The sequence below is a fragment of the Cytobacillus sp. BC1816 genome, assembly GCF_051353635.1.
Lineage (GTDB): Bacteria > Bacillota > Bacilli > Bacillales > Cytobacillaceae > Cytobacillus > Cytobacillus oceanisediminis_C.
This window is the reverse complement of record NZ_CP195611.1, coordinates 480,001-533,678: the sequence shown is the minus strand read 5'-3', so window position 1 is coordinate 533,678 and position 53,678 is coordinate 480,001. Positions and strand designations below refer to the sequence as shown.

Sequence of the window (53,678 nt, the reverse complement as noted above, 5' to 3'; positions counted from 1 at the left end):
GAAATTATACAGCTCGTCACAAGAAGAGGAAGTTTAGATATTGATGACTTTATTCTAAATATCATTGGAGCGTTAATAGGGTTTGGATTATGGAAAGCGATAATAGCCCGGAAATTAGGGGATAATGCAGTAAACGTATAATAAATGCCTGTCTAACGGATGTAGACAGGCATTTCCATTACCTTGCTTTTTTAAAAATTAATCTAATCAGCAGCAGCCCATTTATTGCCAGCATAATTACAGCCAAAATCGTTAAGAGTGCAATATCAGGTGCAAAGACAGAGATGGAATGCCAAGGAGAAGATGTGCTAGCTGTGAAAAGAGGGATTAGTGCAGCCGACAGGCCAATAAAAATCAGCCCTAAGAAAAGTCCGGTTCCCATTTTTAGAAACTTCTGGGTTCTGAATCTTTTCCTTAAATAGATTGAAAGGATTACTAGCAGCAGGACACATCCCAGCAGAGTGTATTGCATGGTCAAACTATGATTAGGCACTTGTTCAGATTCATCGCCATTTAAAAGACTAATAATATGATTCTTAAGATAATAAAGCCCATCTTCCTCTAAAATATGATTCTTATTTGTCAGAATCACGCCGCCCCAGCCAGTTTCCGGAATATAAAAGACTTCTGCATGCGAATCAGGGGTAGAACCAGAATGCCAGATCATTTCTTTGGGAGTATCCGGGTCTGATATGCGTATTCCTAAACCATAATATCGGTCAACGCCTGTTTGAACCTGAGGAGTCATAAATAAATCCAATGTTTTGTCACTGATAAAGCGATCTGGCCCTTTCCCGCTCAATAATTTTACAAATTGGACCATATCTGCAGAACTGGCCGTAATGTATCCGTATGGTGCCCCGGCATTATCGTAGGCTACAGAACTTTCCACCGGAAATCCAAACAAGGATTGATAACCGCTAAGGTATCCTTTCTTATAAGCTCCCTCTTTATTGGCTGCAGCATTTTTCATCCCTAAAGGCTCAAAAATCTGCTGTTCCATATACTCTGCATAGGACATTCCTGTTAGTTCTTCAATCATCGCACCCAGAATTAAGAAATTGGCATTGCTGTATTGATGTTTTTCACCAGGCTCAGCAGTCAAAGTAACTTCTGCCATTTTCTTGACTTGATTCTTGATAGCATTCCTGCCTGTAAACTCTTTATCAGATAGTGCCAGCCCGTCGTACGTACTTAACCCGCTTGTCTGCGCGAGCAATTGCTCCACTGTTATTTCGGCAGCTTTTCCATTTTTTAGTGTAATCCAGGGAAGATATTCTTGAATGCTGCCATCCAGTCGGATGGTTCCATTATCAGCTAATTTCATAATGGCCATTCCCGTTAATGATTTACTTATGGAGCCAATCGTAAAAGGAGTTTGTTCTGTAATCTCCTCCTCTGATTCTCCAGTAACGCCCCATGAATGTGAAAAAAACAGCTCATTATTATGAACGATAGCAACTGAAGCTCCTGGAACTTGATATTCTTCCAGGTAATCCTTAATTGCCTCCTCCATTTTTGCATTGATGTCTTCCTCAGCTGAAGCCGAATTATTAAGCAAGTAACTAAATGAAGTGAACAAGAAAAGAACCAATATTATCTTTGATAAACTGGACGGCAAGACTGCCATATAACCTCTCCCTCTACCAGTGTTTTTTATCAACGGTTTGTCCCGTTGTTTGGATGCAAAAAAATATCTAGGCACATTCCCTTTCTTGAAGTAATATTACCTTTATTTGGAAATACCTATAATGGTCCTCAGCTTTATTTTCAAATAGGACTTGAGACGCAAAGAAAGATCGGACTCTTTTTCATCAAGATAGTTAACATGGAGATTAATCTAAGGTAATACGGAATAATGGAGGGTACACACGGGGCAGGCAAACAAATAACGAAGTTTCCCTATAGAACTGATGGTCTATTATTGGCAAAGAGGATTTTACTATTTCAACCAGCTGTGAACCTATGGCTTTTTTTCTTCATTTATTGCTCTCCTTCTTTTTCAAACACAACCACGTTTTTTAGGTACATGCACTGATTTTAGGCATATGCATACTTTATTTGGAAATTCATTTTCCCAAAAGGACTGAGCAGCAATGGTTAAATATTTGGATTACACCTCTCCGTCTTTAAATTACTTTTTTGATGTGAACAAAAGCAACCTGATGAAAAAAGATAACCGAAATTTAATAAATGTATTGGGCGTTCAGCAATTAAACACGCTGGAAGATGTCTCACTTCTGGACATCTATCTAAGTAAAAATAATGTGATAGAACCTCATTATCACCAAAACGCTGCTGAATTGGTTTACTGTATTTCAGGTGCAGCGACTGTTTCATTGCTTAATCCATTTACAAAGCAAATTCAGAACTATTACATTACACCTGGGCAAGTAGCCAATGTCCCTCAGGGCTGGTGGCATTATGAGATAGCTAATACCGACAGCACTCATCTGCTGGCCATCTTTAATGCTCCTACTCCGGAAGTCATCCTGGGATCTGACATTCTCAAATTAACACCTTCAAATATAATGGCACACACTTATTGTATGGATGAAAAGCAATGGAAAAAGACCGTAGCACCTGTTCAGCCTTCATCCTTTATCGGCCCGGCAAAAGACTGCAGCAGAAATACTCATAGCCTCGAACCAAACCAGCAATATCAATACACCCAGCAATATATCCCTCAACATATGTATTACTATTAAGGCTTTCACAGGCATGGATATTATCATGCCTGTCTTCTTAGATTCTCTTTGCATATGCAAGTCTTCCGTTTAACTCCAACCCGGTCCTTCGACTCCACCTTCTCAATATATTCCTTTGCCAAAGGAATTTTACAGGCAGAGTTTCCAACTTCTACATGCACTTTTCCGATATGCTCAGCGACATTCTTCACTTCCACAATCAGCTCCGGTACATAAGCGCCCACTGAGATGACAAAGCCATTCATCACATATCTTCGTTTTTTCCTCATGAATGGTATTTTTAACTTTCTTCAATAATGCTCTTATTTCGCTGAGCTCATTGTCAGATGTAATTGATACATAATTGGAATAAGTGCCTCCAGCCGGAGACCAAAACCATTTCATTCTCTTATTGGATCAACTCCCGGGCCAATTAAAGAGCATAACCACTTTCAGCCTCTCATCCAATAGAAAAATACCAGCTTTACACTCTCTCATTTTTAAACCTTTGTATACAAAAGTCCCTTCCTAAATAAGTAAATTACTGGTAAACTCAAAAAACAGTAAAAACCGCTCATGAATTACGGTTAAATTTTTTTACAAAAAAGGATAATTTTAAGTCATAAAGAATAAAATGTTACATCTGCTGTATGGGTGAAAACCTTAAAGCACTGCAAGGGGAAAACGAGAATATATGATGGAAAAAGGGGATTGAAACACATGCAAAAGTATAGAAGGCGAAACACTCCAGCTTTTACATTTTTAGCATACTTTACACTGATTGCAGGCGTTGGTCTGTTTCTTATTGGACTTTACAATGCTGATATGGAGCTTAATGAAAAAGGGTATTATATAGCGGTCATGCTCTTGGTAGCGGTTGGATCCATTCTGACTCAGAAAGTAACACGGGACAATGCCGAAGATGCGGAAATCATGGCAGAGCAGGAGCGCAGATCAGCTAAAATTGAACAATGATACACAGGTTCAGAAATGCTTCTGGGCTTTTTCTTTTTATTAAAATAAAAATGTGTTGACTTTAACACTTAAAAGCGTTTAAGATATAAAGCATCCTAATACTTAAATGCTTTGAAGGAATTGAAGTAGTGGTATCCTCCCTGTTACAGAGAGCTGGTGGTGCTGAAAACCAGTACAAAGGAGATCATGAATTACGTTTCTGGAGCTTCTTATTTCTTTTCCTGAAATAAGACGGTTTAGCCGTTATTCTGCGAAGTGGTAAGTTCTATACTTACAATCAGGGTGGTACCGCGAATAAATTCGTCCCTGCTGAGTGAAAATTCAGCAGGGATTTTTTATATCTATATACTTTCGCACTTAAAAGCGTTTAAGCATAAATACTAATAAAAGGAGACATACCAAATGAAGAAATCGATACCACTGCACCTGCGTCCTTTTACAGCCCAGCAGCATTACAATGCTTACAGCCCCATTGACCATGCAGTTTGGAGATATGTGATGAGACAAAATCATCATTTCCTTGAGGACATCGCCCATGATGCATTCATTACAGGCCTAAAGTCATCCGGCATTTCCATCGACAGCATTCCACGGGTAAGTGAAATGAACGATCATTTAGATAAAATCGGCTGGGGCGCTGTCATTGTCGACGGATTGATTCCCGGCACAGCATTTTTTGATTTTCAAGCGAATGGCATCCTCCCAATAGCAACGGATATACGCCAGAAGACCAATATCGAATACACGCCCGCTCCTGATATTCTCCATGAAGCAGCGGGGCATGCACCGATATTATTTGATGAAACCTACTCAGAGTTTGTTAAATTAATTGGGAATATCGGCGCCAACGCTTTTGCAACAAAAGAAGAACATGAGGTATTTGAAGCAATCAGGCATTTATCTATTGTCATGGAAAGTCCTGCTTCAACAGAAGAGGAAATTGAAGCAGCCAAACAGAGATTAAAGGATAAACAACAGCTCGTAAAAGGACTTTCTGAAGCTGAGCAAATCTCCCGGATTTTCTGGTGGACAGTCGAGTTTGGCCTGATTGGCGATCTGCAGAAGCCCAAGATCTTCGGTGCAGGACTGCTGTCTTCTGTAGGCGAAAGCAAACATTGCCTGTCCGATCAGGTGAAGAAACGCCGGTTCACAATTGAAGATGCGATTAACACCAGCTATGACGTTACATCTATGCAGACTCAGCTATTTGTTTGCGAAAGCTTCGAACAATTGATTGAGGAAGTGAAGAGATTCGGTGAATCGATGGCCTTCAGGCAAGGCGGTACAGTGGCTATCGAAAAAGCAATCGCTTCAAGCAAGGTCGCGCACATCGAGTTCAATTCTGGAATTCAGATTACTGGTCTATTTACCGATATCATGAAGGATGCAAAAGGTGAAGCCATCTATGTCAAATCGTCAGGTCCAAGTGCCCTTTCGATTCAAAATGAACAAATTAATCATCATGGACCTGATATTCACAATGACGGCTTTGGGACGCCTATCGGAAAACTTGCTGGTGGCATTAAGCTGGAGAACCAAACTGAACAGAGCCTGAAAAAGCTTGGCATAGAAATAAATAAAATAATGCAAATCACCTTCGAAAGCGGAGTAGAAGTTTCCGGTCATGTGACGAATCTATTATTTAATCATGATTCCCTTGTTTTAATATCACTTGAAGAATGTCTCGTCAAGAAGGGAGAAGAAACCTTGTTCCATCCCACTTGGGGCACATATGATTTAGCTGTGGGCAGCCAGATTGTTTCTGCACGGCCCATCGCAGCAGATTACGCTGCATACCACGGGGAACCTGTTATAGAAGAAGAAAGCCCAAAAGAAGGAATTACCCTTACGCCACTGGAAGAGCTATACGCAGAAGTAAGGCAAATCCGGGAAACGAATTTCCCTCAGGATGTCCTTCTTCACAGTGTTATCGGAAAAATACTCGAAGAGTTCCCGGAAGAATGGCTGCTTCAGCTGGAAGTTCTGGAACTGCTTGAAAAGCATGACAAAGAATCGCCTTTGAAAAATCTGCTTCTGGACCAGCTTGAAAAGTTAAGTAGGGAAAATCGCTATGTCCGCCTGATTCAAAACGGACTCGATGTCATCTTTGACCGGAGGCATGCTACAGTATGACAAGATTAAGTGAAGAAGAAATAGCCCGGCAGCTATCCATGATGCCGAACTGGAAAAGAAAAGACAGCAAATGGATTGAACGACGTTATCGCTTCAAAGAATATTTGGACGGTATCGCATTCGTAAATAAACTAGCATCCCTTTCCGAAGAGGTAAACCATCATCCTTTTATCACCATTCAATACAAAATGGTGATCGTCTCCCTCACTTCCTGGAGTGAAAATGGGCTGACAGGTCTGGATTTTGAGCTAGCCCGGCAGATTGATGATCTTTATCTTCCAGATCATTATTAGGAAAATAAGTGCCTGTCGAGATGACAGGCACTTATTTTTCCATTGTATCAAGTGGAATCTCATACTCCCGAAGCACCTCGTAAAACGCCCTTCTCTTTGCATACCAGTCTGAATGGAGATTCAGCAAAACCATTTTGTCTTCCTCTAATGCCATTTCAAGCTGAGCCGGCAGTAGCTGAGTGTCCGACTCCGCCTCTTCTCACTGATAGCTTTCAACTGAACTAAATGGGGCCTTTCCTTATAGCGCTGACTGCAAATCCTCAATCAAGTCTTCGGCATCTTCCAGGCCAACTGAAATGCGGATCAGGCCGTCTGTAATTCCCAATTCCAGACGGCGATCTCTCGGTATCGATGCATGTGTCATTTTGGCTGGTAGGGAGATCAAGCTTTCCACCGCGCCCAAACTTTCTTCCAGAGTAAAGTATTTTACTTTTTTCAGCACCTTTTCTGCCTTTTCACCGCTGCCGGCATCAAAGGAGATCATTCCGCCAAAGCCCTGTGCCTGCCGCAAGTGAATGTCATGGCCTTTATGATCTTTAAATCCTGGATAATAAACGTTTGAAACCTGCGGATGACTGACAAGAAATTCCGCTATCCTTTTCGCATTCTCTTCGATTTCCTCCATCCGAATGGCCAGTGTCCGAACTCCCCTGATTAATAGCCAGCTGTCCTGCGGCCCCAGAACAGCACCGATTGAATTTTGGACGAAGTGCATGTCTGCTGCAAGCTGTTCGGAATTCACCACAACCAGTCCAGCAACCACATCACTATGTCCGCCTATATATTTGGTGGCACTATGGAGGACAATATCAGCACCCAGATCTATCGGATTTTGCCAGTATGGTGTACTGAAGGTGTTATCCACAATCATAAGCAGATTCTTGGATTTGGCCAGTTTGGAAATTCCGGCCAAGTCTGTAATCTTCAGCAATGGATTCGTAGGCGTCTCGACATAGATTGCTTTTGTATTTTCCTGTATCGCCTCTTCCACAGCAGCTAAATCACTTGTATCCACAAAGGTTACACCTACATTATATTTTGTCAAAACCTTTGTCACTAATCGATAGGACCCGCCATACACATCATCTGTGAAAATAACATGATCTCCTGTTGAAAATAAGTGCATTACAGAAGAGATAGCCGCCATGCCGGAACCGAAAGCAAACCCGCGGTATCCACCTTCCAAATCCTTTATTAATTCCTCCAGTGCATGCCTTGTCGGATTTCCGGTTCTTGCGTACTCATATACGAAATTGCCCACACCATCTTGTTTAAAGGTACTGGCATGGTGGACAGGAATAGAAACGGCACCTGTATGTTCATCTCTGGAGATGCCGCCGTGAATCATTTGTGTTTTCTTTCTCATTGTTTATCCTCCTCATAAATAGATTTACTTAAATACCGCTCACTGCTGTCAGGAAAAATCGTGAGAATATTCGTGCCAGGCGCAGCATTTTCAGCTTCTCTCAATACTGCTTCGAAAGCAGCTCCTGACGAACTTCCAACTAAGTATCCCTGCAGCAATGCCAGCTCCTTCACTCGTTTAAAAGCATCTTTATCTGAAATGGTATGAATGGCGTCAAATAAGCCTATTTCCATATACGGCGGCAAAAACTCCATCCCGATTCCCTCGGTGCGATGCGGCCCTGCCTTTCCGCCATTTAAAATGGAGCCTTCAGGTTCAACGATAACTGTCTTTATCTTTGGATTCTTTTCTTTAAAATATCTGGCGCAGCCCATGAACGTACCGCCAGTCCCTGCTCCAGCAGCAAAAATATCAATCTTCCCATCTAACGCTTGGAAAATCTCAGGACCCAATGTTTCATAATACGTTTGCGGGTTATTTTTATTGCTGAATTGCTGCAGACTATAGGAATTAGGAATTTCCTGCAATAATTCATGTACTTTCCTAATAGCGCCTTCCATTCCCTCTTCAGTCGGCGTATTAATAACCTCCGCCCCTAACGCCTTCATTAGTTCCTGTTTTTCAACGCTGAATTTCCGAGGTACGACACAGATGATTTTGATCTTCGTTCCAATAGCAGCCATCGCTAAGCCGATCCCGGTATTCCCTGCAGTCGGTTCAATTACAGTCCCATCCTCCGGGAGAAGCTCATTCTCAATCGCTGTCTGAATCAGCTTTTGCCCTAACCGATCCTTTACACTGCCGCCGGGGTTAAAATATTCAAGCTTAGCAAAAACGTTTACTCCATGCGGAACAGCATAGTGTTTGATCTTCACAAGAGGGGTATGCCCAATCAGTTCATTCACACTGCTGTAATAATTCATCGTCAGCACCTCTGTTTTCAGAAAGAATGATTACTCTTCTCCATTGCGTTCTTTAGATATTTCTTATGCTCCCTTTAATTCTTATTATTCCTACTTGTATAGTATGTTTTAAATGTTTTTTTTGTCAATTATCAGCTTAAAAATCAGCTGGCAACTCAGAATTAAGGCAGGTTGCAAAGTTGCCAATCGAGATATTTATTCATACTATACCAATAAGTATTATAAGAATTAAAAGGAGTGAATTTACAATGAGCCGTGAATTTGTAGATTTGTTTGACCACTGGGCAGAATCCTATGATCAGGCTGTAACGGGTGAAGACCTTGAATATCAAGAGGTGTTTTTGAATTATGAACACATTCTTAATGAAGTTGCCGATCTAGTTAATGGAAATGTGGTGGAATTCGGTACAGGTACGGGAAACTTAACTCAAAGGCTCGTGGAGAAAGGCTGTTCAGTAGTCGGAGTGGAACCTTCTGCTGCCATGAGGAAAATAGCAAGCAATAAAATGCCTCATCTTACATTATTAGATGGTGACTTTTTAAACTTTCAACTGATTGGCCCCATAGATGCCTTCGTCAGCTCCTACGCATTCCACCATTTAGAAGACAGGGAAAAAACCAATGCCATAACTAAATACAGCGCCCTCCTTTCAACTGGCGGGAAAGTTGTTTTTGCCGATACTGTCTTTGAAAGCGGGGACGAAAAACAGACTTTTATCCAGGAAGCTAAAAACAAACATTACCTCAGCCTGGCTCAAGATCTGGAAACAGAATACTATACAACCATCCCTATACTAGAAAGCATGTTTCAATCCAATAGATTCTCTGTTAAATTTAAGCAGCTAAATCGGTTTGTGTGGCTTATAGAAGCAGAGAAACTTTAGGAAAACAAAGCTCAATTACTGAAATCCCTGCTGACCCATAGACTATTCAGCAGGATTTTCTCTTGCTAAACATCCGGTTTGACTTCTAAAATATTTTGGAGTATATTAATTGATGCATCAATCATTGACCTATCAATTATATAAAAGGCGGGGATGCTGTGTTCAAATGTTCAAAGGAAGAAGAATTAATTGCCGCCCGGCTGTTTGAGCTCAGTAAGCAGACAATGCCGAAGTTTGAACGCTGTACAGGCATCAGCCAGTCACGGCTTGAGATTCTTCGGGAGCTTTTTGAAGCGGAAGAAATTACGCAGCGGGAGCTTCAGAAAAAAGTGAATATTGATCATGCTGCTGTTACAAGACACCTTAAGCAGCTTGAAGAAAAAAGCATGGTAATCCGCAGGAAAAGCCCTGAAGATAACCGCTTTACTTATGTCAGCCTTACAGAGGAAGGCAAAACGAAGATTGCTGCTTACTGCGAAGAAAAGCAACGATTTATTTCCAAAATCCTGAACGGCTTTTCGGAACTTGAGCGAAGCACACTATTAAATATGCTCACACGTATCCAGGAAAATATAGAAAAAATGTAATTTTCACATCCAAAAAAAAATAAAGGAGAGTTCATCATGAATAAAACCGTTATCAACGACTTTAGGGAAATCATCACAGGACGCCGTTCCATCCGTAATTATGACCCAATGGTCAAAATAAGCAGAGAAGAAATGACAGAAATCCTGGAAGAAGCGACTTTGGCTCCTTCATCCGTTAACCTGCAGCCATGGCGCTTTGTAGTGATCGATTCAAAAGAAGGCAAAGAAACACTGGCGCCGCTTGCAAAATTCAACCAAAGGCAAGTAGAGACATCATCAGCTGTCATTGCCGTCTTTGTTGATATGAAGAGTGAAGCTTTCATTGAAAAAATTTATGATACAGCTGTTGAAAAAGGATACATGCCCGCTGATGTAAGAGACAAGCAGGTGCCATCCATCAAAGGCTTAGTGGAAACCATGACATTCGAACAAAAGAAAGAAATGAACCTGATCGATGCTGGTCTTGTATCCATGCAGCTAATGCTTGCAGCACGTGCCCATGGTTATGATACAAATCCAATTGGAGGCTATGAAAAAGACCGCATTGCTGAAGCATTCCAGCTGGACAAGGAACGCTACTACCCTGTCATGCTTATCTCAATCGGCAAAGCCGCTGATCAGGGCTATCAATCTGTCCGCCTGCCTGTTGAAGATATCACGGAGTGGAAATAACTCATAAAGGAGAATCAAACATGATCATTATTCATGCTGGCTTCCAAATACAAACTGATAAAGAAACTAACTTTCTTGACGAAATCCGTCCGCTTATCAATGCCTCCAGAGCAGAAGAAGGCAATATCTCTTATGACCTTTTAAAAGATACAGAAAAAGAGGGTTCCTATACGATGGTGGAATTATGGAGTGATATGGACGCTGTAAAGTTTCACAACCAGACGGAACATTTTACCTCATTTACAGCGAAAGCGCCTCAATATTTTACTGCACCTCCTCAGGTGAAGTTATTTAACGCACAGCCTGCAGATAAAAAGTAAATTAAATACAAAAAACGCTTGAGATATTATAATCCCAAGCGTTTTTTAACGATCTAATTTACAATCTCTTCCTGGCTGGTTTGTCTGGCATGAATTCTTTTCATTGCAAATCTTGCAATAGGCTGGGCAATCACTAGCTCAATCCAGAATGCAGCACCAAAATTCCGGAACAGCAATGGAAAAAGTTTTGAAACGGCTCCAGGCTTATTTTTTTCGACCCAACCCAGGTGCCTATTATGGTTAAAAAAATGGAAAGAATGGTCACATTCAATAAAGTATCCAATAAAATCCGGGCATTAAATCCGTCCGTTTGCCCTGCAAACCTTGGCATCATTCTGCCAGCTAACGGTCCCGCCACTAACCTTACAAGCAAAACCACGATTACCCACATAAACGGAATAATCTTTAAGGTTTCGAAATAGTTTTCTTTACTGAAGCCGCGTTCCATTCCCACAATAATCGGTGCAATCGTGTTTACCGAAATAACAGAAATAATCACCAAAAATAATATGCCTTCTTTTGCATTTTGAGGCAGCCTGTCCTCTTATACATAATTTCCCCTCCGAAATTAAAACTAAATTTCAGATGGCAGACGTATCTTTCGACATATATTTTTGGCCAGTAAAAACCTTACCAATATCTCTAACACTGATTTAATCATTATATCAAAGCAAATATGGGGATTTCTAATCTTTTTATTTATTGTTCTCTTTATGATCATGATAAGCAATGAGAATAACTTCTTCTCCCTTTTCCTCACTTAAGCGTTTTTCCAGATTATGCACCTGCTGCAGATCTCCGTCAGACAAATTTGCAAATTGATATTCTTTATCCATTTTTCATCACCTTTTCGTAATAGGATACCTAAAGTTTGTGTTTTCCAAGCATTTTTATACACCAAAAATACCCGGTTTCAATCTCTATTTAATCCCCAGAATGGCAATAGCAATGACAGCTAACAACAGGCTTAGGAGCAGTGACATGCCCCAATGTTTCTTTTCAGTCATTTTGAATAACACATTCATTACTGAACTGATTGCCAGAAAAATAAAGAAAACAAATAAATAAATCATAAATTCCATTATCCCTCAACCTGCCTTCTGCCCTGTTTTCGCAAGGAAAAAAGAGGAGCTTCCCATCATCATCCCTCCGAAGATTCCCATGAAACTGCCGGCGGCTGCCCAATAGGCAGACAGAAAGATGCCGGACATTAGCAAAATCAGCCCTCCTATAAACAGGGCCCATCCCAATTTCATTTTGCTTCTCCCCCCTTTTCCTTTAGCCTAAATCTTTCACAACCGCCATTTCCTTCCCAAAACGGTGGCCATGATCTGCAAACCCCAAACTTGCATAAAGCTTATGTGCCCCAAGATTCTCAGGATGGTACCCTACTGCAAGTTTTTTCGCATTCGGCAGTTTCGCCATCTCCGCAATCATCAGATCAGTCGCTTTTTTGCCTATTCCCTTTCCTTGGTGCGCCTTATCGACCATAATCCGATAAATCCAGTAAGCATCCAATTCTTCTATACATGTATTAAACATTAAGAAGCCGACAGCTTTATCCTCCAAGTAAATCACATGTGGTCTCAGCGCCGTTTCAAATTTAGATTGCGCAATGGAAACAGCATTCGGCTCCATATAGGCTTTTTGTTCCTCTGAAAGCTCCAATAAACAGCAATCATACCAATTGTCTGCTGTTACTTGTTCAATTCTCACATTGCCAGTATTCATATAATTTCCCCTTTTCATATTTTGGGGAAACGCTGATTTTAATTAGGCGTTCTCCCCTTATTTTTATCCATAATAACTAAAGTTTTATTTAGCATAATGAACGCCTCCTTTTACTAAATTGTCAGAAAAATTAATACCACTCATTATACTATAATATTCCAATAAATGCGTACTTGGGATTTCAGTTATTTTTTCTATGGAAAGGCCATATATAATATATTGATTCAGCAAAAAAAGGGGAGGATACGATAATATGCCAGCGAAGCAAATTCGTTTACGGAGAATTCAAAGCCTTGCTCACGACATTATGGTAGAAATGAATTCAAAGGAAGACCATAAGAAGAATGAATCATACAGAACAGTGATTGATAATCTATCACGTGCGATTGGGGAACTATCTGATCCATCTGGTGATTATTCATTGGATTATGTAGAAGAAAAAGTAGGCACTGCCCATTATAAAATTTTTAAAAACATGAAAAAACTGACGCCTCTTCGAAAAACAAAAGAATCAGCAAGATAAAATTTTTTTGAATGAAACTGATAATTATTATCAATAATAGATAAAGAAGGTAACCAAATCGGTTACCCCTTGGATTAAACTTCTGGTTCAAACGTTTTACAGTCTGTCTCTTTGCTGTTGGACGCCTGCTTGCCTTTATGGCTGACAACGTAAATAGCTTCTGCACCACACTTATTTCCCTTTTCCCAATAAGTGCAGTTATTTACTTCACAAAGAACATCTTTAGCCATGTATATCACCTCCTGTTTTATTATTTTAGCCATACAGGATGGTGATATACTTGCTTGTTCAGTTATCTATGTTCCACTCTTCTTTCAAAATCGCATAATAATATTCATCCCACCACTCATCGCCATGAGGAATGCACTTTTTGAAGCAGCCTTCCCGCCTCATGCCGATTTTCTCCATCACCCGGTAAGAAGGCGGATTCTCGGGCTGGCAGGTTGCAATAATCCGGTGAAGCCCAAGTTCTTCAAAGCCATATTTCAGCGCTGCATATGCCGCTTCTGATGCATAGCCTTTATTATAAAACTTCGGATTAAACACCCAGCCAATTTCATAGGTATGATCGCCGAAATACTTAAAGAAAGCGACATGGCCAATCAGCACATCTTCATTTTTCAAAAGAACCGGGAAATGCTTTGCTTTTTCGGTATTCTCACGGATAAACTCTTTAGCTGCTTCTTTTGTAAAAGTACCTTCTGGAATGTATTTCATTACTTCTGGATTTGATGTGTACTCATAAACTGCCTGCCAGTCTTCTGATTTGAACTTACGGATTATAAGTCTCTCTGTTTTAAGCTCCATTTCTTAACCCCTATTCAGCTGTTTCATCCCATGTATGTTCGTTGATTTCAGTCAAATTTCCTTTATAAAAAGGCTGATCGCACATAATTTTTTTTATCCGCACATAAAGTACGTCTATCCGCACATAAAAAATCTTATGCGCACATATTTCTCAGCTAACCGCACACAAATTATTCCGATGCATCTTTATTCCGAAGAAAAGTGGTCCTTTCCTGCAAAATTCATCACTGGGGCAGAACTTTTCTATCTTTTTCAGCAATTGGCGCAGGTTTTCCAAACAGATATCCCCGAAAAAACTGGTATCCCTTGTCCCGGATCGGGTTCGCGCTTAATAAAAACATAACAAAATAATATTTAATTGAATCTTTATGTTCGACTCAAACAAAAGACTATCCTCTGCCGAAGAAATAATCACTCATACCGCAAAGATTCAATCGGACTCAGCCTCGAAGCTTTATTGGCCGGCAGCAGTCCGAAGATGATGCCGATCGCCATCGAGAAGAAAAGGGCTCCTGCAACGACCTGCCAGGAAATGAGCGATGGCCATCCGGCAAAGAATGAAATCAGGGATGCCGTACCCCAGCCGAGCAGGATTCCCAGTACTCCTCCAATTAAGGTCAGCGTGACAGATTCGATTAAAAACTGGCCCATGATTTGCCCCCTGGTCGCTCCGAGTGCTTTACGGATTCCGATTTCCCTCGTTCTTTCTGTTACAGATACGAGCATGATGTTCATGACACCAATTCCGCCGACAAATAGCGAGATACCGGCGATACTGCCGATGATTAGAGTCATGACCTTTGTAATCTGGCCGATTCCTTCTGCCATTTCTTCCATGTTGATGACCATATAAGATTCTTCTGTATTATGCATCTTGTTAAGTAAGCTGGCAGCCTTCTTTCCGGCCGTCTGAAGCTGATCAGCGGATTCTGCCTGAAGCGTCACCTGGGTAAAGTCACTCTTCCCATAAATAGTCTGCCATGTTTTAGTAGGCACATAAATCTCCAGAACACCGAATGAAAAGAGCCCTGTCGGCTTTTCCATGACGCCAATGATCTCTATCGGCTGGTTCCCAATCCGGATCACTTCGCCAACCGGCGACTTGCCATTAAATAGCTCCTCCTGCATGGAATAGCTGACAAGCCCCACCCTGCGTCCGCCAAGGAAATCTGCAGCCGTAAAGGATCTCCCTTTCTCCAGGTCAACATTGTTCAGCTCAAAATAGGCTGGACCGACTCCTGTTGTGGATGTTTCTGCCGTCTGTTCTCCAAACGAAGACTGTGAAAACTGTGAGCTTGAAGCAACTACTCTTTTAATCTCTGGAATCTGCTCCAGTGCTTTGATATCCTCCCCATCAAAAGGAGCTTCATTAAATATGTTTGGGTTTGCCTGAATTTCCTCGTCAGAAGGCTGATAAAACAACTCCACTGTATTACCTGGACCTGTCAGCTGCGTCTTCAGCATCGCTTCTCCGCCCTGGCCGATTGCGACTACAATAATAACAGCCCCAACACCAATAATGATCCCAACCATCGTTAAAATCGATCTCATTTTATGCGCCTTCAATGAACTAAGTGCCATTTTGATATTTTCTAAAAAACTCATGTAGGCGCCCCCCTGCGGGAAGGTTCTGCGGACACAATCAGCCCATCCCTCACCATAATCGTGTGATGGGCATACTCTGCAACCTCAGGTTCATGTGTAACCATTACAATCGTTGCCCCTTCATGGTTCAGCTCACTGAACAGTTCCATAATGGAGGCGCTTGTTTTCGTATCAAGAGCACCTGTCGGTTCATCCGCCAATATGATCTTCGGTTCGTTCACAATCGCTCTGGCGATGGCAACCCGCTGCTTCTGACCTCCTGATAGGGCATTTGGCAGGTGCTCCATCCGATCAGCAAGACCCACTTTGACCAGCGCGGCTTCCGCCCTTTCCAATCGTTCCTTTTTTGCAAGGCCGCTGTAAATCATCGGAAGCTCTGCATTTTGAATAGCCGTCAGTCTCGGAAGCAGGTGAAACTGCTGAAACACAAACCCAATCGATTGATTTCTGACCTTTGCCAGCTCCGCTTCCGAGTAATGGGATATGTTCTCACCATCCAGTTCATATATTCCTTCTGTCGGCAAATCGAGGCATCCAATAATATTCATAAGCGTCGATTTTCCAGATCCGGATGGCCCCATAATCGCCACAGAATCACCTTGTTCAATGCTCAGATTAATCCCTTTTAAAACTTCAATGCTTTCTTTCCCCGCCTGATAGGACTTGGTTATGCCTTTGAGTTCAATCATTTCGCATCCACTTCCATGCCGTCTTTCAGCTGATCTGATGGATTAGTAATAATCAAATCCTTCTCAGTGAGGCCGCTTGCTATCTCAATTTTATTCCCGGAAGCCACACCTGTCTCCACTTCCTGTTTATAGCTTTTCTGATCCCTGACCACGAATACAAATACGCTGCTGTCTCCGGTTATAACCGAGTTTGCCGGAACAGTCAGTGCCTTCTTCTTATCCGTTTCAATTTCCATTATGAGCTGAAACCCTGGTTTCAGGGACATTTCCTTCACCGTTACCTCCATCCGATACTGTGGCGCACTATTTTCGGCAGGGTTCACTCCCTGATTCTCTTCTGGCATATCGGCTACTTCGCTGACTTCGCCTTTCCATTCCTTTTCAGGAATCGCATCGGACCGGAGAGTCACCTTTTGCCCCTCTTTCACTTTTAATGAATCGAATTCTGAAAGTAAGCCTGATGCGCCGATCGCTTTTAAATCTCCAACATAAATGACAGGTTTTCCTGCCGAAGCCGGATCAGAGGAGGCTGCCTTGTTTACCTGAAGCACCAATCCATCCATTGTGCTTTTTACCTCTAATTCTCCAAGTCGTTTTTCAACATCTTTCTTCTGCAGAAGCACCTGGCTTAATTCAAGATTCGCCAATCGCTTTTCCAGTTTCAACTGATCCCTTTCAGGCTGTATCTGTTTTTCCGCTTCCTTTTCACCAGCCTGTTTGCGCAGCTCTTTTACCTTATCCCCCAGCTGGACTTCCTCTTTTTCCAGCTGGCTGATTTTTATATAGCCTGATTCAGCCTGAAGTTTGACCTTTTCCAATTCAAGCTCCAATGCCTGGTCATCAAATTTGGCCAGCACTTCTCCTTTTTTAACAGAATCCCCTTCTTCCACCAGGAACTCCTTTATTTCTCCCTTTTCAGGAGATGCATATATTTTCTGCTCATTCACCAGCTCTGCCATTCCCGGAATCATGATCTGCTCTTTAATTTCTTCCTGAACCGGATGGGCGGTTTTTACTTCAGGCCCTTTCGCAAACGCCTGCCTGTAGACGCTAACGCCAGCCAGCAGCAAAAACACAGCCGCAACTCCGATCGCTATCCAAACTTTCTTTTTCATTTAGACACCAGTCATTCCAGAAAGGGTATTGCTGATTAAAGTGAAGACAATGCCGATGATGAAGAAGGCAATCGCAATGCCCCAAGCCCAGCCTTTTGATAATCCTCCAACCCGATGAAGGCCAATAGCTGTTACAACAGACTGCCAGATGCTGAATAACTCGATAGAACCCAGGACCCCTGGTTTCTCGCTGTTCATCAATCCTGCTAAACTAGTAATAAATATTTCCGGATTTCCCCCAATAGCTGCTCTTAATGCCATATTGACCAAAAGGCCGATCCCGCCAATAACAAGAATATAAATATTCATGGAAAATATCTGTTTGAACGTTGCATCTGATCCAGCAATTCTTATGAAAATCATATAAATACCACCGGAAATGAGGGCAATCACTACAGGTGTGAAAATTCCTGTTATTGCCACACCCACCCTAGAAAACATCATGACCATCTCTGCTTCGGCCTCACTCATGCCATCAAGCCCAAGGTAAGAAGCATCCATTGACATGGCCATCAGGAACATTCCAACAGCATACAGAATACTGATTAGAATCAGCGGAACCCCAATCTTAGGGTTCCGGCGAATGCGGTCAAACTGCTCCCCCGGACTCCAAACCATTCCCAGCAAACTCGGTTTCTCTTTGCTCGTTTTTACTTCTTGTTCCATAAAGAACACTCCTATTCTATTAAAAATGATTCCACTATAGCTTTACGGAATAATATAGAAAAAGTTTCAAAAAATTACAATTTACCCATTAAAAATACCAGGGTCTCTCCCCTGGTATCCTGTCTACACAGCCTTCCGCTGAAAATAAAAATAGCCGCCAAGATAAAACAATAAAAAGAATCCGCCGATAACAGTCAGAAGCTGTTCCCAAGGGATAAAGAATATATCGCCAGTATCTGTCGCTGGATACATCATTGCAAACGGCTGTGCCCACGGATAATAGGGGCCCACTTTCTCGGAATTCATCGCCAGAATGGATGGCAGCGTAAAAACGACGTTGACCGCAAAAGGTGCCGCAAAGCTTTTGAACCAGACGGACATCCACAGCTGCAGGGCGACTAATGGGAAAGTCGCCACCCAGCCTCCCAATATGCTTTTCCAGATAATCGCTGCCGGAAACGGATCGGCCACACCTTTATACAATCCTGCTCCAAAAATGGCAGCTAAATATAATAACTGGATAAACAAAACCAATAGCAGAATCAATACATACTTAGCTGCAAACACTTTGCCCCTTGTGACAGGCAGCGCCAAAACCTGCTTCCAGCCCCCGGCCTGATGCTCATACCGGCAGACAAGGCTTGCCAGAACCCCTGTGACTAACGGCAAAAAGAGGACCGAATAAGGCAAATTCATATAAATCAAAAGCATGTACCATTCATTCATCGCTCCCGCCGTTTCGGCTGTATCTGCCCCAATCCCGGCACCCAGCCCAATCAGCGGTCCCACTAAAAGAATGCCGAAGATCTTTGATTTACGCAGTTTAAACCACTCTGACTTCAAAATAGACAGCATCTATTTCACATCCCTTCTCGCAAAATCAATCATGCCGGCTGTGTATAATAAAACGCCGGCTCCAATTCCAAGCAGGACGTTGATGAGCGGTTCATTCCACTCATTCAGCAGCAGCGGCCATTTCCAAATCAGCCAATCCGGCAAAGTAAAACCAGCATAGGTCAGAATCACACCCAGAATCCCCAGAGTGATTGGCACACCCTGGTTTACACTCACAGTCGCTATCCAAAGCTGCAGCGCCAAAACTGGCAAAGCTGCAAAAAAAGGATAAAAGCTGTATTTCAGCAGACCCGTATACGGAATCTCCCCGCCCAAATCCAGAAAAAATCCAAAAGCCATCGTGAACAGCATCAAAAGCACAGAAGAAGTCAGAAGCAGAATCGACAGCACCGTGAACTTCGATAAATACACGCTCATCTTTGAAACTGGCAATGCAATCAGCTGTTTCCAGGCGTTCGTTTCATTTTCAATGCTTGACATAAATGACGTCAGAATTACGATGCCCAGCACAATCGCCAGCGGTGTGAACGAATGGATATTATCCAAATAATACCCCCACCGGTCATCATTCTGCCCGAACAAATAATCCTTGCGCACCCCGTAATTGACCATCTGCATGGCTACTACCCCAATTGGACCCAATACGGTCAGGAACCAGATTCCTTTGCGCTTAATCTTCATAAATTCAGCTGCCAGCAATTTTCCCATCATCCGGCCTGCTCCTCCCTCGTCATCTGAAGGAAAATGTCTTCCAATGATCGCTTTTCTTCTTCCACCCGGTAAACGGAAAATCCATCTGCTACAAGTCCGCGTACAGCCTCAGCCACTTGCTCATCCGATTGCTGCGGCAGCGAAATGATGCCACTATCCAAACCAGCCTTCATTCCTCTTCCCAGCAGGGAGCGCCAGGCTTTGTCGCTCTCGCTGACCTTTAATAAAACAGATTGCTGTGAAAACATGCGCATCGCCTCAATAGAATCCTGAAAAATCATTTTCCCTTTCGTGACAATACCCACTGTTGTCGCCATCTGATCAATCTCTGAAAGCAAATGACTGGAAATTAACACGGTCATCCCGCATTCCGATGGCAAGCTTTTAATTAAATTGCGAATTTCAATAATACCTGAAGGATCTAATCCGTTTGTCGGCTCATCCAGAATTAGCAATTCCGGGTTATTCAGCAGCGAAGCAGCAATTCCAAGCCGCTGCTTCATGCCAAGTGAGAAACCCTTTACTTTTTTATCACAAGCATCTGTAAGCCGGACAATCTCCAGCACTTCAGCGATTCTCTGCTTCGGCACACCCAGTATCTTTCTCATTGCTTCCAGATTTTCTTTTGCCGTTAAATGGGGGTAATATGACGGTGATTCTACAAGCGAACCTACCCGTCCTAATATATTTAGTCTTTCTTTCTTTAAATCTTTTTGAAAAATTTCAATCCTGCCGGAATCAGGCTTCATCAGCCCCAAAAGCATCCGGATAGTTGTCGTTTTCCCCGCACCATTCGGACCCAGAAATCCGTAGATTTCCCCTTTGGGTATTTTCATTTCCAGACCTGACACAGCTTTCTCCTTACCAAAATGCTTCGATAAATTTTCCGTTCTTACGATATACTCCATTCCTCTCACCTCACTTTCCATCTTAGCCAGTCAAGGTTAAAACAAAGGTAGAGGAAAGTTTAAAATTTGTTTAAATATCTACCCGCTTATGTATTTTGAAACTTATACTTCACCGCTTTGTTCGAAATTTCAGATGGCGGTTTCACTTGTCCGAGATGTCTGGCGCCCAGGCTTCAATCATAAGAGCTATTAATTATAGTAAGGAATATTTAAAAAAGGATCTTCAGCTGGAAGATCCCTTAGTATAAGAAAAAAAGTGACTACTTTATTTACTTTTTGATGATATCGTTTTTTCAGTCAGCACTTCCAAAGCATCTCGTACATCATTGGCAAAGCGAATTGGTTTTTCCACTTTTTCAAAATGCATATACATCAGCCTTGGGTCATCAAAGAGCCAATGATTATGAAAAGCTGTCACAATAATGTCATGTTTACGAAGCTCACTGATGAATGGGTTTATCTCTTCTTGCAGGATCACCGTTTCTCCACTGCAAAGAGCCCGGCCGTCTGCTGTCAATGACTCGAATGCAAACATTTGAGGAATCAATAAAAAGGAATTTCCCCTCCTGCCAAGAACGCGTGGCCTAATATTTGTACGGGATTTCATTACAAGGCAAACCCCATTTTCAAATGTATTCATGCTGCCTTCCAAAATTCTGTTGAACTCTTCACAAAGTTCTTCTCCTCGTCTATTTGATGATCTTTGTACCCTGCCGGATCTTCCAACATTGCGGGTAGTTAATAAGTCTAGTGCATTTCTTACTTTTCTGGCAAAAGCTAAAGGTTCATCAATAGATTCAAAATGCATATACATTAACCTTGGGTTTTCAAAAAGCCAGTGATTATGAAGGGCAGTGACAATGATTCCATCTTCACGCAAGCTGGTCATAAATGGGTTAACTTCCTCCTGCAGGAGGACTGTCTCACCAAGACATAATGCCCGGCCGTCCCGATCGAAATTTTCAAATGAATAAGCCTGAGGAACAAACATAAAGGATTCAGCTCTCCGGCCTAATACAACCGGGTGTATATTTGTACGGGAATTAGTCGCAGTACAAACTCCATTTATGACAGATGGAATTGATCCCAGAATTTCGGCAAATTCCTGGCAAAGATCGTCTGGCTGTGTGTTGTCCATGTTATCCAATTGCAAATCATCTCCTGAACATTATATTTCTAGATATAGTATTCTGGATTGTAAATCCCGAGCATGACCATTATTCATGAACAAAAGTACATTATTTTTCTAATACAGTTGGTTAACAAAATCCTTTCATAGTAATTTTGTTTAGCTAACCCCCTATATGTTTTAAGTTTTAATAAATAAGATGCCATTCCCAGCTTGAGTGACTCCCTATTAATTCACTTAATAAATTTACTAAATGGCATCATAATTATTCTTAATGTCTACACCTAATCGCCTTCATTTAATTCTCCTGATTCTTATCGCTGTACCGTCAACACCAGATTCCATCTCCCAATCCAGCTTCATCCCCTTTACCATTAAATCGATAATGGATAAGCCAATTCCGGCTCCTTTTTCACCGGAACTGTTATTCAGCCCCTTCCCATGATCGATAAAAATAATCTCATCATACTCATAGGTGGATTCAGTCGCCACTTCAAGGTAAAGCCCATCCTTCGCATGCCGCAGCACATTTTGCAGGATGTTATCAAAAATACGGCTCAGCCACACCGGGTCTGCCTGCCATTTCTCTTCAAATGGCTCTAACTCGATGATCACTTCAAAACTTTCTTTCTCAAAAACCGGATACCATGATGCCATACTTTCACGAACAAACCGGACAGCATCCAGCTCGATCAGCTCCTGTTTATGTTTGCTTGCCATCAAAAGCGTGTAGCTCATTAAGTTCTCAATCAGTCTATCAATATTGACAATCGAAGTTTCCAGCGCTTTGACCGCCTGTTTTCCTTCTGGAGACAGATTTTCCTTTGCAATCGAGTATGTTTGCGCATTGATTTTCGTCAAAGGCGTCCGCAGGTCATGGGACAAGTTGGCGATAAGCTCCCTCCGAAGCTGTTCTTCCTCCTGCTCGCGTTGCTTGCTTTCCTTAAGCTCTATGATCATCTCATTAAAGGTCTGTTCCAGCTGGCCGATTTCATCATTCTTTTTCACATCAATGCCGATCGGAAGATTATCCATATCCCGTCTTTCCATCGCCTCCTGCAGATGAAGCAGCCTTTTGCGGATGCCACGGAAAAATAAAAAAGAGACGATGATAAACAGGGAAATGATCAAAAGCAGGCCCGCTCCTAGGAGAAGTCCATATTTCTCTGTTACCTCCACGATCGGCGGAAGAAATAAATCCCTCGGTATTTCAAGAACAATAAAACCATTCTTTTCATCCCCGCCAATAAAACTTATAACTGTAAAAGGATCCCCGCCATACCGTTCCTTTATAAACTTCGCTGTAAAGGCAGGAGTCCAATTAGCTGGCAGATCACCCTTCACATCCAGCTGCTCCAGTACATTTCCCTTTTCATCCACCCAAAACATCGAGGCATCAGGATAATCCTTTTTCCATTTCGAAAAAAGCCTCTGAATGGTTTCACTTGAGGAATTCTCCAGTTCTGCTGCATCCGCATGCCATTTTTCTTCAATATGATTGGGATCGGATTCATTCTTGTTTTTTTCTCCTGAAATATCCTCTTGGAGGCCCATAACCAGCATGGCCACAAGTAAATAAGCTGCCTGGAACAGAAATAAGGCAACCAGAATAATCGCCATATACTTTGCCTGCAGCGATCGGAAAAACCTTTTCATATCTTTACCCTGTAGCCGATTCCGCGGATGGTCTCAATGATTTCAGGACGCGAAGGGTTCCTCTCGAGTTTTTCACGAAGATAGCGGATATGAACCATAAGGGTTTTGTCGCCCTCCATATATTGTTCTCCCCAGACGCCTTCATAAAGCTGCTCTTTTGTCAGTATCTGATTCAGATGGCGAATGAAGTACTGAAACAGCTGATACTGCTTGCCTGTCAATTGAATTTCACCACCTGCTTCCCGATCGATAATCCGCAAATCCTTTGTATGTACCTGTATGTGGTGAAGCTCCAGCACCTGATCATTCTTTTGAAATCGCCTTAACAGCACTTCAATCCTCGCAGCAAGCTCATCCGGCTGGAAAGGCTTTGTCAGATAATCATCAGCGAAGCTCAGGCCCTCCAGCTTATCCTCCACTGCTGTTCTTGCCGAAAGCATTAGTACTGGCATGTCATTCTTTACTTTCTTAATCCGCTTGCCAAGCGAAAATCCATCAAGCCCCGGAAGCATCACATCCAAAATGGCAATATCGGCATCAGAAAGATAATTTTCCATACCTTCTCCAGACTGCAGCCAGATCACCTCATAACCTCTTTCCCCTAAATCATTTTTTAGCCAGCTGCCAATATCGCCTTCATCTTCTATGTATAAGATGCGAACCATTTTCTCCACCCTTTATCATTATTCGTGATTTTATATTAACACAATTTGGAACTTCTCCTGTCTCGAGCCTATCCTAATACAAAAAAACGGACGTGCTTGTTACACACGTCAAATTTGTCAAAACTCATATCGACGGAAGCGCGGACCTTCAGCCTGATACATTTTCTTTAACATTTGCTTTGCTCTGTAAATCCGGATTTTTACCGTTGAGATGTTCATCTTTAAACGAAGCTGAATTTCTTTTAATGATAGATGTTCAAAGTAGTATAAAATGAGCAATACCTTATATTTTTCAGGCAGCATGGCCACCTTTCTCTGCAAGTCCTCATATTCAACGTTTCGGATCAGCGCTGCTTCAGGAGTTGCTGCTTCTTCATTTGTAAGCAAACCTGCCTTTTCGCTTAAATATGAGCAATCTCCTTTCATATTACGAATTTTATCGATGCAATAATTTTTCGCCACGCAATAGACCCATGTATCCAGCGTACTGGTTCCTTTGAAGCCGCTCCGCTTTTCAAAGCACTTAATCATGACTTCATGGGAAACATCTTCTGCCATAAATCTGTCCTTGAAATAAGAAAGCGCGATATGATACACCTTTTTTCTGTACTTTAGGTAAAAGTCACTGTCGCTTAATTGATTCATCCTTATCAATCCTACTATTCTATTTCTATGTAAAATTCAGAGTCAGAGAGCCTCACACTATAATAACGCAGCTTTCGGCACACCCTTTACCTCAAGAACGCCGTTTCATCACAGTTATCTTAGTTTTGTACTCAAAGAACCCTTCCCCGATATATTCCTTAAGATGGCCGAGAACTTCACCAATGACGCGGGCTGGCTTTATAAAACATTCTTCTTGCTCAGTTATTGGACAGTTCTGATGAAAAAGAAAACCTCTATGATTATCTTGTACTTGTTTATACGAAAGGTAATCTTTAAAGTTTCAATTTTATGGAAGAAACCCTATTTTATTTGTACTTCATCCGTACGGCTCTTATACCAGGAATAGAAAGAAGAAGCCACATCTGCCGGCACATTCTCCACACTGGCATGCTGTACAGGCTTACCTCGATTCACTGTCTGTATGGAGGCAAGCCCAAACAGCTTTTGCCACCGTGTTGCCGTTACTTCTGCCTCAATAATCTTACTTCTTTTAGAGATAAATAACCGCGTGCCAACAATGCCGGTTTTGAATTGAATAAAAGGGCCATTGATCAAATATCGGGCATTTGTATACCCAGCGACTCGTACAAAGACAATTAAGGAAAAGAGAAGGATAGACCCTGCCAGCCAGGTTTCTTCAATACCCAGGAATTCAGGCTTGAAATAAACCAGGGCGGCTGTTGATAGGATCCATAACCAGCTTGGCTTTAATAAGCTTGCCCATAGGGCCTTTTTCGGAAGCGGGTGCATCTTCTGTAAAATTTCATAAGCCGGCAATATCTCCTCCGCTATCTTATAAGCCCGATCAACAGGCAGAAAAGGAAATAGCGAATTTACGCCTTCCTTTTCATCTCCTTCTGAAACATCACCTGCTGTCACCAGTTTCACTTCAGCTGCCCCGGTCAAACGTTTCATCATATTCTGCTTGATCTCTATTGCCTGTACTCGATCTTTTGAGATAGAAAAGGAGGTCTCTTCTAAGAATCCCTTGCGGATATAAATGCGGGTCTCATCAGAAAATATTTCATATTTACCATACTTGATAAAGGTCCGCAAGAAACCTGCCAATACAGATATAATCAGAAAAAAGATGATTGCAGCAGCCTGCACCTGCCAGGAATCCAGAAATCCCTTCAAAAATCCTATTCCTCTTTCTTCCAGATCAATAAAATCAGATATCTTTGTATAAATAGAAACTACTAAAGACAGCAGTACAAGAAAGCTTAGGGATGTAAAGGCCGCTTTTATAAGATCTTCTTTTCCGGGAGAAAAATGCAGTATTTTTTCACTCACTTCCGGCACTTCCGCTTTCGTTTTCGCAGAAACCGCCTCTTCCAGCCAGTTCGCTTCTTTTAAGGAAATTACCTTAAACTCTATTGAAGACTCACTTCCATCCATTCCTGTTTCAAAGATAAGAGATGTGAATCCAAATAGCCGGTGAAGCAGAGACGTATGTCTCTGGATATTTTGGACTTTAGTAAATGGTACAGTTCTCTTGGAGCGGACAAGGATTCCCTTGGATAAATGGATATGAGCATCGTCCACTTCATACTTATTTGATAGCCAATCTATGAGAACATACAAAGCAGCCAAAGATATAAAAGGAAGAAAAAGCTTCTGTCCCCATACAATCAAAAAAGATTGGGAGCCCGCTTTCATCACAAATAAAAAGAGGGCAATAAAGGCTGAATTTCTTAGTAATTGAATGAGTCCAAACAATATAAGAAGCGGATGATATCTTCTGGCTTGCTTCATTCGTCCTCTTCCTTTACTTTGGCAAGTTTGGCTATCTTATTTCTTAATGAAACAGCCTCCTCTTTTGGCAATGCAGGGATTACATGAGAGGAACCCATCGTCCCCATGCTTACGGAATATAGGCCGTATTTCCTCATAATGGGACCCTGCACGGTCTCAACCGATTGTATTTTGGTCATGGGAATCAGCAGATGCTTTTCCTGCCACACGCCTGACTTCAGCTGGACATATTCTTCATCCACATCGTAACGCCAGCTTTTGTACTGAATGTAAGGCGATATGAAAGACCAAATTGCCGCCGGTATCGATATAGCCAATAAAATGATCAGGATCCACCCGATCCATTCCTTCCAAGAAAATCGATCATCCAGATAAAACAACACTCCGAGAACCGCAAATCCGATGATATTTTGGATCGCCTCACTGATGATCCATACCCGGATGGCGTTACGTGATACCCTGTTTCGGGGTTCCTTTAAATTTACATGCATATAAACTCCTATCTATTATTCATTTAAAAAGATTTCTTCGAGGGATGGCTCTTCAACTTCCACCCGCAGAACATCCGTCTTGCATTGTGTGAAAGCCCTTATCATTTCAGCAATCTTATTCTCATCGCTGATTGTGATCACTGTATAAGCATCCCCGTGTTCAAGCAGGCTGCCAGCTGACTCAAGCCATTGCTTCAGCTTAGCTTGCTCCTGCTTTGGCACGGTGGAGTGTTTTATTTTGACTGTTATGGTTGACCGGTAAAAGGCCCGTAACTCTTCCATCGTTCCAATGTTATCAATAATTCCATCCCGCATAATGGCAATTCTTGAGCAAATTTTCTCCACTTCATCCAGATTATGCGATGTCATAAAAACCGTCTTCCCCTGTTTTTGAAGCTCTTTAATGAGGCGGTGAATGAGAATAACAGATTCCGCATCCATTCCCGATGTAGGCTCGTCAAGAAAAATCAGTTCCGGATCATGAATAATAGCCTGAGCAATCCCCAGTTTCTTTTTCATGCCAAAGGAGAACTTGCCTGCTTTCTTATTGGCATGTGACAAAAGATCAACATTTCTCAGGACCTCCAGACATTTCTCTTTTGAAGCCCTGGCACCCGATAGCTCTGAGAAAAAGCGCAAATGATCCAGAGCGGTCCATGACCCATAGAGAGATGAATAATCCGGCATAACCCCTACTCTTTTCAACACTTTGCTATCAGGACCCTCAACCCCAAGAAGTGAGTACGTTCCGCTGCTTGAGGAAATGATGCCTGTCAGCATATTAATAAAGGTGGATTTACCTGCACCGTTACGTCCAAGAAACCCAAATATCTCGCCTTTTCTTACGGCTAAATCCATTCCCATGACCACCTGATGGGCACCATAGGCTTTTGAGAGCTGTTTCGCTTCGATGGCATTCATCAGCATTCCCTCCTTCTAAAGACAGCATATGCAGCCAGCAGCATCATACCTGCCAATCCCAGTATGACTAAGAAAGTAAAATCATCCCGCTCCAAATAGTAAAAAGGAATAAAGTATTTCATCCAGTTCACCCAGCCATTTGGAGAAAAAGCAGCCCAAAATCCAAAAGCAGGAAGCATCAACCCCAGAATGTTTCCTAAAAACATGGTATATCCAGGTCTAGGGATAAGCACGGACAATAGGACAGCTAAAGCTGCCTGGTAAGTCACCAGACTCATCGTCTGGGAAAAAATAAACAGATCAAACTTCTTGGAAAAAATACTGATCAGCAAAAAAGACACTACAATGCAGAACAGCCAGAAAAACCATATTCCAAGAAATTTACCGAATAATATAGTAGAGCGTGATGCCCTTGTCACCAGAAACCTCATTGTACGCTCATGGATTTCTCTGTTTATTGTGTCGTGGGACAAACCGAACACAAATAATTGTCCAAGCAGCAAAATGACACTTAAAAGACCGATCGTATGGATATCCTCAGCCTCACCTGCCGTCAGTTCCACTCCAGATGATAGTACACTGGAAAACTTCGCTGCATAGTACGATACTGCAAATAATATGGCAATCATAATAATGGATTTAATCCCTTTAAAAAGACTTATAAACTCTCTCTTGCACATCACAAACATTTTCCATGCTCCCTTCATCGTGATTCTGATTAAAGTATATACCGTCAATCTTACCCACTCCGAAATACCGCCTTAATTTTTCCTTAATTCCTATATTTTTGGAAATAGAGTGATATGATAGGTTTGAACAAACTAGATTAGGAGAATAACCATGCAAGATTCAAGATTACTGCTTGTTGATGACGAACAAGCCATTTTGCACATGCTATGCACGATTTTACAGCGTGAACAATTTAGAAATATCGATACCGCCTCTACTGCTGCACAAGCATTAGAACTCTGCCGGGCCAATACCTATGATCTCATTCTATTGGATGTGATGCTCCCTGACCGCAGCGGTTTTGATATTTGCCCTTTAATAAGAGAAACGACTGATGCTCCCATCTTCTTTCTTACTGCACGATCCACCGACCTTGATAAACTTTCAGGATTTGCCCTAGGAGCAGATGATTATATTACCAAGCCTTTTAATCCGCTTGAAGTGGCTGCTCGAATTAAAGCACACTTGCGCCGCCATAAAGGAAGTCAGCCTGTTCCCGTACAGACAATCTATGATTTTGGAAGAATTAAAATCAATACTTCAGCAGGGGAAGTTACTGTTTCTGGAAAAAGGATAGACCTGCCAGCGCAAGTCTACCAGCTTCTCCTGTTCTTAAGCAAACATCCCAATCAGCTTTTCAGCAAAAGCCAGCTTTATGAGCATGTATGGGGAGAAGAAGGATTCGGGGAGGACAACACGGTCATGGTGCACATCCGAAAGCTCCGGGAGAAAATTGAAAGCAATCCAAGCAGCCCCTGCCACATTATTACAGTAAGGGGACTTGGCTATAAATTTGTTCCGGAAGGCAGTCTTCATGAACATCCATAGACGATTCATCTTTCAATTTTTTGTCCAATTGATTACCGTTTTTGTGCTCTTTTTTATCATTCTGATTTCTTTTTGGGCTTTTCTTGGTTTTTCAATGATGGATTTCGAGTCCAAACAGGATCTCTCCAAAGCTGAAGATTATTTTGTATCTGACCATGTTAGCTTTAAAGACGGGAAGGCTGTTTTTAAAGAGGAATTGAAAAGACTGGCAAAAGAACAGAATGGATGGCTCCTTGCCATTAATGAAGCCGGAGATGTTCTGGGCGCTTTCAATATGCCGGATAAAGCTCCTAAAAAGTTAAAGAAAAGTGAAATCGCCGCCATTACTTATGGGGAAAGCAGTGAAGCCCATTATACATATTGGAAGATCCGCACTAAACCGTATTTTGTCCTTTTTGGAAAAGCCAAGGCTGAGACTAAACTTCTGAATCAAATATCCCCACGTGTGGATTGGAAACAACAGAAGCTGAACCTTTCTGAAAACGCAGAGAACGAACTATCCAGGAAAAATGCCTGGGTCCAGCTTATTACTCCCACAGGTACTGTAGTGGATGAGTATGGAACCAAAAATCAGCGAAACAAATACTCAGTCAAAGAGCTATTCGCAGAGCAGGATACGGAAGGCAGCACACCAGCAGTGTACTTTGATCCAAACACAGAAAGTGCCATCCTGTTAGGGATTCCTGCTGACAATAAGGCTTCGACTCTGGAAAAAAGTTTATTTGAAAGTCTAAATAGAAGTCTCATTATCATTTTTGTCATGGCATTTCTGCTGCTTCTGTGTGGAACTCTCTGGTATGCGCGCAAATTCGGTGTTCCTCTGCTGACATTAATGAAATGGATTCAAAACCTTGGGAGAGGGCTGTATCAGGAGCCTGCAGATGTCTATGGCCGGCCGGTAACACTCAGCAAAAAAGGAAAATTGAAAAGAAAGTTCCGTCTTTATAAAGAATTGATTGCAACCTTAACACAGCTTACCGAAACTCTTCAGCAAAATGAGAAGCAGCAGCGGATAATGGCCAATACAAGAGAAGAATGGATCAGCGGCCTTTCCCATGATTTAAAAACTCCGCTATCCTCCATTTCCGGATATGCTCAAATGCTTGCCTCCAATGATTACACATGGTCCGAAAAGGAAACAAAGGAGTTCGCCCTTATAATGGCTGAAAAGTCGGATTACATGATGGATCTGCTGGAGGACTTAACGTTAACCTACCGTCTCAAGAACAATGCTCTCCCAATTGCCAAAATGCCAACCGGCTTAAACGAATTCATTCGCCGAATCATCATTCATTACATTAATGATCCAGTCTATCAGGACAGAACATTCCATTTCATTCCGCATCCTGAATCCATTACGGCTTCCATTGATCCCAAATGGTTTCAGCGGATTTTGGATAATATCATAGCCAACGCGATTAAATATAACCCGCCAGGCACAGCCATTTCCGTTAGCCTCTCTTCCATAGAAGAACATCTGATTGTCATTAACATTAAGGATGATGGCATCGGCATGGACAGTGCCACACTTGGAAAGCTCTTCAGCCGCTACTATAGAGGAACCCATACAGGAGAAACCGGAAGCGGATCAGGACTTGGCATGGCCATCACCAAACAGCTTGTCCACCTCCATGGAGGTACCATCAATGTTCAAAGCGAGCCGCAAATCGGCACCCTTATCCGGATTATGCTGCCAGTCGATTAACACAGCAAAAGAGTGCAAAGTGCACTCTTTTGCTGTATATTGCAATTCAATCAAACGTTTGATTGATATTTTTGAGTTCTGTGAATGCCATCTTTTATCAATAAATCCTCGAATAAATAACAAAAGATAAAAACACGGTACAAATCAGCAAAGTCGATAAAATATTAACGGCTTCACTTGCCGTTAATAAAATTAGATCCAGTTTCAGCCCCAGGTTAAATGCAATTAAATACATCATCATGGCAAAAAAAGAGACAAACATCCCTTTTTCCCTGATCAGCTTCATCCGCTCATCTTTCTGTTTAAATTGAGGATACAAATAGCTTAAGCAAAAACACATTACCGCCATTCCAATCATGATATATGACTCGGACGGCGGGGCAGAATCAGCCATAACCCCTGCATAGACGATAAAACCGCTCATCGCCAAAAAGAATAATCCTAAAATGAGAAATGTAATCTGATACCGATCCTTCAATCCGGCTCCCCCCTTAATCTTTTTTTCCTTCATAAATAAATAATTCTTCAATTGTGGTACTAAATGTTCTTGCCAATTCGAATGCGAGCGGGAGGGAGGGATAATACTTGCCCTTCTCTATGGATATTACTGTCTGCCTGGAGACCCCAAGTTTAGCCGCCAGCCTATCCTGTGAAAAGCCATGCCTTTTGCGAAACTCGACTAAATTATTTTTCAATTCGTTCACCTCACCCAAAGTACAGGTTAATGTAAAGTTTCTTTAACGTCAAGTAAACTTTACATCATTAACAGAAAAATACAGCATACATACCAAAGTACTTCTCTATGTTTTAATTTTTTTATTTCCCTGAGTGTCCGAAAAACTTAAGGCATAGCCTCATAAAAAGAATGCAAACTAAAAACGGACATGCCTTAATGAAAATAAAGGGGGTGAAAATCATGGAAAAGAACAAAAAGAACCAATCAAATCATAAGAATAATGCACTTCCAAAAAATACAGAATTTGCGGATGACAGAGAAAATGGTCTTGAAAGAGTCGCTTTAAAAGCTCAAAGAGACAACACCAAGTAAGCCATTTGGGACAGTTAAACTGTCCCTATTTCCCCCTGTCATTACGGCCAAAATGCATGTGGTATACCTTTCTTGTTTTAGTTTCAGCTTCTATATTGCTGATAAATCGTTCTTTAACCTCTTCCATCAGCATACTCGCAAGCTTTTCAAGCCTTTTTGGTCCGAATCCGGTCAATTTTTCAGAGATTATCACCTTGAGCTCTCCATATTGCTTATACATTCGAATGCTTCCATGCCCAGTTCTTTTTGTTTTTCCTGCAGTAAAATCAAAATCATATTTTTGCTCAATAAAGGAAGAAACCTCGGGAAGACCCAAATTCTCATATAACGGCGGAAATTGATGATGGACAGGAGGATCGGTAAAACGTATGGAATCTATGTTCATAACCCCTCTCCTCTCAATGTTTACAGTAATTATCTCCAATTAGGAGTAAATTCACGCGAACCTTTCCATACTGAAATTGTTTTTGCCGCAATGGACTGATAAAATCCTTATTATATAAAAAGGAGAACTTAGCTATGATCAATAAAATTGGAAAAATCACAGTATACGTTGAAGACCAGGAACAGGCAAAAGATTTTTGGCTGAATAAAATGGGGTTTGTTCTAAAGCTCGAACAGCCTATGGGACCAAATGCTGCCTGGATTGAAGTTGGTCCAAGCAATGAAGAATTTACAACTTTAGTTCTTTATTCAAAGGCAGCCATGGAACAGCAAAACCCATCTGCAATTGCCCACCCATCCATCCTTTTCAGCACATCTGATATTGAAGCTGCCTATGAACAAATGAAACAAAATGGCGTGGAAGTTGAAGATATGCTAAAAATGCCTTTTGGAACTATGTTTACGTTTAAAGACCAGGATGGAAACAACTACTTATTGAGAGAGGATAAGTAATTCTAAGAAGACCTGTCCTTCAAATGCAGAGTGAACAGGTCTTTTTTCGCTTAGCCTTCAAATGCTTTCTTCAAAGAATTCAAATCAATCTTTTTCTCCATTTGGAGCAATGCCTTCATTACTCGCTCAGTTTTTTCAGAATCATGGCTGCTGATCATTTCGCTTAAATCTGCAGGTACGATTTGCCAGGATACGCCAAACTGATCCTTAAGCCAGCCGCAAGCCTGTGCCTTCATGTCCCCGCCTTCACAGAGCTTTTCCCAATAGTAGTCTATTTCTTCTTGATTCTCACAATTGACTATAAATGATATAGCCTCATTAAACCTAAATTTTGGCCCGCCATTCAGAGCAGTAAACTCCTGTCCTTCCAGCTGGAATTTCACAGTCATAACCTTTCCCTCTGTCATGCCGCTAAGTTCGTGTCTTTCATTTCCATAGCGGGTTATCTTGCTGATAGCTGAGTTCTTAAAAATCGATGTATAAAAGTTTGCTGCCTCTTCAGCTTCTGTATTAAACCATAAGTTTGGTGTGATTTTTTGGATTTTCTGTTTCATGCTATCAACTCCTGTTTAGATGCTCTTCACCTTCATTTTAGCCTAATTTCGAGTTTGATATTTAAAGTACTTACTATTTGTCTATTAGTCAATAGAGCCTGTCACTCTTAGCGACAGGCAAAACTCATTATCCCAGGAAACGATGATACAGGTTCTTGGCCTGGAGAATGTCTCTTACCCCGTGTACCAGCACTCTTCCATCCTTAAATACAACCACTCTGGCCTGATTGATCTTAAATGAGAGCAAATAAGGGTTGCTCTCTACATTGATACCTTGAGAGACCAGGGATTTTTCCAGATAAGCAACATCCACATCTTGAAGGGCTGAAGGCCGGATTTGAACGGTATCCCTTCCGCAAAGCAGTGCTGTTTTTGTCTGATTTCTATAATCCAGGAACGGATAAACTGGATTAGTCCCGCACGTTAAGCAATGCGGATTCTTTAAGGAAGAAACATTAACAGAACTAAAATGATTTTTCCATACATCAAAAGAAACAAGTGTCCCGCGTAAGGATTCAAAGTCTTCTGCTAATATCTTTAATGCCTCAGCAGACTGGTGAGCCGCAACCATTTGAATAGCCGGCTGAATAACACCAGCCGTATCGCAGGTAGTCCCCCCCAATGGCAATTTGTCCATCAGGCAATTCAGGCACGGTGACACTCCAGGCAAGATGGTATAGCTTAAACCATAGCTCCCCACACAGCCTCCATATATCCAGGGAATCCGGTGCTTCTGAGATATATCATTGACCAGAAAGCGAATGTCAAAATTATCCGTTGAGTCAATGATTAAATCAACACCCTCAATCAACTCTTCAATTTCCTGTATTCCTACATCCATAATACGGGCGATAACTTCCACCTCTGAATTGATGGCTTTTAGGCGGTTAGCCGCTGCTATCGCTTTTGGCGTTTTTCGAACAGCATCTCCTTCACAATAAAGCTGCTGGCGCTGCAGGTTGCTCCACTCCACATAATCTCGATCGGCAATAGTTAATTTACCGACACCAGCCCTTGTGAGGGTTTCTGCATTTGCCGCCCCTAATGCACCAGCCCCTACAATCAAGGCGTGTTTTTCCCTCAGCTTTTTCTGTCCTTCTTTGCCAATCGGAGGAAATAACATCTGGCGGGAGTATCGCTCATTCAACTAAAAACCATTCCTTCCGCCGGACTGCTTGCTGATGCATAACGTTTTTTGGGCATTCGGCCTGCTTCATAGCCCAGCCTCCCTGCTTCAATGGCGAGTTTCATTGCTTTTGCCATTTTTACAGGATCATCGGCAGAGGAGACTGCCGTATTTAATAACACCCCATCTGCTCCAAGCTCCATTGCCAATGCCGCATCTGCCGGGCTCCCAATTCCAGCATCCACAATAATCGGCACAGTAGCCTGTTCAGTAATAAATTGAAGATTAATAGGATTAATGACTCCCTGCCCTGAGCCAATTGGCGAAGCACATGGCATGACCGCATGGCAGCCTAGTTCTTCAAGTTTTCGGGCAAGCACGACATCATCAGAAGTATAGGGAAGAACAATAAATCCCTCGTCTAATAGAATTTCCGCTGCTTTTATCGTTTCTATTGGATCGGGAAGAAGCGTTTTGCTGCATCCAATAACCTCAACCTTGATCATGTCGCAGAGCCCGGAAGCTTTGGATAGCCTTGCTATTCGGACGGCCTCCTCAGCTGTACTTGCTCCTGCTGTATTAGGGAGTAATTTATATTTCTGTAAATCCAGCTTTTCCAAAAAGTTGGGCTGGTTCGCTTCAAAAATGTTCATACGGCGTACAGCAAACGTAAGCACCTCTGTTTCCGAAGCTTCTACAGCTTCCCTTTGCACATCAAAGTTTGGATATTTTCCTGTTCCTAGCAGCAGCCGAGAGTTAAATTCATATGGTCCAATTTTCAACAAATCATCCGCCTCCTACAAAGTGTACAATTTCGATTCGATCCCCATCTGTCAGTATGGTTTCAGCATGCATGGATTTATCCAAAATATGCTGATTTAGTTCGACAATGACTACCTTTTGCTCCAAATTAAAGTGCTCGAGCAGACGTGAAACAGAATTAACTGTTTCCGGCAGCACCATAGCATCTCCGTTAATGACAACATTCATAAAAGCACCCCTTTTGACGAATGGACTAAACATTCAAGGCGGGATAGCTCAAATGGGTTAGGCTGCTCCGTTTTGCCTTCGAGGATGTCTGCCATCAGCTCTCCTGTTGCCGGGGCAAGGAGGATGCCATTCCGAAAATGCCCAGCTGCAATGTATAACCCTTCACAGGCTGGATGTTGCCCCAAAAAAGGCAGCCCATCAGCCGATTGCGGACGAATTCCTGTCCAGGCGCCTTCCCATTCTGCATGCGCGATTTCCGGAACCAGGTTTTGAGCCTTTTCCATCAGCAAGGATATCCCCCCAAAGGTCACCTTCTCATCAAATGAATTTATCTTAACCGTCGCTCCAACTACCAACCTCCCAGATTGCTTTGGAACGATATAGCATCCGTGGGAAAAGATCGTTCCCTGTACAAGCGGTTTTTCAATCTTGACTGAGAAGCACTCGCCTTTAACCGGAATAATGGGCAGCGAAAGGCCCGTTCTTTCAAGAATCTCCCTGCTCCAGGCCCCAGATGCAACAATAACGGAATCTGCCAGAAGTTCTCCCAGGCCGGTTCTGACTCCATAAACCTTTTTATCTTTTAAAATAAAATCTGATACATGTGTATACTCATATATTTCTGCGCCAAGGGTTATTGAAGCTTTTGCAAAGGCAAGGGACAATTCATATGCCTGGACCTGTCCGTCATTCGGTATATACATGGCCCCCCTCAATTTGTTTGATACGAATGGTTCACGTTTGATCAGGTCATCAATCGAAAACCATTCGGCCTGCTCATCCGCTTTTTGCTGGCTTTCTATCAATCTTTTTAATACCAGCTCCTCTTCTTTATTAGCAGCCACTTTATATACACCCTTATTTTGATAGCCGATGTGCACTTGTGATAAATCTTCCAGTTCAGGAATCAGGCTCTGGTACATAGATCGGCTTTTGCATGCCAGCTGGAATAGCGGACCGTCTTCTGTCAGTTCCGTTTGGGCTCCTAAAATTCCAGCTGCCGCTCCGGAAGCCTTTCCGGCTATTTTTCCCTTATCCAAAACGGCCACTTTACACCCTCTTTTAGCCAGTTGAAAAGCAATGGAACTTCCATTAATGCCACCACCAACTATAAGGGCATCAAATATTTTCCTCATCATTTCCCCTCCGCATTTAACTTATTTGAAAAGAGCTTCGCTGCCTCTACAGGGTCCTTTGCCTGCAATATCCCTGACATTACAGCAATGCCATCTGCCCCTGCCTCCAAAACCTCTGGGACTTTTTCTGGTTTAATGCCTCCAATTGCCAATACCGGAATTTCTACTGCCTTTTTAAGAGCCTGAAGTGACCCAGTGCCCCTTGGCGGAACTCCCTTCTTGGAATCGGTTCTAAATATGTGCCCAAACAGGACATAATCAGCCCCCTGTTTTGCAGCCTCTTCTGCTTCTTCAAGAGAATGTACAGAACATCCGATGGGCATATCCAGAAAATGCGTTTTGACAACATGGACTGGAAGGCTGTGAAAAGCAAGATGAACACCTGTTTTACATGTCCATGCAACATCCACCCGATCATTGATTACAATTTTATGAATGGGGATTCCTTCATTACAAAGCAGCTCAACCCCTTCATATAGCTCCCTTGAGGTTCGATTTTTTTCCCTTAAGTGGAACTTGTCTGCAAAGGGTGCCACTTTACCTGCTATCTCAGCAAAAACCTCTAGAGAAAGCTTTCCATCTGATATAACATGCAGCTGTTTTTTCATAGCCGATGCTCCCAAGCTATTTTTAGATTTTCTGTAAATAAAAAACCACCTTCAAAATAGAAAGTGGGGGTATGAGGCCCTGGAATATAGACCTGATACTCCACTTCCCTACGCTGGTATTCATACCAGATCAGGTTCCAAGGGTCTTAAAGTATTTGCTTTAATCTCAGCCTGCCAACAGGCACCCCCAGCGGATATAAATTTCTATTAAACTATAAAAAGATTACTGATAAATGTTTCCCCCGGCCTTATTAAATTCCTCAGCTTTTTCTTCCAGTCCCTTCTGTATCGCTTCGTCGGTTTCAAGCTTATGCTCTTTTGCATAATTCCGGATATCTTGGGAAATTCTCATACTGCAAAATTTCGGCCCGCACATGGAACAGAAATGAGCGGTTTTTGCCCCTTCAGCAGGCAGGGTTTCATCATGGAATTCCAAAGCGCGCTCAGGATCCAATGAGAGATTGAATTGATCTCTCCAGCGGAATTCAAAACGTGCCTTTGACAGGGCATCATCCCTTTTTTGCGCTCCAGGATGTCCCTTTGCCAGATCTGCAGCATGCGCGGCAATTTTATACGTGATGACACCCTCGCGGACATCGTCTCTATTCGGCAAACCCAAATGTTCTTTTGGGGTAACATAGCAAAGCATTGCAGTCCCATACCAGCCTATCATGGCAGCCCCGATTGCAGAGGTAATATGGTCATATCCCGGAGCTATATCAGTCGTAAGGGGTCCAAGTGTGTAGAATGGTGCTTCTTTACAGATGTCCAATTGTTTATCCATATTCTCTTTGATTAAGTGCATTGGAACATGGCCAGGTCCCTCGACCATTACCTGTACATCATGTTCCCAAGCAATCTTCGTCAATTCCCCAAGTGTTTCAAGCTCCGCAAACTGAGCCTCGTCATTTGCATCTGCAATCGATCCCGGCCGCAGTCCATCCCCCAGGGAGAAGGCCACATCATAAGCTTTCATGATCTCGCAGATTTCTTCAAAGTGTGTATATAAAAAGTTCTCTTTATGATGATGCAGGCACCATTGGGCCATAATGGATCCGCCCCTCGACACAATTCCGGTCAAGCGCTTTGCCGACAGCGGAACATACCTCAAAAGGACACCTGCATGAATCGTAAAGTAGTCAACCCCCTGCTCTGCTTGTTCAATTAAGGTATCCCTGTATACTTCCCACGTAAGATCCTCGGCAATGCCATTAACCTTTTCAAGTGCCTGATAAATGGGAACAGTACCGACCGGAACGGCGGAGTTTCTAATAATCCATTCGCGTGTAGTATGAATATTTTTGCCTGTAGACAGATCCATAATTGTATCTGCTCCCCATCGGGTAGCCCAGGTCATTTTCTCTACCTCTTCTTCAATAGAGGATGAAACAGCCGAGTTTCCAATGTTCGCATTAATTTTCACATGAAAATTCCTTCCGATAATCATTGGCTCTGTCTCAGGGTGATTGATATTGGAAGGAATAATCGCCCGTCCTCTTGCTACTTCAGACCGCACAAATTCCGGTTCCATATTTTCCCGAATGGCTATAAACTCCATCTCAGGGGTTATGATCCCCTTTTTTGCATAGTGTAACTGGGTGACATTCTTCCCTTTTTCCGCTCTCAATGGCTTGCGGTTTAAGCCGGGAAAGACTTTATGATTGGCACGCGAATCATTTTTGTCGCGAAACCCATTATCCTCGGGCTTCACTTTTCGACCTTCGTACTCTTCAACATCTCCGCGTTCATGAATCCACTTTCTTCTTAATGCAGGAAGCCCTTTTTTTAGATCTGCCGTATACTGAGGATCGGTATAAGGTCCACTCGTATCATATACACGAACCGGCTCATTGACTTCTTCACCAAACGTTCCGGCAGTGGGGCTTAATTCTATCTCTCGCACCGGAACCTTTATATCAGTCCTGGATCCCTCCACATATACTTTTTTGCTGCCAGTAAAGCTCGACATAATAGAAATACTCTCATGATTTAAAGAACTTGCAGTCATTGATCATCTCTCCCTAATTAAAAATGTAAGGACGAGACCTGGAACCAAGGAAGTGCCAGATATGTAAAAAAGCCGGTCCACATAAAGATGGACCGGCTTAAACGCAGATGTCTTTGCACAAAAAAACTCTTTTGCACATTCTAACTTCCCCACGCTGGTATGATCCAGATCAGGTCCAAAGAGTCAAGAAACTTTAGCGCGTTTCTTTCTCAGCCCAAGCTATTGGGCACCCCTAGTTATTGCTATTAAATTCAATTCTAGTATACAGAATAGCGGAAACAAATGAAAGGAATTTTTTTCAGAATTCTGTCAGACGAAAAATTTTGCCTTTATTCTGCTCCTAACCTCGTTTTCCTTAATTCAGTTTTTTTCTTCTGAATGTACATCAAATCAGCCGCAGACGTTTTCCGCGACTTATGCAGGTTAATTCCCGTCAGACTCCTCATCATTCATATCCATATCACTTTCATCCATACTCTCTTCATCTTGTGGTGATTCTTCATTCATGCCGGGCTCCTCCATATCAGATTCTTCTGATGTGCCAGGATCCTGCATTTCACTATCTTCATTATTGTTTTCTTCCATCTGATTATCTTCCAATTCCACATCTTCCGTTTCCGGAGGCGGATCCTGTTCATCCGTTCCGCATCCTGCCAACAATAATCCTGCACTCAATGGAATTGATAGCCATAGCTTCTTATCATTCATGTATTGTCATCTCCTTTTGCAGTATCATGTTCTTTAAGACCTTACCCTTTTGGCAGGTGGCCAAACTTTTCCCATCAGCCGATTAAATCCCTAATATCTGCAAATACTATCCCTGCCACAATTACTGGAGGATGAATGATGAAAGTACTTTTCTCCCTTATATTATTTAGCTTCCTGGGAATGCCTCTATACAGCGGACAGGCTGCAGTAAAAGAACAATGGGATCAGCAGGGCCTTTCTGAAGAATATCACGGCCATGTTGAAGAACGTACAGAAGCACCATACAAGCAAATTCAATTGCTGGGCATTAATGATTTCCATGGGCAGCTGAATGTCACTCGGCAGGTTAACGGCAGACCTGCAGGACGCGCTGATTACCTCGCTGCCTATTTGCGGCAGCGTGCTTCTGAAAATGAAAACACCATTTTACTTCATGCTGGAGACATGATTGGAGCCAGTCCACCAGTATCCGCTCTTCTGCGGGATGAACCGACTATTGAATTTTTGAATAAGATGGGGTTTGATATCGGCACGATCGGCAATCATGAATTTGATCGAGGATCTGATGAACTGCTTCGTCTGCTAAGCGGCAGCATCCCTTCAGCAGCAAAAGATTATTCCGGATCCCATTTCCCTTGGATTGCAGCCAATGTCATCAGCCAAAAGTCAGGCAAGCCCTTCCTTCCTCCATATAAAATAGTAAATGTCAGCGGGATCCCAATTGGATTTATCGGAGTCATCACGAAAGAAACACCGGCTATTTCCGCGCCTAACAGTGTGAAAGATCTGATTTTCACCGATGAAGCTGAAGCCATCAACAAGTATGTCCGGGAACTTAAAAAACAAGGAGTAAGAGCCATTGTGGTACTGGCGCATGTCCCTGGAAAATCAAAATCAAATGGAGAGCATGCAAGAGGCCAGTTAATAGAGTTGGCCCATCAGGTGGATGACGAAGTGGATATTATGTTCGGAGGCCATAGTCATGACTATCTGAACAGTGTGGTGGATGGAAAGCTTCTTGTACAGGCCTATTCATATGGCACTGCCTTTTCTGATGTAGATATAGAAATAGATCCCCAGACAAAGGATATTGTCCACAAGCACGCTGAAATTGTGAATGTTTTTCAAGAGAATATCCAGCCCGCAAGCGACATAACCAGGATGATCGAGCGCTATGAAAGAAAAGTAGAATCCACTGTGAACAGATATATCGGCACTGCCGCAATTTCAATCACAGCCGAACAAAACAGAAGCGGTGAATCAGCCCTGGGCAATCTTATTGCCGATTCCCAGCGGGCAGTGATGGAAACAGATTTCGCTTTCATCAATCCAGGAGGAATCCGGGCAGACATTGACGCTGGCCGTGTTACATGGGGAAACTTATATGTCGCCCTTCCCTTCAGCAATCAGCTTGTCAAAATGAACCTGACAGGCAGCCAAATTCGTGATGTCCTCAATCAGCAATGGCAGCCAAATACAACTAGAATTCTTCAGATCTCTGGACTCACTTATACTTGGGATGACAGCAAGCCTAGAGGTGAAAAAATAAATGATATATATCTGTCTGACGGAACATTACTTGAGCCGAACAAAAACTATTCGGTCACTGTAAATACCTATCTCGCTGATGGAGGAGACAATTTTACAGGATTCCGAAAAGGAACAAACAGAGTGACCGGCCCAAGTGATATAGATGCACTAGTGGACTATATACAGAATTCAGCACAGCCATTCAGCTCCGCGATTGATGGACGCATAAAGAGAATAGACTGAAAAAGGACAGCTCGGCGACTGTCCTTTTTTCTTATCCATTTAATACTAATAGCAGGATCGACATCATATCCTTCTATTAGGATTAGAAAGAAAGGAATAGGATAATGAAAAAGTATATTTATTTTCTCATGCTGTTCGGCGTCTTTTTTCCATTTTTTCATAAGACAGCCATTGTTTTTGAAAACTGGAGATTGTGTACAAATACATCCAAATTGATAGGGATCCAGCTTTATGGACTGGATTCAATGAGAAACCTCCTAATATCATCACTGGCGGCCCTGGTTGCCTTTTTTTTCACCCAACTATTTATTGGGTGGGACAACAAACATAAAAGTTCTTAAACATATGGAATTGCAGCCTATTCATACACTGTAAATTGCGGCTTAGTCGGATGGTCAATGACCAGAGCATCATTTGGAAATTTTAAGAGCTTTTTATACAAAACAAGGTCTCCAAAACACCCAACTGTCAATATCGCCCCTAATATCGATAAGCCAGGCATATTCAGTACCATTCCAAGAACAAGGGGCAATAAACCTGTCGGAATGAATGGCAGCATTAAAACCTTTTTCATTTGCTGAACCGTCACTGGCTGTTTGGCATGGGCATAGGCCACACCCAATTTCAAATTGACTCCCCAGGACATTTCACTCCATGGGACACCGCCAATATAGCGAAAACCTGCCAAATGGATGACTTCATGCAAAATAACTATAACGACCATACCAGCTAAAAATAATAGCATACCTATAAGATCAAAAGACATTTCGCCTCCGCCATAAATTACGGCATGTAAAAAGAGCACTCCAAATACCAGCGCAATCGTTGCAATGAATAAATAAACCTGCAATTTCATCATTGAAATGAAAACAACCGTTTGTTTTTTATTTTGCAAATTTTCACCCCGCGAGGAATTAGTCGATTACCTATATTTACGGATCACAAACAGCAAAGTTTCAAAAAATGGCCATTGCCGTCAGCTTATATCCTTTATTGCTCTCCCCATTGCCTTTAGCCCTCCAAACTGCCAGCTTCTAATGCATTACCTTTACCTTGAAGCTTCAGCTGAATAAAACCAAAGATGGACGAAATGATTAATAATATTCCTGATAAAATGTAAATAAACCGGACACCGATTAGATCAGTTAAGACCCCTATGCCCAAAATGGAGACAACGAAAATCAATTCGTTTAAGACAGATTTAGCAGCAAGAATTTTCGTGAGCATTGTTTCATCTGCACTATTTTGATACATAGTGGTTTGTGCAAGATCCCGCAGCTGATAGGAAGGTCCCATCAATATTACAAATAGCAGCGCTAAGAAAGGATTCGATATAAAACCATACCCCAAAGTAAGAATCCCGAAAGCACTGGAGCCAATCAGCATAAAAATAATCAAACGGCCTTGCAGTAAATAAGAAAGCCGGTAAATGAGGATTCCTCCAGCAATAGTGCCTAAGTAATATCCTCCGTTGATATAGCCCCACCAGGACTCCCCCTTTCCAAGGGCATCCTCCACATAGGTTAACGTAACCGCACCAATCCAAATCGTTCCTGCCCAAGCTTCTATTAAATCCATTATGATCAGTACTCGAAGCCCTTTATCCTGGAAGAGCAATTTCCAGCCAGCCATTAGACTGGACAGCATTCGGAAGTTTGAGTTCACAGCAGGTGATTGGCTTATTTTTATCAAAAACAAGCTTAGAAGAGAAATAAAAAGTAGAATGATCGTAATGATCAATGTGAATTGTTTGCCAAGGAAAGCTAACAGGATACCACCAAAAGTCCACCCTGCAAACAAGAAAGTCTGGTCAACACTTGAGAGCAGGCTATTCGCTTTGACTCTTTGCTTTTTAGGAATAACAGCTTTTACCATGGATATTTTAATAGGTGAGAAAATGCCATTAAAAAAGGATATAAGGGCCAACACAAAGAAAATAGCCATTAACATAAAATCCGTCAATTGCTGCGAGAGTAACATCATTAATCCAGCAATCAGAACGATCTGGCTTATCTGGGAAAACTTCAATAGATTTATTGGCTGAAATCTATCCGAAATGGATGGAAGCAGTATATTGCTGATCATTCTCGATATGACACTAACCAATGTGACGGCTGCAGAAAGTGCTGTGCTCCCTGTTTCATTATACAAATGCAGCACCACAGCCATCGTGTACAGGGCAAACCCAAGATTCGCTGCTGTCTGGCTTACTAGAAGAGCGTAAAATGAACGATTCATCACTAAACCCCTATCTAAAAGAATTTTCGTTGCAAACCAGCATGATTTCTATAAAGTTAAGCTCTTAATCTAATATTAAAAATCTATCATTTAGCTTAACATATTAAAAATGCATGCAGCAGCCAGCTCAGTTATATGTTTTCCATTCTGAAAAACAATATAGATCATGGTAGCTTGTTCCTATTTTCAGAAAAACATATCACGATTTTCCTTAATGTCTGTATAATCAACTTAAACTATTAAAAGAAAGGAGATCAACAGAATACGTGCTTTACATATGGGATATCGAAAAGATTATAAAAAACACCTTGGATGGGTTCCAATTGGATATTAACTATGAGTTCTGCAATACACTTACTGCACCCATGAGCTACAACGTTTCAACAAATACAATTAAGTTTAACTACCTGAAAGTGAACGGCTACATAGCAAAAATTAATTTTAAAATAAAAGAAACAGATGAGAACCTGGTTAAATTAATGCTATTCCATGAAATCGGGTATTATCTGGACTTCAAGAAAAACAAACATGATATAAGAACGCTAATGTACGGAGAAGATGACGAGAAAGAACAGCTCATGTCTGAAATTGAAAAAAACTCCTGGGATTTTGGAAGAAAAATAGTACCGGAACAACTGGTAAATGCCTATGATCATTTACGGGAATTGGATAAAATGTTCAGCTAGAAAAAGAAATGCGCCTCATCAAGAGACGCATTTCTTTTTTAATTCGGTTCCACATGGACGTGAACATCATAAACCCCATAATCCTTCATCATTACTTTCTCCACATGTGTCGCAATATCATGGGCTTCCTTAATATCAAGCTTGGAATTAACCAGAATAACCACATCAATCACTTCATTGTTTCCATAGCTTCTGCCTTTAATATCTTTAATGCCTTTTACCCCGTCTACATTTTTGATGACATCCTGATAATGCTTAATCTTTTTTTCATCAAATCCATCAGATAGTTCATGGGAGGCTTGTACAAAAATATCCCAAGCCGTTTTGCATATTAAAAACCCGACAAAAACGGCTGTTAATGGATCAAGCCATGGCATGTTCAGCTGCGAACCAAAAATTCCGACGGCAGTGCCTATACTCACCCATGCGTCTGAAATATTGTCCTTTGCCGCTGCCATTACGGCCTTGCTGTTAATTTTCATAGCTAAATTTTTATTGTATCGGTATACAAAGTACATTGCAGCTCCAGAAATAACTCCGGTATATGCCGCAAAAATATCAGGAGATTCATTAACTCCATCAAACATGGATGAAACAGCATTTAGCAGAACTTGAAGACCTACTGCAGCCATTATGAAGGAAGCTACCATGGAAGCAATGGTCTCACTCTTCCAATGGCCATACCCATGATTTTTATCCGGCGGACGCTGAGAAATCCTAAGCCCTATAAGCACTGCAATTGAAGCGATTATATCTGTTGTATTATTCAACCCATCTGCTTTCAAAGCAGCAGAGTCACTCACATATCCAATTGTTAATTTTAGTACAGAAAGACATATATAAGCTGCAATACTAATAAAAGCAGCACGTTCGCCTAACTTAAGGTTATAATACTTTTCCTCTTCCATGCCCCAGCCTCCTAATTTACCCTTGATTATATTACCAAGCGGAATTCGGGTGGGTCTAGAGCAATCTTTTTGTCTTTTATTAAATAAATAAGCAAAATGCAATTAAGTTGCACTAGTGAAAATTCAAGCCAGCCCCATAATAGGCTGGCTTGATTTGAATCATCTTAATGTACATATAGAAGAAACAGAATTTGTACAGCCTGAAAGAAACAGCCCATCTTCCAAGCAAATCTAAGCCTTCTTAAGACTCGTCTCAAACAAATCAATAATTTCCAAAAATCTCTCAGCTTCTCTAAACGTATGATCAGCCAGAAGAGGATGAATATTGCTTTTGATCCGACAGGCCTCTATTAATTCTCTGGCTGTTTTCTTGAAATCCCTTAATGAAGCAACTGATACTTTATTCTCATTTAAAAAATGGCTAAGTATTGGTTTCGTTTCTGATTCAGGCTGCATAGAGTCAAGATCAACAGCTTGAAAGACCAATTGATCGAAATCATGGCTAAACTCTCTTGCCTGTTCTACCAGCTTTCTTTCCGAAGGATCCAGTAAATGGCCAATAAACTTAGCATGGTCAGCCATGATCCTTAAAAAGAAGACATTTTCTTCTATAATAGCTTCCGGTTTTGGTGCGAGTATCCCTGAGTTGAGGTCTTTTAATCGATTTGCAAAGTATGCAGCTTCTCTGCTGATATGGTCAATCAATAAAGGAAAATTATTTGAACGGATTTCGCATCTTAATGTCAGCCCCAGCACTTTCCTCTTATAGCTCCAGATGGCAGCAGCTGCTTGATAAACCTCATTATTAAATGCCTGAACCTGGCTAAGTTCTGAGTTGATTGTAAATCTGGCCAGCTTTTCCTCGATTCTTTCAAATAAAGCGATAAATTGCTGTGCTTCGGCAATTAATTGTTTCTGTTCATAGGTAAACCCTAAACTTAAAAATAGTGCATGTTCTTTCATAATCCTGGACCAAAATTTAATTTCATCCAGCGATCTAACGACTATTGGATTCGCCATGTTTTCCCCTCCCCAATTACTCACTCCTTCTCATATATATTTATGATTTTCTGCCATTATTCTTTTATTGAAGCAGATAAACCAGCTGATAAATGTAAAAACTGCTCCCAAGAAGGCAGCAGTCATTCTTTTACTCATATTTAGAAAAATCCATAAAATAGCTATAAATCAAGTAAATAACCATTGCAAACGCAGTTGAAATAAAACCCCAACCCAGCGTAATCTGCTCGATGACCAAATAGTTATTGCAAAGCTGTACAGGGGACCAGATGTATAGCCATCCTAGAGCTAAAAATAAGATAGTAAAGAAAATAATGAGAGCATGCTTCCAAAATGAACTTAGCTTTGGCCAGCTGTCCCGCAATGGCACACCGCCCAAAAATGGAAGTGAGATAAATTTAAAGACTTCCACACTCGTAAGCGTCAATGCTTCATCCATTGTCCTTGGCAGAGACCAATACACCAGAATGATTGAAAACAGCAATATACCCGGCACTCCGTTTTCATTCCATTTTGAGAAAAATTCCGTGAAGCGATTCTGAAAGAACTTTGCCATGAATATACCAGAGATCACCAGTAAAGGCATTTGCATATGCATATGGGTAATCATGATGGACTCCAGAAAATCAGCTGCAGGCGGAAGCATCAATACAAGCAGCAGGAGTAATCCGTAAACTGATGACTTCATCATTCTTCCCCTCCGCTCTCCAGAATCTCCGTTATCCGTTCAGCCGCTTCTTCAATTAAGGTGTAATCCATGACTTCAACTAACTGTCCTTTTGGATTCACCAGATAAAAGGCAGAGTTATGGGCAAAATTGCCGTATTCATCTGGAATGACAATGACGCCAAATCGATCAAGCAGAGATTCAAGCTCCATCTGTTTCGGTATCCTCGCCATTCTCCACGTTTCTCCGTCACTGCCAAAAGCCTTGCGGTAAGTTTCCAATGTTTTGGGAGTATCCCGCTTTGGATCAAAACTAATGCTCAGGAATTGAATATCTTGGCCAATATACTTTTCTGGAATCCGTTTATATACTTCAGACATATTAACCTCCAGTTCAGGACAAACAGTACCGCATGAAGTATATAAAAAGGTAATAAACACATACTTCCCTTCAAATTCTGTGAAAGAATAGGTCTTCCCGTTATTATCTTCAAGCGTTACATCCGGGAACTTGGGCTTTTCATCCATTAACTGATTAACCCTGGCTGTTTCAGCAGTAAAAGCCTGAAAGCCATCTGTGCCAATGTAAAAAAGGATCACGCCAAACACCAGTACAACCAAGCTTGAAAGTGCCGTTTTATTTTTTGGAAACATGATTCATCACTTCCTTTTAAAAGAAAGAGACAGCCCAGCACCCGAGCTATCTCTCTTTCCTTACCAGGTTTTATAAGGAGGTGAACCTGGAGGAGCATTGACAATAAAATCGACCAATGGAATGACATAAGCCATGCCGACAAGGACAATCATACACACAATCCATAACCCCCAGCGCTCTGTCCATCTAGGTGTTGGCGCTTCATCCTCTTCTACATCCGCAACAGGGAATTCTGTGTTTCCTTTTGGCGCAAAGAACATGAGGTAGAATACAGCATATACCTGCATAAGTACACCGATCATCAGAAGGGTACCACCGATAGCCAGGAAGAACAGATAAGGATCCCAGCTTAAAGCAGTTGCATTGTCAAAGTATGTTGAATAGGAAGTTCTTCTTGGAGAACCCAGCAGACCCACCCAGTGCATCGCACCGGACATGATGATCATACCGAGCGTCCATATGATCGTTTGTATAACCCCAAGTTTATTGATCTGCGGTGTCAGCATTCTTTTTGATACATAAGGAATAAGCCAGTAGCTGATACCGAAGAACGTCATGACGACAGACATGCCAAGTGTTAAGTGGAAATGACCGACAATCCACATTGTGTTATGAACTACCTGGTTCAATTGGTTTGTGCTTTGTACTATTCCTCCCGCTCCGGCAGGAATAAAAGCAGCCATCGCGATAAATGGTGCGAGGAATCGAACATCTCCCCAAGGAAGTTTCTTATACCAGCCGATAAGACCTCTTCCGCCTTTCTTTCTCGCTGTACGCTCAAATACGGCAAACATAGCATAAGCAGTCATTAATGAAGGGAAACCAATTGCCAAACTCATAAACACATGCATGTATTTCACAGGTTCAGAAATACCAGGATCAATAATCTGATGATGGAAGCCGCCGGTAATATTCATAATTACTAGTGCAATAACCACAATCCTTGTTAAAAGGTCATTCCATCTTCGGCCGCCAATAATCTTCGGTACTATAACATACCAGGCAGAGACCGCCGTTAAATACCAGATGTTTACCAGCGTATGGCCGAACGCCCAGAACAGCGTGCGTGCAACCATGACATTTATTGTCTCCACCCATCCAAAAGCCCAAGGGATAATGGTAAAAACCTCAATGGCTACAGGTATGCTTCCAAAAAATAAGAGAACAAATACACCGGTTGCAAAGAAAGAAAGAATAGGGATATGCTGGCCGGGATTCCTCTTTCGCCAGCTAGCCACATTAATAAATGCACCAAAGGCGCACATCCATACACCCAATACAATGAAGACTAAGCCGATATAGAAAATGGGTGAAGCAGCCATTGGCGGATAGAAAGTATACATAACAGATGCTTCATTCATTAAAATCGGAATCACAGCTAGGACAAATCCGAAAATCTTCATCCAGAAGCCAATCCAGGCCATCTTTCTTACCTTAGGAAGCAGTCCTCCCAGAGTATGCGATAATCCAGCATAGAAGTAACCAATTGTGAAGAAAGCCGAAAGAACGACTACCAGCAGCAGACCGTGAGCTGTAAGAACCTGATAATAGTTCAGCCATGCCGGCAATTCCAGCATTCCAGCCCGGTTCAGTCCTTGCAAAAGTCCAAGTATTCCGCCCAGCAGGATGGCTAAAAAAGCAACAGATAAATATGATTTCGTTATTTTTGCATCCTCCAGGCTAATTCCCATAACTTTATTTGCTTTATCCTTAAAAGCTTGTGTTTTTCCCGTTTGCTTAATAACTGTTTCCACTGTTATCCCCCCTTTATTTCACCGTAATGGTAGTACTCATCATCTGATGGCCTGCACCGCAGTACTCATTGCAAAGAACCAAATATTCACCCGGCTTATCAAATTTCTGAGTGATCTTTTGTACATAGCCAGGCACAACCATTGCATTTAAGTTCGTGTCAGCAACCTGAAAGCCATGCACGACATCTTTTGATGTCATAGTAAAATGAACCGTTGATCCTGCAGGAACTTCAATTTCATTTGGGGTAAAGCTGAATACCTGAAGGGTCATGACTACTTCATACTCTTTCTCGCCTACCTTTTTAATCCCGGGATTATCGAATGGCGCTGTTTCATCCACTTTTTGAGGATCAATTCGCTCTCCATAGCTTGGCGGCCCCATCTCCAGGGCGAATGTCTGATAGCCCGTAATCAGCATGAATCCAATAATCATTCCAAAGCTTAATATCAGCCATATCTTCTCCGACCGATGCATCATTTTATATCCCCCCTATAATCTGGTCATGTACAGGCCATACACAATTAAATAAGTAACAAAGATCCCAAGCCCCACAACTGTAACTGAAAAGAACGTACCCCTTAGAGAGTTATGTTCCTTTGAACTGCTCTGGACCACTTTTCGCGTTTCCACCTTCTATCAGCTCCTTAGCTTTGTTACCTACATCATAGTTGAGAAGGGTTTTCATAAAAGTGAAATGAATCACACTTTTTTCATATATTCGCAGGCAAAGATGCTGAGATATAAGCAAAAACACAGTAATATCAAGGTTTTCCTCCATTGAATTCTATACTGGCAAGCATGACGATTCACAAATAGTTCACAAAAGATCTACTCACGAATAACCCCATGCTAATGGGGAGTCTTAAGATCTCGCTTCTTCATATTCGCTTTTCTTCTTTAGGTACAATTAGACTTTTTGTCACTTATATCCCCTTTCCCGTTGTCTTAGGAATGATTAATCCTCTTTCGTTCCCTTGCATTCAAACTTCCTAACTTACAGGAAGAAATTTAAACGAAACTCCATCATCTACTTTTCTTTATTTTAAAAAAACCTGTCTCTCTAAGAGACAGGCTTTATACATATTGATTGATACAAAGATTTGGGAACAGAAGCTTTTAAATAGGTATCCCATAACCATTTCAAGAAAAGTTTCTATAAACAAAAAAACCAATCCCTATTGGAATTAGTTTGAAAATGGTATGTATAATGGTGGGCCTAAATGGACTCGAACCATCGACCTCACGCTTATCAGGCGTGCGCTCTAACCAGCTGAGCTATAGGCCCATATGTTGGAGCGGGTGAAGGGAATCGAACCCTCATCATCAGCTTGGAAGGCTGAGGTTTTACCACTAAACTACACCCGCATATGATTATCAGTTGGAGGCAACACCCGGATTTGAACCGGGGATGGAGGTTTTGCAGACCTCTGCCTTACCACTTGGCTATGCTGCCTTAAAAATGGCTGGGCTAGCAGGATTCGAACCTGCGAGTGACGGAGTCAAAGTCCGGTGCCTTACCGCTTGGCTATAGCCCAATAATAATGCTGTCTAAAAGAATAATGGGGCGATTGATGGGAATCGAACCCACGAATGTCGGAGCCACAATCCGATGCGTTAACCACTTCGCCACAACCGCCACTATCCTACTGGCAGGGGTAGCAGGAATCGAACCCACATCAAAGGTTTTGGAGACCTTCGTTTTACCATTAAACTATACCCCTATATAAATGGTGGAGGGGGGCAGATTCGAACTGCCGAACCCGAAGGAGCGGATTTACAGTCCGCCGCGTTTAGCCACTTCGCTACCCCTCCAAGTCTGAAAAGACTAAGGAAATGGTGGCTCAGGACGGAATCGAACCGCCGACACAAGGATTTTCAGTCCTTTGCTCTACCGACTGAGCTACTGAGCCACATATTATTTACTTTTTGTAAAAATGGCGGTCCGGACGGGACTCGAACCCGCGACCTCCTGCGTGACAGGCAGGCATTCTAACCAACTGAACTACCGGACCAGATTGCGGGGGCAGGATTTGAACCTGCGACCTTCGGGTTATGAGCCCGACGAGCTACCGGACTGCTCCACCCCGCGATAGTATTATTTATGTGATTTTTCCATGCTCACATCTAGCATTTCATCTCGCAGCTTATTCAATGAAGTACCGCCCCGATTTCAGAAAGATTATTCGGGCGTGCTCCACCCCGCGATAGTATTATTAAATAAAATCTGGAGGAGGAAAGGGGATTCGAACCCCTGCGCGGTTTGACCCGCCTGTCGGTTTTCAAGACCGATCCCTTCAGCCTGACTTGGGTATTCCTCCGAAAAATAAGCATATTGGTAGCGGCGGAGGGGATCGAACCCCCGACCTCACGGGTATGAACCGTACGCTCTAGCCAGCTGAGCTACACCGCCATTATGACTAAATATTTATGGTGGAGCCTAGCGGGATCGAACCGCTGACCTCCTGCGTGCAAAGCAGGCGCTCTCCCAGCTGAGCTAAGGCCCCATGTAATAAAAGAAGTGTCGCTGGTCGGGAAGACAGGATTCGAACCTGCGACCCCTTGGTCCCAAACCAAGTGCTCTACCAAGCTGAGCTACTCCCCGTAATATGGCGCGCCCGAGAGGAGTCGAACCCCTAACCTTTTGATCCGTAGTCAAACGCTCTATCCAATTGAGCTACGGGCGCAAAATAATGGAGCGGAAGACGGGATTCGAACCCGCGACCCCCACCTTGGCAAGGTGATGTTCTACCACTGAACTACTTCCGCTTAAAATGGTGCGGGTGAAGGGAGTCGAACCCCCACGCCTTGCGGCGCCAGATCCTAAGTCTGGTGCGTCTGCCAATTCCGCCACACCCGCAATATGAAATTAAAATGGTGAGCCATGAAGGACTCGAACCTTCGACCCTCTGATTAAAAGTCAGATGCTCTACCGACTGAGCTAATGGCTCATACCTTTAGAAGAGCAAATCGCTCGTTCAAAAGTTATGGTGGAGGATGACGGGATCGAACCGCCGACCCTCTGCTTGTAAGGCAGATGCTCTCCCAGCTGAGCTAATCCTCCAAAATGGTGACCCCTACGGGATTCGAACCCGTGTTACCGCCGTGAAAGGGCGGTGTCTTAACCGCTTGACCAAGGGGCCATATAAAATTACCCAATTAGGGTGCCCGGCAGCGTCCTACTCTCACAGGGGGACAGCCCCCAACTACCATCGGCGCTGAGAAGCTTAACTTCCGTGTTCGGTATGGGAACGGGTGTGACCTTCTCGCTATCGCCACCGGACTATTTGGTTGAAGAAACTTCGTTCCCTCAAAACTAGATAATGCATGAAGAAGCATATGCCGAGAATTCACCAATGACTTGTCTAGCTTCGGCTCCTAACTTCTCGGCCGTTTCGATCCGTCCCTCCAAATCCCAAAACCAGGATTTGAATAGCCGGCTCTCCAACGTCTCTCGAAGTTGAACAGTCGCCTCCGCTTTTCGTTTTGGTTAAGTCCTCGATCGATTAGTATCAGTCAGCTCCACATGTCGCCACGCTTCCACCTCTGACCTATCAACCTGATCATCTTTCAGGGATCTTACTAGCTTGACGCTATGGGAAATCTCATCTCGAGGGGGGCTTCATGCTTAGATGCTTTCAGCACTTATCCCTTCCGCACATAGCTACCCAGCGATGCCTTTGGCAAGACAACTGGTACACCAGCGGTGCGTCCATCCCGGTCCTCTCGTACTAAGGACAGCTCCTCTCAAATTTCCTGCGCCCACGACGGATAGGGACCGAACTGTCTCACGACGTTCTGAACCCAGCTCGCGTACCGCTTTAATGGGCGAACAGCCCAACCCTTGGGACCGACTACAGCCCCAGGATGCGATGAGCCGACATCGAGGTGCCAAACCTCCCCGTCGATG

Annotated in this window: 63 protein-coding genes, 20 tRNA genes, 2 rRNA genes, 2 riboswitches and 1 other annotated feature (2 of these 88 only partly in view); of the genes, 16 read left to right on the top strand and 69 right to left on the bottom strand. The window is 42.4% G+C overall.

The window, feature by feature from the left end; all coding sequences use genetic code 11:
- Window positions 1–141, top strand: the end of a protein-coding gene (locus ACR42H_RS02890; RefSeq protein WP_436374659.1) for a VanZ family protein. The gene continues 234 nt to the left of window position 1, outside the view; 141 of the gene's 375 nt are visible here — the last part of the coding sequence; its start codon lies beyond the left edge, outside the window; it ends in the stop codon at window positions 139–141.
- A gap of 37 nt (window positions 142–178) precedes the next feature.
- Here the strand turns inward: ACR42H_RS02890 and ACR42H_RS02885 are convergent, their stop codons facing one another.
- Complete coding sequence (locus ACR42H_RS02885; protein WP_436374658.1) at window positions 179–1,630, bottom strand: serine hydrolase domain-containing protein; 1,452 nt, start codon at window positions 1,628–1,630, stop codon at window positions 179–181.
- Window positions 1,631–2,096: 466 nt separating this feature from the next.
- On the opposite strand from ACR42H_RS02885, the gene ACR42H_RS02880 reads away from it, so the two are divergent.
- Window positions 2,097–2,708, top strand: coding sequence for a cupin domain-containing protein (locus ACR42H_RS02880; protein ID WP_436374657.1), 612 nt, complete (start codon window positions 2,097–2,099; stop codon window positions 2,706–2,708).
- Between the two features lie 23 nt (window positions 2,709–2,731).
- On the opposite strand, the gene ACR42H_RS02875 is transcribed toward ACR42H_RS02880, so the two are convergent.
- Entirely contained in the window at window positions 2,732–2,977 is a 246-nt protein-coding gene (locus ACR42H_RS02875; RefSeq protein WP_436374656.1) for a hypothetical protein, read from the bottom strand.
- 430 nt (window positions 2,978–3,407) lie between these two features.
- Between ACR42H_RS02875 and ACR42H_RS02870 the strand changes: the two genes are divergently transcribed.
- From ACR42H_RS02870 to ACR42H_RS02860, 3 genes are all read left to right on the top strand, one after another.
- A complete protein-coding gene (locus tag ACR42H_RS02870; protein ID WP_009335475.1) occupies window positions 3,408–3,662 on the top strand; it encodes a YiaA/YiaB family inner membrane protein in 255 nt (84 codons plus the stop codon).
- A 102-nt stretch (window positions 3,663–3,764) separates the two neighbouring features.
- Window positions 3,765–3,973, top strand: a binding site (T-box leader).
- A 91-nt stretch (window positions 3,974–4,064) separates the two neighbouring features.
- The gene (locus ACR42H_RS02865) at window positions 4,065–5,795 is read left to right on the top strand and encodes an aromatic amino acid hydroxylase (RefSeq protein WP_436374655.1); all 1,731 of its coding nucleotides are present in this window, start codon (window positions 4,065–4,067) and stop codon (window positions 5,793–5,795) included.
- Window positions 5,792–6,088, top strand: coding sequence for a 4a-hydroxytetrahydrobiopterin dehydratase (locus ACR42H_RS02860; RefSeq protein ID WP_436374654.1), 297 nt, complete (start codon window positions 5,792–5,794; stop codon window positions 6,086–6,088). The genes ACR42H_RS02865 and ACR42H_RS02860 overlap by 4 nt, the downstream gene beginning before the upstream one ends.
- 31 nt (window positions 6,089–6,119) lie before the next feature.
- Here ACR42H_RS02860 and ACR42H_RS02855 read toward each other — a convergent pair whose 3' ends face one another.
- The 3 genes from ACR42H_RS02855 to ACR42H_RS02845 form a co-directional block, all read right to left on the bottom strand.
- Window positions 6,120–6,242 (bottom strand): hypothetical protein, encoded by a 123-nt coding sequence (locus ACR42H_RS02855; protein ID WP_436374653.1) that lies wholly within the window; start codon window positions 6,240–6,242, stop codon window positions 6,120–6,122.
- Window positions 6,243–6,326: 84 nt separating this feature from the next.
- On the bottom strand, window positions 6,327–7,454 hold the full coding sequence (locus tag ACR42H_RS02850) for a bifunctional cystathionine gamma-lyase/homocysteine desulfhydrase (protein WP_436374652.1): 1,128 nt from the start codon (window positions 7,452–7,454) through the stop codon (window positions 6,327–6,329).
- Window positions 7,451–8,377, bottom strand: a complete 927-nt coding sequence (locus ACR42H_RS02845) for a PLP-dependent cysteine synthase family protein (RefSeq protein ID WP_436374651.1) — start codon at window positions 8,375–8,377, stop codon at window positions 7,451–7,453. Before ACR42H_RS02845 ends, ACR42H_RS02850 begins: the two co-directional genes overlap by 4 nt.
- Before the next feature lie 248 nt (window positions 8,378–8,625).
- On the opposite strand from ACR42H_RS02845, the gene ACR42H_RS02840 reads away from it, so the two are divergent.
- The 4 genes from ACR42H_RS02840 to ACR42H_RS02825 all read left to right on the top strand — a co-directional run bounded on the left by ACR42H_RS02840 (window position 8,626) and on the right by ACR42H_RS02825 (window position 10,840).
- Entirely contained in the window at window positions 8,626–9,261 is a 636-nt protein-coding gene (locus ACR42H_RS02840; protein ID WP_436374650.1) for a class I SAM-dependent DNA methyltransferase, read from the top strand.
- Between the two features lie 158 nt (window positions 9,262–9,419).
- The gene (locus ACR42H_RS02835; RefSeq protein ID WP_113884257.1) at window positions 9,420–9,848 is read left to right on the top strand and encodes a MarR family winged helix-turn-helix transcriptional regulator; all 429 of its coding nucleotides are present in this window, start codon (window positions 9,420–9,422) and stop codon (window positions 9,846–9,848) included.
- Between the two features lie 36 nt (window positions 9,849–9,884).
- Entirely contained in the window at window positions 9,885–10,520 is a 636-nt protein-coding gene (locus ACR42H_RS02830; protein ID WP_436374649.1) for a nitroreductase family protein, read from the top strand.
- A 20-nt stretch (window positions 10,521–10,540) separates the two neighbouring features.
- A complete protein-coding gene (locus ACR42H_RS02825; RefSeq protein WP_436374648.1) occupies window positions 10,541–10,840 on the top strand; it encodes a putative quinol monooxygenase in 300 nt (99 codons plus the stop codon).
- Between the two features lie 133 nt (window positions 10,841–10,973).
- Here ACR42H_RS02825 and ACR42H_RS02820 read toward each other — a convergent pair whose 3' ends face one another.
- The 5 genes from ACR42H_RS02820 to ACR42H_RS02800 all read right to left on the bottom strand — a co-directional run bounded on the left by ACR42H_RS02820 (window position 10,974) and on the right by ACR42H_RS02800 (window position 12,571).
- Complete coding sequence (locus ACR42H_RS02820; protein WP_436374647.1) at window positions 10,974–11,342, bottom strand: hypothetical protein; 369 nt, start codon at window positions 11,340–11,342, stop codon at window positions 10,974–10,976.
- A gap of 193 nt (window positions 11,343–11,535) precedes the next feature.
- Window positions 11,536–11,676 carry a hypothetical protein gene (locus ACR42H_RS02815; protein ID WP_166672537.1) on the bottom strand — a complete coding sequence of 47 codons (141 nt, stop codon included), beginning with the start codon at window positions 11,674–11,676 and terminating at the stop codon, window positions 11,536–11,538.
- Between the two features lie 84 nt (window positions 11,677–11,760).
- A complete protein-coding gene (locus ACR42H_RS02810) occupies window positions 11,761–11,913 on the bottom strand; it encodes a hypothetical protein (protein ID WP_436374646.1) in 153 nt (50 codons plus the stop codon).
- 15 nt (window positions 11,914–11,928) lie between these two features.
- Window positions 11,929–12,096 carry a hypothetical protein gene (locus tag ACR42H_RS02805; RefSeq protein WP_166672539.1) on the bottom strand — a complete coding sequence of 56 codons (168 nt, stop codon included), beginning with the start codon at window positions 12,094–12,096 and terminating at the stop codon, window positions 11,929–11,931.
- Between the two features lie 22 nt (window positions 12,097–12,118).
- Window positions 12,119–12,571 (bottom strand): GNAT family N-acetyltransferase, encoded by a 453-nt coding sequence (locus ACR42H_RS02800; protein WP_113884261.1) that lies wholly within the window; start codon window positions 12,569–12,571, stop codon window positions 12,119–12,121.
- Window positions 12,572–12,824: 253 nt separating this feature from the next.
- Between ACR42H_RS02800 and ACR42H_RS02795 the strand changes: the two genes are divergently transcribed.
- On the top strand, window positions 12,825–13,094 hold the full coding sequence (locus tag ACR42H_RS02795) for a hypothetical protein (RefSeq protein WP_113884262.1): 270 nt from the start codon (window positions 12,825–12,827) through the stop codon (window positions 13,092–13,094).
- A gap of 74 nt (window positions 13,095–13,168) precedes the next feature.
- Here the strand turns inward: ACR42H_RS02795 and ACR42H_RS02790 are convergent, their stop codons facing one another.
- From ACR42H_RS02790 to ACR42H_RS02710, 17 genes are all read right to left on the bottom strand, one after another.
- Window positions 13,169–13,324 carry a DUF1540 domain-containing protein gene (locus ACR42H_RS02790; RefSeq protein WP_009335488.1) on the bottom strand — a complete coding sequence of 52 codons (156 nt, stop codon included), beginning with the start codon at window positions 13,322–13,324 and terminating at the stop codon, window positions 13,169–13,171.
- A gap of 58 nt (window positions 13,325–13,382) precedes the next feature.
- Complete coding sequence (locus tag ACR42H_RS02785) at window positions 13,383–13,901, bottom strand: GNAT family N-acetyltransferase (RefSeq protein WP_436374645.1); 519 nt, start codon at window positions 13,899–13,901, stop codon at window positions 13,383–13,385.
- 411 nt (window positions 13,902–14,312) lie between these two features.
- Entirely contained in the window at window positions 14,313–15,506 is a 1,194-nt protein-coding gene (locus tag ACR42H_RS02780) for an ABC transporter permease (protein WP_113884264.1), read from the bottom strand.
- Entirely contained in the window at window positions 15,503–16,195 is a 693-nt protein-coding gene (locus ACR42H_RS02775; protein ID WP_436374644.1) for an ABC transporter ATP-binding protein, read from the bottom strand. The genes ACR42H_RS02780 and ACR42H_RS02775 overlap by 4 nt, the downstream gene beginning before the upstream one ends.
- Window positions 16,192–17,310 carry an efflux RND transporter periplasmic adaptor subunit gene (locus tag ACR42H_RS02770; protein ID WP_113884266.1) on the bottom strand — a complete coding sequence of 373 codons (1,119 nt, stop codon included), beginning with the start codon at window positions 17,308–17,310 and terminating at the stop codon, window positions 16,192–16,194. Before ACR42H_RS02770 ends, ACR42H_RS02775 begins: the two co-directional genes overlap by 4 nt.
- Window positions 17,311–17,976, bottom strand: coding sequence for a Yip1 family protein (locus ACR42H_RS02765; RefSeq protein ID WP_436374643.1), 666 nt, complete (start codon window positions 17,974–17,976; stop codon window positions 17,311–17,313). It abuts the gene before it with no gap.
- A gap of 123 nt (window positions 17,977–18,099) precedes the next feature.
- Entirely contained in the window at window positions 18,100–18,831 is a 732-nt protein-coding gene (locus ACR42H_RS02760; protein ID WP_436374642.1) for an ABC transporter permease, read from the bottom strand.
- A complete protein-coding gene (locus tag ACR42H_RS02755) occupies window positions 18,832–19,542 on the bottom strand; it encodes an ABC transporter permease (RefSeq protein WP_436374641.1) in 711 nt (236 codons plus the stop codon).
- Window positions 19,539–20,450: an ABC transporter ATP-binding protein gene (locus ACR42H_RS02750; protein WP_113884270.1), complete on the bottom strand. Its 912-nt coding sequence runs from the start codon at window positions 20,448–20,450 to the stop codon at window positions 19,539–19,541. Before ACR42H_RS02750 ends, ACR42H_RS02755 begins: the two co-directional genes overlap by 4 nt.
- 265 nt (window positions 20,451–20,715) lie before the next feature.
- Window positions 20,716–21,588, bottom strand: coding sequence for a DUF1259 domain-containing protein (locus ACR42H_RS02745; RefSeq protein WP_436376817.1), 873 nt, complete (start codon window positions 21,586–21,588; stop codon window positions 20,716–20,718).
- Window positions 21,589–21,873: 285 nt separating this feature from the next.
- Window positions 21,874–23,235 (bottom strand): sensor histidine kinase, encoded by a 1,362-nt coding sequence (locus tag ACR42H_RS02740; RefSeq protein ID WP_436374640.1) that lies wholly within the window; start codon window positions 23,233–23,235, stop codon window positions 21,874–21,876.
- Entirely contained in the window at window positions 23,232–23,900 is a 669-nt protein-coding gene (locus ACR42H_RS02735; RefSeq protein ID WP_436374639.1) for a response regulator transcription factor, read from the bottom strand. Before ACR42H_RS02735 ends, ACR42H_RS02740 begins: the two co-directional genes overlap by 4 nt.
- A 117-nt stretch (window positions 23,901–24,017) precedes the next feature.
- Window positions 24,018–24,545 (bottom strand): RNA polymerase sigma factor, encoded by a 528-nt coding sequence (locus ACR42H_RS02730; protein ID WP_436374638.1) that lies wholly within the window; start codon window positions 24,543–24,545, stop codon window positions 24,018–24,020.
- A 321-nt stretch (window positions 24,546–24,866) separates the two neighbouring features.
- Window positions 24,867–26,321, bottom strand: a complete 1,455-nt coding sequence (locus tag ACR42H_RS02725; protein ID WP_436374637.1) for a PH domain-containing protein — start codon at window positions 26,319–26,321, stop codon at window positions 24,867–24,869.
- Entirely contained in the window at window positions 26,318–26,812 is a 495-nt protein-coding gene (locus tag ACR42H_RS02720) for a PH domain-containing protein (RefSeq protein WP_436374636.1), read from the bottom strand. The genes ACR42H_RS02725 and ACR42H_RS02720 overlap by 4 nt, the downstream gene beginning before the upstream one ends.
- A 15-nt stretch (window positions 26,813–26,827) precedes the next feature.
- Window positions 26,828–27,733 (bottom strand): ATP-binding cassette domain-containing protein, encoded by a 906-nt coding sequence (locus ACR42H_RS02715; RefSeq protein WP_436374635.1) that lies wholly within the window; start codon window positions 27,731–27,733, stop codon window positions 26,828–26,830.
- Complete coding sequence (locus ACR42H_RS02710) at window positions 27,733–28,470, bottom strand: ABC transporter permease (RefSeq protein WP_243856241.1); 738 nt, start codon at window positions 28,468–28,470, stop codon at window positions 27,733–27,735. The genes ACR42H_RS02715 and ACR42H_RS02710 overlap by 1 nt, the downstream gene beginning before the upstream one ends.
- A gap of 103 nt (window positions 28,471–28,573) precedes the next feature.
- Between ACR42H_RS02710 and ACR42H_RS02705 the strand changes: the two genes are divergently transcribed.
- Both ACR42H_RS02705 and ACR42H_RS02700 read left to right on the top strand, forming a co-directional pair.
- Window positions 28,574–29,290, top strand: a complete 717-nt coding sequence (locus ACR42H_RS02705; RefSeq protein ID WP_113884277.1) for a response regulator transcription factor — start codon at window positions 28,574–28,576, stop codon at window positions 29,288–29,290.
- Window positions 29,277–30,995: a sensor histidine kinase gene (locus ACR42H_RS02700; protein ID WP_436374634.1), complete on the top strand. Its 1,719-nt coding sequence runs from the start codon at window positions 29,277–29,279 to the stop codon at window positions 30,993–30,995. Before ACR42H_RS02705 ends, ACR42H_RS02700 begins: the two co-directional genes overlap by 14 nt.
- Window positions 30,996–31,092: 97 nt before the next feature.
- On the opposite strand, the gene ACR42H_RS02695 is transcribed toward ACR42H_RS02700, so the two are convergent.
- Window positions 31,093–31,419 (bottom strand): permease, encoded by a 327-nt coding sequence (locus tag ACR42H_RS02695; RefSeq protein ID WP_113884318.1) that lies wholly within the window; start codon window positions 31,417–31,419, stop codon window positions 31,093–31,095.
- A 67-nt stretch (window positions 31,420–31,486) separates the two neighbouring features.
- On the bottom strand, window positions 31,487–31,690 hold the full coding sequence (locus ACR42H_RS02690) for a helix-turn-helix transcriptional regulator (protein ID WP_113884279.1): 204 nt from the start codon (window positions 31,688–31,690) through the stop codon (window positions 31,487–31,489).
- A gap of 221 nt (window positions 31,691–31,911) precedes the next feature.
- Here ACR42H_RS02690 and ACR42H_RS02685 point away from each other — a divergent pair, with 221 nt between their 5' ends.
- Complete coding sequence (locus ACR42H_RS02685; RefSeq protein ID WP_436374633.1) at window positions 31,912–32,043, top strand: hypothetical protein; 132 nt, start codon at window positions 31,912–31,914, stop codon at window positions 32,041–32,043.
- Window positions 32,044–32,068: 25 nt separating this feature from the next.
- On the opposite strand, the gene ACR42H_RS02680 is transcribed toward ACR42H_RS02685, so the two are convergent.
- A complete protein-coding gene (locus tag ACR42H_RS02680) occupies window positions 32,069–32,428 on the bottom strand; it encodes a hypothetical protein (RefSeq protein WP_113884281.1) in 360 nt (119 codons plus the stop codon).
- Window positions 32,429–32,562: 134 nt separating this feature from the next.
- On the opposite strand from ACR42H_RS02680, the gene ACR42H_RS02675 reads away from it, so the two are divergent.
- Window positions 32,563–32,940, top strand: a complete 378-nt coding sequence (locus tag ACR42H_RS02675; protein ID WP_436374632.1) for a VOC family protein — start codon at window positions 32,563–32,565, stop codon at window positions 32,938–32,940.
- A 50-nt stretch (window positions 32,941–32,990) separates the two neighbouring features.
- On the opposite strand, the gene ACR42H_RS02670 is transcribed toward ACR42H_RS02675, so the two are convergent.
- The 8 genes from ACR42H_RS02670 to ACR42H_RS02635 form a co-directional block, all read right to left on the bottom strand.
- A complete protein-coding gene (locus ACR42H_RS02670; RefSeq protein WP_436374631.1) occupies window positions 32,991–33,494 on the bottom strand; it encodes a VOC family protein in 504 nt (167 codons plus the stop codon).
- A gap of 127 nt (window positions 33,495–33,621) precedes the next feature.
- On the bottom strand, window positions 33,622–34,641 hold the full coding sequence (locus tag ACR42H_RS02665) for a MoeB/ThiF family adenylyltransferase (protein ID WP_436374630.1): 1,020 nt from the start codon (window positions 34,639–34,641) through the stop codon (window positions 33,622–33,624).
- A complete protein-coding gene (locus ACR42H_RS02660) occupies window positions 34,638–35,405 on the bottom strand; it encodes a thiazole synthase (protein ID WP_436374629.1) in 768 nt (255 codons plus the stop codon). Before ACR42H_RS02660 ends, ACR42H_RS02665 begins: the two co-directional genes overlap by 4 nt.
- Before the next feature lies 1 nt (window position 35,406).
- Window positions 35,407–35,610 (bottom strand): sulfur carrier protein ThiS, encoded by a 204-nt coding sequence (gene thiS / locus ACR42H_RS02655; protein ID WP_113884286.1) that lies wholly within the window; start codon window positions 35,608–35,610, stop codon window positions 35,407–35,409.
- Window positions 35,607–36,746: a glycine oxidase ThiO gene (gene thiO / locus ACR42H_RS02650; RefSeq protein ID WP_436376815.1), complete on the bottom strand. Its 1,140-nt coding sequence runs from the start codon at window positions 36,744–36,746 to the stop codon at window positions 35,607–35,609. Before thiO ends, thiS begins: the two co-directional genes overlap by 4 nt.
- On the bottom strand, window positions 36,746–37,354 hold the full coding sequence (tenI, locus tag ACR42H_RS02645; RefSeq protein ID WP_436374628.1) for a thiazole tautomerase TenI: 609 nt from the start codon (window positions 37,352–37,354) through the stop codon (window positions 36,746–36,748). The genes thiO and tenI overlap by 1 nt, the downstream gene beginning before the upstream one ends.
- A gap of 88 nt (window positions 37,355–37,442) precedes the next feature.
- Window positions 37,443–37,553, bottom strand: a riboswitch (TPP riboswitch).
- Between the two features lie 24 nt (window positions 37,554–37,577).
- The gene (gene thiC, locus ACR42H_RS02640; protein WP_436374627.1) at window positions 37,578–39,362 is read right to left on the bottom strand and encodes a phosphomethylpyrimidine synthase ThiC; all 1,785 of its coding nucleotides are present in this window, start codon (window positions 39,360–39,362) and stop codon (window positions 37,578–37,580) included.
- A 129-nt stretch (window positions 39,363–39,491) separates the two neighbouring features.
- Window positions 39,492–39,606: riboswitch (TPP riboswitch) on the bottom strand.
- A gap of 179 nt (window positions 39,607–39,785) precedes the next feature.
- Window positions 39,786–40,070, bottom strand: a complete 285-nt coding sequence (locus ACR42H_RS02635) for a hypothetical protein (RefSeq protein WP_113884290.1) — start codon at window positions 40,068–40,070, stop codon at window positions 39,786–39,788.
- A 138-nt stretch (window positions 40,071–40,208) separates the two neighbouring features.
- Between ACR42H_RS02635 and ACR42H_RS02630 the strand changes: the two genes are divergently transcribed.
- Window positions 40,209–41,843, top strand: coding sequence for a bifunctional metallophosphatase/5'-nucleotidase (locus tag ACR42H_RS02630; protein WP_436376813.1), 1,635 nt, complete (start codon window positions 40,209–40,211; stop codon window positions 41,841–41,843).
- A gap of 358 nt (window positions 41,844–42,201) precedes the next feature.
- On the opposite strand, the gene ACR42H_RS02625 is transcribed toward ACR42H_RS02630, so the two are convergent.
- Together ACR42H_RS02625 and ACR42H_RS02620 are read right to left on the bottom strand one after the other, a co-directional pair.
- Window positions 42,202–42,738: a DUF3267 domain-containing protein gene (locus ACR42H_RS02625; protein ID WP_436374626.1), complete on the bottom strand. Its 537-nt coding sequence runs from the start codon at window positions 42,736–42,738 to the stop codon at window positions 42,202–42,204.
- 116 nt (window positions 42,739–42,854) lie between these two features.
- On the bottom strand, window positions 42,855–44,081 hold the full coding sequence (locus tag ACR42H_RS02620; protein ID WP_436374625.1) for an MFS transporter: 1,227 nt from the start codon (window positions 44,079–44,081) through the stop codon (window positions 42,855–42,857).
- Between the two features lie 266 nt (window positions 44,082–44,347).
- Here ACR42H_RS02620 and ACR42H_RS02615 point away from each other — a divergent pair, with 266 nt between their 5' ends.
- Entirely contained in the window at window positions 44,348–44,767 is a 420-nt protein-coding gene (locus tag ACR42H_RS02615) for a hypothetical protein (RefSeq protein WP_113884295.1), read from the top strand.
- A gap of 38 nt (window positions 44,768–44,805) precedes the next feature.
- On the opposite strand, the gene ACR42H_RS02610 is transcribed toward ACR42H_RS02615, so the two are convergent.
- The 29 genes from ACR42H_RS02610 to ACR42H_RS02470 form a co-directional block, all read right to left on the bottom strand.
- The gene (locus ACR42H_RS02610; protein WP_436374624.1) at window positions 44,806–45,675 is read right to left on the bottom strand and encodes a cation diffusion facilitator family transporter; all 870 of its coding nucleotides are present in this window, start codon (window positions 45,673–45,675) and stop codon (window positions 44,806–44,808) included.
- Window positions 45,676–45,906: 231 nt separating this feature from the next.
- Window positions 45,907–46,695, bottom strand: a complete 789-nt coding sequence (locus tag ACR42H_RS02605) for a DUF2935 domain-containing protein (protein ID WP_436374623.1) — start codon at window positions 46,693–46,695, stop codon at window positions 45,907–45,909.
- 130 nt (window positions 46,696–46,825) lie between these two features.
- Window positions 46,826–47,386 carry a hypothetical protein gene (locus ACR42H_RS02600; protein ID WP_436374622.1) on the bottom strand — a complete coding sequence of 187 codons (561 nt, stop codon included), beginning with the start codon at window positions 47,384–47,386 and terminating at the stop codon, window positions 46,826–46,828.
- Entirely contained in the window at window positions 47,383–48,015 is a 633-nt protein-coding gene (locus ACR42H_RS02595; RefSeq protein WP_113884299.1) for an SCO family protein, read from the bottom strand. The genes ACR42H_RS02600 and ACR42H_RS02595 overlap by 4 nt, the downstream gene beginning before the upstream one ends.
- Window positions 48,016–48,075: 60 nt before the next feature.
- Window positions 48,076–49,770, bottom strand: a complete 1,695-nt coding sequence (locus ACR42H_RS02590; protein ID WP_113884300.1) for a cbb3-type cytochrome c oxidase subunit I — start codon at window positions 49,768–49,770, stop codon at window positions 48,076–48,078.
- A 13-nt stretch (window positions 49,771–49,783) separates the two neighbouring features.
- On the bottom strand, window positions 49,784–50,248 hold the full coding sequence (locus ACR42H_RS02585; protein WP_113884301.1) for a cytochrome c oxidase subunit II: 465 nt from the start codon (window positions 50,246–50,248) through the stop codon (window positions 49,784–49,786).
- Window positions 50,249–50,260: 12 nt separating this feature from the next.
- The gene (locus ACR42H_RS02580) at window positions 50,261–50,401 is read right to left on the bottom strand and encodes a cytochrome c oxidase subunit 2A (RefSeq protein ID WP_134177280.1); all 141 of its coding nucleotides are present in this window, start codon (window positions 50,399–50,401) and stop codon (window positions 50,261–50,263) included.
- Window positions 50,402–50,979: 578 nt separating this feature from the next.
- Window positions 50,980–51,056 (bottom strand) — tRNA-Ile (locus ACR42H_RS02575).
- A 6-nt stretch (window positions 51,057–51,062) separates the two neighbouring features.
- Window positions 51,063–51,136, bottom strand: a tRNA-Gly gene (locus tag ACR42H_RS02570).
- Window positions 51,137–51,150: 14 nt separating this feature from the next.
- Window positions 51,151–51,224: transfer RNA gene (locus ACR42H_RS02565), tRNA-Cys, on the bottom strand.
- 7 nt (window positions 51,225–51,231) lie between these two features.
- Window positions 51,232–51,306: transfer RNA gene (locus tag ACR42H_RS02560), tRNA-Gln, on the bottom strand.
- 25 nt (window positions 51,307–51,331) lie between these two features.
- Window positions 51,332–51,407 (bottom strand) — tRNA-His (locus tag ACR42H_RS02555).
- A gap of 11 nt (window positions 51,408–51,418) precedes the next feature.
- Window positions 51,419–51,492 (bottom strand) — tRNA-Trp (locus ACR42H_RS02550).
- Between the two features lie 7 nt (window positions 51,493–51,499).
- A tRNA-Tyr gene (locus ACR42H_RS02545) sits at window positions 51,500–51,583 on the bottom strand.
- Window positions 51,584–51,605: 22 nt separating this feature from the next.
- Window positions 51,606–51,681: transfer RNA gene (locus ACR42H_RS02540), tRNA-Phe, on the bottom strand.
- Window positions 51,682–51,706: 25 nt separating this feature from the next.
- Window positions 51,707–51,783: transfer RNA gene (locus ACR42H_RS02535), tRNA-Asp, on the bottom strand.
- Between the two features lie 3 nt (window positions 51,784–51,786).
- A tRNA-Met gene (locus tag ACR42H_RS02530) sits at window positions 51,787–51,860 on the bottom strand.
- Window positions 51,861–51,996: 136 nt separating this feature from the next.
- Window positions 51,997–52,089, bottom strand: a tRNA-Ser gene (locus tag ACR42H_RS02525).
- A 15-nt stretch (window positions 52,090–52,104) separates the two neighbouring features.
- Window positions 52,105–52,181 (bottom strand) — tRNA-Met (locus tag ACR42H_RS02520).
- Window positions 52,182–52,199: 18 nt separating this feature from the next.
- Window positions 52,200–52,275, bottom strand: a tRNA-Ala gene (locus ACR42H_RS02515).
- A gap of 21 nt (window positions 52,276–52,296) precedes the next feature.
- Window positions 52,297–52,373 (bottom strand) — tRNA-Pro (locus ACR42H_RS02510).
- A gap of 5 nt (window positions 52,374–52,378) precedes the next feature.
- A tRNA-Arg gene (locus tag ACR42H_RS02505) sits at window positions 52,379–52,455 on the bottom strand.
- A gap of 7 nt (window positions 52,456–52,462) precedes the next feature.
- Window positions 52,463–52,537, bottom strand: a tRNA-Gly gene (locus ACR42H_RS02500).
- 6 nt (window positions 52,538–52,543) lie between these two features.
- Window positions 52,544–52,628: transfer RNA gene (locus ACR42H_RS02495), tRNA-Leu, on the bottom strand.
- Window positions 52,629–52,643: 15 nt separating this feature from the next.
- A tRNA-Lys gene (locus ACR42H_RS02490) sits at window positions 52,644–52,719 on the bottom strand.
- Between the two features lie 37 nt (window positions 52,720–52,756).
- A tRNA-Val gene (locus ACR42H_RS02485) sits at window positions 52,757–52,832 on the bottom strand.
- A gap of 4 nt (window positions 52,833–52,836) precedes the next feature.
- A tRNA-Glu gene (locus ACR42H_RS02480) sits at window positions 52,837–52,911 on the bottom strand.
- Window positions 52,912–52,934: 23 nt separating this feature from the next.
- Window positions 52,935–53,051: ribosomal RNA gene (rrf, locus tag ACR42H_RS02475) — 5S ribosomal RNA — on the bottom strand.
- Between the two features lie 203 nt (window positions 53,052–53,254).
- A 23S ribosomal RNA gene (locus tag ACR42H_RS02470) occupies window positions 53,255–53,678 on the bottom strand (it continues 2,512 nt past the right edge of the window).

Excerpts from the sequence above, each read along its gene's own strand:
- ACR42H_RS02885 (WP_436374658.1), bottom strand. The coding sequence starts at position 1,630 with ATGGCAGTCTTGCCGTCCAGTTTATCAAAGATAATATTGGTTCTTTTC.
- ACR42H_RS02880 (WP_436374657.1), top strand. The coding sequence starts at position 2,097 with ATGGTTAAATATTTGGATTACACCTCTCCGTCTTTAAATTACTTTTTT.
- ACR42H_RS02875 (WP_436374656.1), bottom strand. The coding sequence starts at position 2,977 with ATGAGGAAAAAACGAAGATATGTGATGAATGGCTTTGTCATCTCAGTG.
- ACR42H_RS02870 (WP_009335475.1), top strand. The coding sequence starts at position 3,408 with ATGCAAAAGTATAGAAGGCGAAACACTCCAGCTTTTACATTTTTAGCA.
- ACR42H_RS02865 (WP_436374655.1), top strand. The coding sequence starts at position 4,065 with ATGAAGAAATCGATACCACTGCACCTGCGTCCTTTTACAGCCCAGCAG.
- ACR42H_RS02860 (WP_436374654.1), top strand. The coding sequence starts at position 5,792 with ATGACAAGATTAAGTGAAGAAGAAATAGCCCGGCAGCTATCCATGATG.
- ACR42H_RS02855 (WP_436374653.1), bottom strand. The coding sequence starts at position 6,242 with ATGGCATTAGAGGAAGACAAAATGGTTTTGCTGAATCTCCATTCAGAC.
- ACR42H_RS02850 (WP_436374652.1), bottom strand. The coding sequence starts at position 7,454 with ATGAGAAAGAAAACACAAATGATTCACGGCGGCATCTCCAGAGATGAA.
- ACR42H_RS02845 (WP_436374651.1), bottom strand. The coding sequence starts at position 8,377 with ATGAATTATTACAGCAGTGTGAATGAACTGATTGGGCATACCCCTCTT.
- ACR42H_RS02840 (WP_436374650.1), top strand. The coding sequence starts at position 8,626 with ATGAGCCGTGAATTTGTAGATTTGTTTGACCACTGGGCAGAATCCTAT.
- ACR42H_RS02830 (WP_436374649.1), top strand. The coding sequence starts at position 9,885 with ATGAATAAAACCGTTATCAACGACTTTAGGGAAATCATCACAGGACGC.
- ACR42H_RS02825 (WP_436374648.1), top strand. The coding sequence starts at position 10,541 with ATGATCATTATTCATGCTGGCTTCCAAATACAAACTGATAAAGAAACT.
- ACR42H_RS02815 (WP_166672537.1), bottom strand. The coding sequence starts at position 11,676 with ATGGATAAAGAATATCAATTTGCAAATTTGTCTGACGGAGATCTGCAG.
- ACR42H_RS02810 (WP_436374646.1), bottom strand. The coding sequence starts at position 11,913 with ATGATTTATTTATTTGTTTTCTTTATTTTTCTGGCAATCAGTTCAGTA.
- ACR42H_RS02805 (WP_166672539.1), bottom strand. The coding sequence starts at position 12,096 with ATGAAATTGGGATGGGCCCTGTTTATAGGAGGGCTGATTTTGCTAATG.
- ACR42H_RS02800 (WP_113884261.1), bottom strand. The coding sequence starts at position 12,571 with ATGAATACTGGCAATGTGAGAATTGAACAAGTAACAGCAGACAATTGG.
- ACR42H_RS02795 (WP_113884262.1), top strand. The coding sequence starts at position 12,825 with ATGCCAGCGAAGCAAATTCGTTTACGGAGAATTCAAAGCCTTGCTCAC.
- ACR42H_RS02790 (WP_009335488.1), bottom strand. The coding sequence starts at position 13,324 with ATGGCTAAAGATGTTCTTTGTGAAGTAAATAACTGCACTTATTGGGAA.
- ACR42H_RS02785 (WP_436374645.1), bottom strand. The coding sequence starts at position 13,901 with ATGGAGCTTAAAACAGAGAGACTTATAATCCGTAAGTTCAAATCAGAA.
- ACR42H_RS02780 (WP_113884264.1), bottom strand. The coding sequence starts at position 15,506 with ATGAGTTTTTTAGAAAATATCAAAATGGCACTTAGTTCATTGAAGGCG.
- ACR42H_RS02775 (WP_436374644.1), bottom strand. The coding sequence starts at position 16,195 with ATGATTGAACTCAAAGGCATAACCAAGTCCTATCAGGCGGGGAAAGAA.
- ACR42H_RS02770 (WP_113884266.1), bottom strand. The coding sequence starts at position 17,310 with ATGAAAAAGAAAGTTTGGATAGCGATCGGAGTTGCGGCTGTGTTTTTG.
- ACR42H_RS02765 (WP_436374643.1), bottom strand. The coding sequence starts at position 17,976 with ATGGAACAAGAAGTAAAAACGAGCAAAGAGAAACCGAGTTTGCTGGGA.
- ACR42H_RS02760 (WP_436374642.1), bottom strand. The coding sequence starts at position 18,831 with ATGCTGTCTATTTTGAAGTCAGAGTGGTTTAAACTGCGTAAATCAAAG.
- ACR42H_RS02755 (WP_436374641.1), bottom strand. The coding sequence starts at position 19,542 with ATGATGGGAAAATTGCTGGCAGCTGAATTTATGAAGATTAAGCGCAAA.
- ACR42H_RS02750 (WP_113884270.1), bottom strand. The coding sequence starts at position 20,450 with ATGGAGTATATCGTAAGAACGGAAAATTTATCGAAGCATTTTGGTAAG.
- ACR42H_RS02745 (WP_436376817.1), bottom strand. The coding sequence starts at position 21,588 with ATGGACAACACACAGCCAGACGATCTTTGCCAGGAATTTGCCGAAATT.
- ACR42H_RS02740 (WP_436374640.1), bottom strand. The coding sequence starts at position 23,235 with ATGAAAAGGTTTTTCCGATCGCTGCAGGCAAAGTATATGGCGATTATT.
- ACR42H_RS02735 (WP_436374639.1), bottom strand. The coding sequence starts at position 23,900 with ATGGTTCGCATCTTATACATAGAAGATGAAGGCGATATTGGCAGCTGG.
- ACR42H_RS02730 (WP_436374638.1), bottom strand. The coding sequence starts at position 24,545 with ATGAATCAATTAAGCGACAGTGACTTTTACCTAAAGTACAGAAAAAAG.
- ACR42H_RS02725 (WP_436374637.1), bottom strand. The coding sequence starts at position 26,321 with ATGAAGCAAGCCAGAAGATATCATCCGCTTCTTATATTGTTTGGACTC.
- ACR42H_RS02720 (WP_436374636.1), bottom strand. The coding sequence starts at position 26,812 with ATGCATGTAAATTTAAAGGAACCCCGAAACAGGGTATCACGTAACGCC.
- ACR42H_RS02715 (WP_436374635.1), bottom strand. The coding sequence starts at position 27,733 with ATGAATGCCATCGAAGCGAAACAGCTCTCAAAAGCCTATGGTGCCCAT.
- ACR42H_RS02705 (WP_113884277.1), top strand. The coding sequence starts at position 28,574 with ATGCAAGATTCAAGATTACTGCTTGTTGATGACGAACAAGCCATTTTG.
- ACR42H_RS02700 (WP_436374634.1), top strand. The coding sequence starts at position 29,277 with ATGAACATCCATAGACGATTCATCTTTCAATTTTTTGTCCAATTGATT.
- ACR42H_RS02695 (WP_113884318.1), bottom strand. The coding sequence starts at position 31,419 with ATGAGCGGTTTTATCGTCTATGCAGGGGTTATGGCTGATTCTGCCCCG.
- ACR42H_RS02685 (WP_436374633.1), top strand. The coding sequence starts at position 31,912 with ATGGAAAAGAACAAAAAGAACCAATCAAATCATAAGAATAATGCACTT.
- ACR42H_RS02680 (WP_113884281.1), bottom strand. The coding sequence starts at position 32,428 with ATGAACATAGATTCCATACGTTTTACCGATCCTCCTGTCCATCATCAA.
- ACR42H_RS02675 (WP_436374632.1), top strand. The coding sequence starts at position 32,563 with ATGATCAATAAAATTGGAAAAATCACAGTATACGTTGAAGACCAGGAA.
- ACR42H_RS02670 (WP_436374631.1), bottom strand. The coding sequence starts at position 33,494 with ATGAAACAGAAAATCCAAAAAATCACACCAAACTTATGGTTTAATACA.
- thiS (WP_113884286.1), bottom strand. The coding sequence starts at position 35,610 with ATGAATGTTGTCATTAACGGAGATGCTATGGTGCTGCCGGAAACAGTT.
- thiO (WP_436376815.1), bottom strand. The coding sequence starts at position 36,746 with ATGAGGAAAATATTTGATGCCCTTATAGTTGGTGGTGGCATTAATGGA.
- tenI (WP_436374628.1), bottom strand. The coding sequence starts at position 37,354 with ATGAAAAAACAGCTGCATGTTATATCAGATGGAAAGCTTTCTCTAGAG.
- thiC (WP_436374627.1), bottom strand. The coding sequence starts at position 39,362 with ATGACTGCAAGTTCTTTAAATCATGAGAGTATTTCTATTATGTCGAGC.
- ACR42H_RS02635 (WP_113884290.1), bottom strand. The coding sequence starts at position 40,070 with ATGAATGATAAGAAGCTATGGCTATCAATTCCATTGAGTGCAGGATTA.
- ACR42H_RS02630 (WP_436376813.1), top strand. The coding sequence starts at position 40,209 with ATGAAAGTACTTTTCTCCCTTATATTATTTAGCTTCCTGGGAATGCCT.
- ACR42H_RS02620 (WP_436374625.1), bottom strand. The coding sequence starts at position 44,081 with ATGAATCGTTCATTTTACGCTCTTCTAGTAAGCCAGACAGCAGCGAAT.
- ACR42H_RS02610 (WP_436374624.1), bottom strand. The coding sequence starts at position 45,675 with ATGGAAGAGGAAAAGTATTATAACCTTAAGTTAGGCGAACGTGCTGCT.
- ACR42H_RS02605 (WP_436374623.1), bottom strand. The coding sequence starts at position 46,695 with ATGGCGAATCCAATAGTCGTTAGATCGCTGGATGAAATTAAATTTTGG.
- ACR42H_RS02600 (WP_436374622.1), bottom strand. The coding sequence starts at position 47,386 with ATGATGAAGTCATCAGTTTACGGATTACTCCTGCTGCTTGTATTGATG.
- ACR42H_RS02595 (WP_113884299.1), bottom strand. The coding sequence starts at position 48,015 with ATGTTTCCAAAAAATAAAACGGCACTTTCAAGCTTGGTTGTACTGGTG.
- ACR42H_RS02585 (WP_113884301.1), bottom strand. The coding sequence starts at position 50,248 with ATGATGCATCGGTCGGAGAAGATATGGCTGATATTAAGCTTTGGAATG.